This window comes from Acidimicrobiales bacterium, assembly GCA_035533595.1.
In the GTDB taxonomy this organism is placed as follows: domain Bacteria; phylum Actinomycetota; class Acidimicrobiia; order Acidimicrobiales; family Bog-793; genus DATLTN01.
Genome location: DATLTN010000042.1, coordinates 1 through 44,396 on the forward strand (window position 1 = coordinate 1; position 44,396 = coordinate 44,396).

50 protein-coding genes are annotated in these 44,396 nt (G+C 72.4%); 33 read left to right on the forward strand and 17 right to left on the reverse strand.

Annotation, left to right across the window (positions count from 1 at the left end; all coding sequences use genetic code 11):
• On the reverse strand, nucleotides 1–235 hold a 235-nt coding region (locus tag VNF07_07985; protein ID HVB06163.1), incomplete at its 3' end, for a hypothetical protein.
• 271 nt (nucleotides 236–506) lie between these two features.
• Between VNF07_07985 and VNF07_07990 the strand changes: the two genes are divergently transcribed.
• The 5 genes from VNF07_07990 (at nucleotide 507) to VNF07_08010 (ending at nucleotide 7,121) form a co-directional block, all read left to right on the forward strand.
• On the forward strand, nucleotides 507–1,433 hold the full coding sequence (locus VNF07_07990; protein ID HVB06164.1) for a hypothetical protein: 927 nt from the start codon (nucleotides 507–509) through the stop codon (nucleotides 1,431–1,433).
• 381 nt (nucleotides 1,434–1,814) lie between these two features.
• Nucleotides 1,815–2,084 (forward strand): diguanylate cyclase, encoded by a 270-nt coding sequence (locus VNF07_07995; protein ID HVB06165.1) that lies wholly within the window; start codon nucleotides 1,815–1,817, stop codon nucleotides 2,082–2,084.
• 174 nt (nucleotides 2,085–2,258) lie between these two features.
• The gene (locus VNF07_08000) at nucleotides 2,259–2,942 is read left to right on the forward strand and encodes a hypothetical protein (GenBank protein HVB06166.1); all 684 of its coding nucleotides are present in this window, start codon (nucleotides 2,259–2,261) and stop codon (nucleotides 2,940–2,942) included.
• Nucleotides 2,943–3,081: 139 nt separating this feature from the next.
• Nucleotides 3,082–5,253 (forward strand): spore surface glycoprotein BclB, encoded by a 2,172-nt coding sequence (locus tag VNF07_08005; GenBank protein HVB06167.1) that lies wholly within the window; start codon nucleotides 3,082–3,084, stop codon nucleotides 5,251–5,253.
• Nucleotides 5,254–5,666: 413 nt separating this feature from the next.
• A complete protein-coding gene (locus tag VNF07_08010; GenBank protein ID HVB06168.1) occupies nucleotides 5,667–7,121 on the forward strand; it encodes an MmgE/PrpD family protein in 1,455 nt (484 codons plus the stop codon).
• 13 nt (nucleotides 7,122–7,134) lie between these two features.
• Here VNF07_08010 and VNF07_08015 read toward each other — a convergent pair whose 3' ends face one another.
• On the reverse strand, nucleotides 7,135–7,716 hold the full coding sequence (locus VNF07_08015) for a class I SAM-dependent methyltransferase (GenBank protein HVB06169.1): 582 nt from the start codon (nucleotides 7,714–7,716) through the stop codon (nucleotides 7,135–7,137).
• Nucleotides 7,717–7,843: 127 nt separating this feature from the next.
• Here VNF07_08015 and VNF07_08020 point away from each other — a divergent pair, with 127 nt between their 5' ends.
• The gene (locus tag VNF07_08020) at nucleotides 7,844–9,034 is read left to right on the forward strand and encodes a glycosyltransferase family 2 protein (GenBank protein ID HVB06170.1); all 1,191 of its coding nucleotides are present in this window, start codon (nucleotides 7,844–7,846) and stop codon (nucleotides 9,032–9,034) included.
• Between the two features lie 22 nt (nucleotides 9,035–9,056).
• Entirely contained in the window at nucleotides 9,057–11,012 is a 1,956-nt protein-coding gene (locus tag VNF07_08025; GenBank protein HVB06171.1) for a hypothetical protein, read from the forward strand.
• Here the strand turns inward: VNF07_08025 and VNF07_08030 are convergent.
• Nucleotides 11,009–11,557, reverse strand: a complete 549-nt coding sequence (locus tag VNF07_08030) for a DinB family protein (GenBank protein ID HVB06172.1) — start codon at nucleotides 11,555–11,557, stop codon at nucleotides 11,009–11,011. The two genes, VNF07_08025 and VNF07_08030, sit on opposite strands and share 4 nt — an antisense overlap.
• Nucleotides 11,558–11,637: 80 nt before the next feature.
• Here VNF07_08030 and VNF07_08035 point away from each other — a divergent pair, with 80 nt between their 5' ends.
• Both VNF07_08035 and VNF07_08040 read left to right on the forward strand, forming a co-directional pair.
• Nucleotides 11,638–12,018: a VOC family protein gene (locus VNF07_08035; protein HVB06173.1), complete on the forward strand. Its 381-nt coding sequence runs from the start codon at nucleotides 11,638–11,640 to the stop codon at nucleotides 12,016–12,018.
• 102 nt (nucleotides 12,019–12,120) lie between these two features.
• A complete protein-coding gene (locus VNF07_08040; protein HVB06174.1) occupies nucleotides 12,121–13,299 on the forward strand; it encodes a DUF3500 domain-containing protein in 1,179 nt (392 codons plus the stop codon).
• Here the strand turns inward: VNF07_08040 and VNF07_08045 are convergent.
• Nucleotides 13,289–14,068 (reverse strand): class II aldolase/adducin family protein, encoded by a 780-nt coding sequence (locus tag VNF07_08045; protein ID HVB06175.1) that lies wholly within the window; start codon nucleotides 14,066–14,068, stop codon nucleotides 13,289–13,291. The two genes, VNF07_08040 and VNF07_08045, sit on opposite strands and share 11 nt — an antisense overlap.
• Before the next feature lie 121 nt (nucleotides 14,069–14,189).
• Between VNF07_08045 and VNF07_08050 the strand changes: the two genes are divergently transcribed.
• Entirely contained in the window at nucleotides 14,190–14,678 is a 489-nt protein-coding gene (locus VNF07_08050) for a nucleoside 2-deoxyribosyltransferase (GenBank protein ID HVB06176.1), read from the forward strand.
• Nucleotides 14,679–14,720: 42 nt separating this feature from the next.
• Here VNF07_08050 and VNF07_08055 read toward each other — a convergent pair whose 3' ends face one another.
• From VNF07_08055 to VNF07_08070, 4 genes are all read right to left on the reverse strand, one after another.
• Nucleotides 14,721–16,145, reverse strand: coding sequence for an MFS transporter (locus VNF07_08055; GenBank protein HVB06177.1), 1,425 nt, complete (start codon nucleotides 16,143–16,145; stop codon nucleotides 14,721–14,723).
• Between the two features lie 92 nt (nucleotides 16,146–16,237).
• A complete protein-coding gene (locus tag VNF07_08060; protein HVB06178.1) occupies nucleotides 16,238–17,179 on the reverse strand; it encodes an aldo/keto reductase in 942 nt (313 codons plus the stop codon).
• Nucleotides 17,179–18,588 (reverse strand): pyridoxal-dependent decarboxylase, encoded by a 1,410-nt coding sequence (locus VNF07_08065; GenBank protein HVB06179.1) that lies wholly within the window; start codon nucleotides 18,586–18,588, stop codon nucleotides 17,179–17,181. Before VNF07_08065 ends, VNF07_08060 begins: the two co-directional genes overlap by 1 nt.
• Nucleotides 18,589–18,590: 2 nt before the next feature.
• The gene (locus VNF07_08070; protein HVB06180.1) at nucleotides 18,591–19,355 is read right to left on the reverse strand and encodes a class I SAM-dependent methyltransferase; all 765 of its coding nucleotides are present in this window, start codon (nucleotides 19,353–19,355) and stop codon (nucleotides 18,591–18,593) included.
• 113 nt (nucleotides 19,356–19,468) lie between these two features.
• Between VNF07_08070 and VNF07_08075 the strand changes: the two genes are divergently transcribed.
• The 4 genes from VNF07_08075 to VNF07_08090 all read left to right on the forward strand — a co-directional run bounded on the left by VNF07_08075 (nucleotide 19,469) and on the right by VNF07_08090 (nucleotide 22,626).
• The gene (locus VNF07_08075) at nucleotides 19,469–20,638 is read left to right on the forward strand and encodes a helix-turn-helix domain-containing protein (GenBank protein ID HVB06181.1); all 1,170 of its coding nucleotides are present in this window, start codon (nucleotides 19,469–19,471) and stop codon (nucleotides 20,636–20,638) included.
• 106 nt (nucleotides 20,639–20,744) lie between these two features.
• Nucleotides 20,745–21,038 (forward strand): WXG100 family type VII secretion target, encoded by a 294-nt coding sequence (locus VNF07_08080; protein ID HVB06182.1) that lies wholly within the window; start codon nucleotides 20,745–20,747, stop codon nucleotides 21,036–21,038.
• 11 nt (nucleotides 21,039–21,049) lie between these two features.
• Nucleotides 21,050–22,312, forward strand: coding sequence for a 3-phosphoshikimate 1-carboxyvinyltransferase (gene aroA, locus VNF07_08085; GenBank protein HVB06183.1), 1,263 nt, complete (start codon nucleotides 21,050–21,052; stop codon nucleotides 22,310–22,312).
• Between the two features lie 20 nt (nucleotides 22,313–22,332).
• Nucleotides 22,333–22,626, forward strand: a complete 294-nt coding sequence (locus VNF07_08090; protein HVB06184.1) for a DUF4326 domain-containing protein — start codon at nucleotides 22,333–22,335, stop codon at nucleotides 22,624–22,626.
• 21 nt (nucleotides 22,627–22,647) lie between these two features.
• Here the strand turns inward: VNF07_08090 and VNF07_08095 are convergent, their stop codons facing one another.
• Both VNF07_08095 and VNF07_08100 read right to left on the reverse strand, forming a co-directional pair.
• Nucleotides 22,648–23,409, reverse strand: coding sequence for a class II aldolase/adducin family protein (locus tag VNF07_08095; protein HVB06185.1), 762 nt, complete (start codon nucleotides 23,407–23,409; stop codon nucleotides 22,648–22,650).
• A 90-nt stretch (nucleotides 23,410–23,499) separates the two neighbouring features.
• The gene (locus VNF07_08100) at nucleotides 23,500–23,856 is read right to left on the reverse strand and encodes a hypothetical protein (protein HVB06186.1); all 357 of its coding nucleotides are present in this window, start codon (nucleotides 23,854–23,856) and stop codon (nucleotides 23,500–23,502) included.
• 104 nt (nucleotides 23,857–23,960) lie between these two features.
• Here VNF07_08100 and VNF07_08105 point away from each other — a divergent pair, with 104 nt between their 5' ends.
• On the forward strand, nucleotides 23,961–25,028 hold the full coding sequence (locus VNF07_08105) for an aldo/keto reductase (GenBank protein HVB06187.1): 1,068 nt from the start codon (nucleotides 23,961–23,963) through the stop codon (nucleotides 25,026–25,028).
• 30 nt (nucleotides 25,029–25,058) lie between these two features.
• Here VNF07_08105 and VNF07_08110 read toward each other — a convergent pair whose 3' ends face one another.
• Nucleotides 25,059–25,361, reverse strand: coding sequence for a glutaredoxin domain-containing protein (locus VNF07_08110; protein HVB06188.1), 303 nt, complete (start codon nucleotides 25,359–25,361; stop codon nucleotides 25,059–25,061).
• A gap of 120 nt (nucleotides 25,362–25,481) precedes the next feature.
• Between VNF07_08110 and VNF07_08115 the strand changes: the two genes are divergently transcribed.
• Nucleotides 25,482–26,354: an LLM class flavin-dependent oxidoreductase gene (locus VNF07_08115; GenBank protein ID HVB06189.1), complete on the forward strand. Its 873-nt coding sequence runs from the start codon at nucleotides 25,482–25,484 to the stop codon at nucleotides 26,352–26,354.
• A gap of 21 nt (nucleotides 26,355–26,375) precedes the next feature.
• On the opposite strand, the gene VNF07_08120 is transcribed toward VNF07_08115, so the two are convergent.
• On the reverse strand, nucleotides 26,376–27,128 hold the full coding sequence (locus tag VNF07_08120) for a methyltransferase domain-containing protein (protein ID HVB06190.1): 753 nt from the start codon (nucleotides 27,126–27,128) through the stop codon (nucleotides 26,376–26,378).
• Between the two features lie 88 nt (nucleotides 27,129–27,216).
• Between VNF07_08120 and VNF07_08125 the strand changes: the two genes are divergently transcribed.
• On the forward strand, nucleotides 27,217–27,687 hold the full coding sequence (locus tag VNF07_08125) for an FxsA family protein (GenBank protein ID HVB06191.1): 471 nt from the start codon (nucleotides 27,217–27,219) through the stop codon (nucleotides 27,685–27,687).
• 310 nt (nucleotides 27,688–27,997) lie between these two features.
• Nucleotides 27,998–28,156, forward strand: a complete 159-nt coding sequence (locus VNF07_08130) for a hypothetical protein (protein ID HVB06192.1) — start codon at nucleotides 27,998–28,000, stop codon at nucleotides 28,154–28,156.
• 288 nt (nucleotides 28,157–28,444) lie between these two features.
• On the opposite strand, the gene VNF07_08135 is transcribed toward VNF07_08130, so the two are convergent.
• From VNF07_08135 to VNF07_08145, 3 genes are read right to left on the reverse strand one after another with little or no spacing between them, the layout of a single operon-like run.
• A complete protein-coding gene (locus VNF07_08135) occupies nucleotides 28,445–29,197 on the reverse strand; it encodes an enoyl-CoA hydratase-related protein (protein ID HVB06193.1) in 753 nt (250 codons plus the stop codon).
• A gap of 26 nt (nucleotides 29,198–29,223) precedes the next feature.
• Nucleotides 29,224–29,913 carry a class I SAM-dependent methyltransferase gene (locus VNF07_08140; protein ID HVB06194.1) on the reverse strand — a complete coding sequence of 230 codons (690 nt, stop codon included), beginning with the start codon at nucleotides 29,911–29,913 and terminating at the stop codon, nucleotides 29,224–29,226.
• Nucleotides 29,914–29,968: 55 nt separating this feature from the next.
• Nucleotides 29,969–30,937: a metalloregulator ArsR/SmtB family transcription factor gene (locus VNF07_08145; GenBank protein HVB06195.1), complete on the reverse strand. Its 969-nt coding sequence runs from the start codon at nucleotides 30,935–30,937 to the stop codon at nucleotides 29,969–29,971.
• 62 nt (nucleotides 30,938–30,999) lie between these two features.
• Here VNF07_08145 and VNF07_08150 point away from each other — a divergent pair, with 62 nt between their 5' ends.
• Together VNF07_08150 and VNF07_08155 are read left to right on the forward strand one after the other, a co-directional pair.
• Complete coding sequence (locus tag VNF07_08150; protein HVB06196.1) at nucleotides 31,000–31,245, forward strand: hypothetical protein; 246 nt, start codon at nucleotides 31,000–31,002, stop codon at nucleotides 31,243–31,245.
• A gap of 68 nt (nucleotides 31,246–31,313) precedes the next feature.
• Nucleotides 31,314–31,460, forward strand: coding sequence for a hypothetical protein (locus VNF07_08155; GenBank protein HVB06197.1), 147 nt, complete (start codon nucleotides 31,314–31,316; stop codon nucleotides 31,458–31,460).
• A gap of 9 nt (nucleotides 31,461–31,469) precedes the next feature.
• Here VNF07_08155 and VNF07_08160 read toward each other — a convergent pair whose 3' ends face one another.
• Nucleotides 31,470–32,249: a sulfite exporter TauE/SafE family protein gene (locus VNF07_08160; GenBank protein ID HVB06198.1), complete on the reverse strand. Its 780-nt coding sequence runs from the start codon at nucleotides 32,247–32,249 to the stop codon at nucleotides 31,470–31,472.
• Between the two features lie 106 nt (nucleotides 32,250–32,355).
• Complete coding sequence (locus tag VNF07_08165; protein ID HVB06199.1) at nucleotides 32,356–32,511, reverse strand: hypothetical protein; 156 nt, start codon at nucleotides 32,509–32,511, stop codon at nucleotides 32,356–32,358.
• Nucleotides 32,512–32,611: 100 nt separating this feature from the next.
• On the opposite strand from VNF07_08165, the gene VNF07_08170 reads away from it, so the two are divergent.
• The 13 genes from VNF07_08170 to gcvPB all read left to right on the forward strand — a co-directional run bounded on the left by VNF07_08170 (nucleotide 32,612) and on the right by gcvPB (nucleotide 44,253).
• Nucleotides 32,612–32,980 (forward strand): hypothetical protein, encoded by a 369-nt coding sequence (locus VNF07_08170; GenBank protein HVB06200.1) that lies wholly within the window; start codon nucleotides 32,612–32,614, stop codon nucleotides 32,978–32,980.
• Nucleotides 32,970–33,641 carry a CDP-alcohol phosphatidyltransferase family protein gene (locus VNF07_08175; protein ID HVB06201.1) on the forward strand — a complete coding sequence of 224 codons (672 nt, stop codon included), beginning with the start codon at nucleotides 32,970–32,972 and terminating at the stop codon, nucleotides 33,639–33,641. The genes VNF07_08170 and VNF07_08175 overlap by 11 nt, the downstream gene beginning before the upstream one ends.
• A gap of 40 nt (nucleotides 33,642–33,681) precedes the next feature.
• Nucleotides 33,682–36,159 carry a sugar phosphate nucleotidyltransferase gene (locus tag VNF07_08180; GenBank protein ID HVB06202.1) on the forward strand — a complete coding sequence of 826 codons (2,478 nt, stop codon included), beginning with the start codon at nucleotides 33,682–33,684 and terminating at the stop codon, nucleotides 36,157–36,159.
• Between the two features lie 51 nt (nucleotides 36,160–36,210).
• Entirely contained in the window at nucleotides 36,211–36,591 is a 381-nt protein-coding gene (gene gcvH / locus VNF07_08185) for a glycine cleavage system protein GcvH (protein HVB06203.1), read from the forward strand.
• Nucleotides 36,592–36,640: 49 nt separating this feature from the next.
• Nucleotides 36,641–37,120: an FHA domain-containing protein gene (locus VNF07_08190; GenBank protein ID HVB06204.1), complete on the forward strand. Its 480-nt coding sequence runs from the start codon at nucleotides 36,641–36,643 to the stop codon at nucleotides 37,118–37,120.
• Nucleotides 37,120–38,163, forward strand: coding sequence for a MerR family transcriptional regulator (locus tag VNF07_08195; GenBank protein ID HVB06205.1), 1,044 nt, complete (start codon nucleotides 37,120–37,122; stop codon nucleotides 38,161–38,163). Before VNF07_08190 ends, VNF07_08195 begins: the two co-directional genes overlap by 1 nt.
• Complete coding sequence (locus VNF07_08200) at nucleotides 38,160–38,753, forward strand: phosphoribosyltransferase family protein (GenBank protein ID HVB06206.1); 594 nt, start codon at nucleotides 38,160–38,162, stop codon at nucleotides 38,751–38,753. Before VNF07_08195 ends, VNF07_08200 begins: the two co-directional genes overlap by 4 nt.
• A 9-nt stretch (nucleotides 38,754–38,762) precedes the next feature.
• A complete protein-coding gene (locus tag VNF07_08205; GenBank protein HVB06207.1) occupies nucleotides 38,763–39,260 on the forward strand; it encodes a bifunctional nuclease family protein in 498 nt (165 codons plus the stop codon).
• A gap of 137 nt (nucleotides 39,261–39,397) precedes the next feature.
• The gene (locus VNF07_08210; GenBank protein HVB06208.1) at nucleotides 39,398–39,874 is read left to right on the forward strand and encodes a MerR family transcriptional regulator; all 477 of its coding nucleotides are present in this window, start codon (nucleotides 39,398–39,400) and stop codon (nucleotides 39,872–39,874) included.
• A 4-nt stretch (nucleotides 39,875–39,878) separates the two neighbouring features.
• Nucleotides 39,879–40,262: a hypothetical protein gene (locus VNF07_08215; protein ID HVB06209.1), complete on the forward strand. Its 384-nt coding sequence runs from the start codon at nucleotides 39,879–39,881 to the stop codon at nucleotides 40,260–40,262.
• A 19-nt stretch (nucleotides 40,263–40,281) separates the two neighbouring features.
• Complete coding sequence (gcvT, locus tag VNF07_08220) at nucleotides 40,282–41,379, forward strand: glycine cleavage system aminomethyltransferase GcvT (protein HVB06210.1); 1,098 nt, start codon at nucleotides 40,282–40,284, stop codon at nucleotides 41,377–41,379.
• Complete coding sequence (gene gcvPA, locus VNF07_08225) at nucleotides 41,372–42,712, forward strand: aminomethyl-transferring glycine dehydrogenase subunit GcvPA (protein HVB06211.1); 1,341 nt, start codon at nucleotides 41,372–41,374, stop codon at nucleotides 42,710–42,712. The genes gcvT and gcvPA overlap by 8 nt, the downstream gene beginning before the upstream one ends.
• Nucleotides 42,709–44,253 carry an aminomethyl-transferring glycine dehydrogenase subunit GcvPB gene (gene gcvPB / locus VNF07_08230; protein ID HVB06212.1) on the forward strand — a complete coding sequence of 515 codons (1,545 nt, stop codon included), beginning with the start codon at nucleotides 42,709–42,711 and terminating at the stop codon, nucleotides 44,251–44,253. The genes gcvPA and gcvPB overlap by 4 nt, the downstream gene beginning before the upstream one ends.
• Nucleotides 44,254–44,396 lie beyond the last annotated feature (143 nt).

Here is a 44,396-nt window from a genome sequence, read left to right on the forward strand (position 1 = left end):
CGTCGCCCGGGTCGATGATCTTCCAGTTCTCGCTCGTGCCCTCGCCGAGCGAGGGCGTGAAGACCCGCGGCACGGTGTCGAGGCGCTCACGGCGCTCCTCGGTGAGGGTGTAGCGCATGCTGCCGACCTGGCGGACGTAGATCCGCTCCTGGTCGTAGCGGTCCTTGTAGACGTGGACGTTCTGCGCCGTCTGCTCGCGCGTCGGGGTCTGCTCGCGTTCCTGCTGCTGGGTCATGGGTGCCTCCTCGGGTGGACGACCGCAACCGGGTCGGTCGTGGGCAAGTGCTTCGGCCCACGAAGCACCACGCTCCGATTGTGCCATAGCGGCCCGTGACCGGGCCCTTCGGGTACGCGACTCGCAACGGTGGGCCGCCGGCCGGTGGATCGACTGGCGCTGAGCTCTCCGAGTCCGGGAGGCGAGCTCGCAACGCCGCCGACTCGCCGGACAGGGCGCGCCTCGCGGCTCCGCATCTCAACACGCGCTCGGCTCGGCCGTTGATTCCCCTATGCACATCACGACAGAAGCCGAGTGGGGAGAGCAGCGGGAAGCACTGCTCGAAGGGGCGATCGAGTTCGCGCGAGTGATGGAGCGCCGCCCCTTCCAGAACGAGGCGGGGCTGCGGGGCGTGAGCGCCTTCGCCCTCTACTGGTTCGTGAAGCAGCTGCAGCCGGACGTCGTGTTCGAGGTGGGGGTGTGGCGGGGCTTCAGCACGTGGCTCATCGAGCAGGCCGCGCCCGCAGCTGAGGTCTGGTCCTTCGACCCGATCTTCTTCTTCGGCGGCGAGCCGCAGCCCGTCTACCGCTCGCCCCGTGCCCGCTACTTCCGCGAGGACTTCTCCTGTGCCGACATCGCGGGCGACGTCGCCGCGGCGACGACGCCGCTCGCCTTCTTCGACGACCACCACCGTCAGCTGGCCCGCCTTGAGCAGTGCCGCCGGGTCGGGATCGAGCACGTGATCTTCGACGACAACCCGCCGCACCCCTACGGCCACCGCACCCTCGAGGACGAGCGCGCGGATGCCGTCGGCCGCGAAGCGCTCGCCGAGATGGCCGAGCGTTACGAGGTCTTCCCCGCACTCTGGGCGGTCGACGACGTCACCGAGTACCGCATCCGCGAGGCGGGGCTCGGCTTTCCCGTCACACCCGATCTCGCCTACCTGCACGCCGAGCGCAAGTGGCATTCCTACGTCACCTACGTGAAGGCCAGCCCCTCGGCAGAGGCGGCGAGGCGACCGGCGGTGGCGGTGGCGAACGGGGGCCTCAACCCGGTGCCCATGGTGCCGACCGACCCGGTGGCGCCGGCGAGCGCCGACGGGGCGCTGGTCGAGCAGATCCGGCGCCTCGCCTCGGCGAGCTCCGCGGCGATCAGCGCCCTCGACTGCCGCATCGCCTCCCTCGAGGGCGGGATCGCGGCCCTCGCGAAGAGCGCCTGACCGCAGCTCCGGCCTCGGCCCGGCGGTCGACACCGGCGACCGCGCACGACGAGAACGTGGCGCTGAAGCGGGAGCTTGTCGCGGCGCGAGCGGCGTCGCCCGCCTCCAGCAGCAGCTCAGCCAGCAAAACACCGCGCTCGACCAGCTGAGCGAGACCGAGCAGCTCACCGGCCTCGCCAATCGCCGCTACGGCGAGGAGCGTCTGGACGCCGAGATCGAGCGGGCCCACCGCCACCACCGGCCGCTGTCGCTGTTGATGCTCGACCTCGACCACTTCAAGATGGTGAACGACACCCATGGCCACGCCGGCGGCGACAGCGTGCTGCGCGAGACGGCGCGGCGCATGCAACAGGTGCTGCGCGCCGGCGACGTCGCGGCGCGTTGGGGGGGGGAGAGGAGTTCCTCCTCATCCTCCCCGAAACCGAGCTCGAGGGCGCCGCTGTGCTCGGCGAGCGAGTGCTCGAAGAGGTGAGCGAGCGCCTGGTCGTCCTCGGCGACGGACGGAGTTGTGCGGTGACGTTGAGCGCCGGTGCGACGGATGGCGAAGCACGCGCCCGTGACCTGTTCGTTCGCCTCGCCGACGACGCCCTCTACCGGGCCAAGGCCGCCGGGCGCAACCGCCGCCTCAACCGCGAGGACGACGTGTCGTAGGGGCGAACGGGCAGCTCCGCAGCTTGGCGGAGATGACCGCGGAGCGTGAAGAGGGCTAAAGTCCCTACCACTCTCCGTCGCCCCACCGGTAGCCTGCACGGTATGCGGTCGTCGCGAAGTCACAGCTCGGAGAGGGAGAGCAGAGCAGGTGACGGCGCGCTCGTGATCACCGGTGTGCTGATTGCGGAAGGCGCGAGCGCCCGTGCCGATGCCCCGACGACCAAGCGCTACCGCGTCTCGGACGGCCAGACGATCATCGGCCACGCCTCGCTGATCATCGGTTCGGTCGCCCTCGGTGCCGTCCTCCTCGGCTATCTCCAGGGCAGCGAGATCGTGCCGATGTTCGCCGTCGGCAGCTGTGGCCTGGTGTTTGCCTCACTTTGGTGCACCATCACCAAGCAGTACCCGATTGCGACGGTCTACGGAGCCTTCGCCGGCTTCAATTTTAGCTACGCGCTCTTGCAGCTCGGCGTCTCGCACGACTGGTACGCGATCCCAATTGACTCCCTCACCACGGTGCTCTTGGTCTACGCGCTGTCCTGGCTCGGCATTTTCCTGCTGCTCTCCTTTATCGCCTACCAAGCGTCGTTGACCTCACTCGGCCTCTTCCTCTCGGTCTCGGCGGGCCTCGGCCTCGTCGCCGGAGCCACCGGTGCCGGCTCACTCACGCTGCTCCGCTGGGCGGCCGTGCCGGTGGGGCTGGTCGCTCTGCTCAGTGTGAGCGCGATCGGCCACGTGATGTGGGGCTGGCACGTCCGCAACCACATCGCTCGCCAGCGGGCCCGCGGGGCAGTAGTGGGCGGACCAGCGCACCTGGCCGCCGACCGCCGTCTTCGTTCACGCACGCCTGCCGAATAAGCGTCGCCAGCTGATGACGCGAACAGATGGTCCGGCAGGCGACAAGCCTGGCGGGGACTTCGAGGCGCGGCGCGGCCTGAGCGGCGCCTGGTGCGTGGTGCGCTCTGACCGTAGCCCCGTTGCCCGCGCGGCGCGAGGTGTGGAGATCGCCCTCCTTTTCGCTGGGACCTCCGTTCTCTGGGCGCCGGCCGCGTTTGCCAGCACCGGTGGCAGCGGCACCGTGGGCGCGGTGTTCGCGTCGAACCGAGGAGCGAACGGCAAGGTCGTCGATGGCGTGAAGCTCGTCCCCATCACCGCCGGTTCGGCACAGCACGCGCAGCCAGTGAAGAGGCTCAATCCGGTGGCCTTCCAGCTCCTCGGGTACGGGCCACCCCCGACGGGCAACGGCGCGAGCTCCACTTCCGGCACCTCCACCAACCCGGTCGTGCGGCGGCTCCTGCAGAGCCTCGGCAATGCCTCCCCTGCGGGGAGTTCGCCTTCGACACCCAACTCCAGCCCCACGGGTGCCAGCGGACTCGGGGGTGGGAGCAACGCGGCGGGCGCGCGTGGGCTGACAGGGGCGCAGGGCCCGAGCGGCAATTCCGGTCAGCCCGGCCTCCGGGGGAACCCCGGGAGTCTTGGAGCGACCGGGCCGGGAGGACTCGCTGGAACCGCGGGGAACACGGGGGCCGTGGGGTCGAGCGGTACCGCCGGCAGTAATGGAAATACCGGACCGACGGGCCTCACCGGCGCGACCGGTGCCCAGGGCGTCGAGGGCGTTCAGGGCGTGAGCGGCTCTCAGGGCGTCCAGGGCGTCAGTGGCTCCAACGGCGCGACCGGCGCCCAGGGAGCTTCGGGCTCCAACGGCGCGACGGGGAGCTCGGGCGTCAACGGAGCGAACGGCGCCACCGGCGCCACGGGCTCCAACGGCTCCAACGGCGCGACCGGCGCGCAGGGCACCACCGGCGTCACCGGCGCGCAGGGTCCGGCGGGGCCGACCGGTGTGCAGGGACCGACGGGCCTCACCGGCGCGACCGGTGCCCAGGGCGTCCAGGGCGTGAGCGGTTCTCAGGGCATCCAGGGCGTCAACGGCGCGTCCGGCGCGACCGGTGCCCAGGGAGCTTCGGGCTCCAACGGCTCCAACGGCGCGCAGGGTCCGACGGGACCGGCCGGTGTGCAGGGACCGACGGGCCTCACCGGCGCGACCGGCGCCCAGGGCATCCAGGGCGTCAGCGGCTCCAACGGCGCGTCCGGCGCCCAGGGAGCTTCGGGCTCCAACGGTTCCAACGGCGCGACCGGGAGCTCGGGCGTCAACGGAGCGAACGGCGCCACCGGCGCCACCGGCTCCAACGGCTCCAACGGCGCGACCGGCGCGCAGGGCGCCACCGGCGTCACCGGCGCGCAGGGTCTGGCGGGACCGACCGGTGTGCAGGGACCGACGGGTCTCACCGGCGCGACCGGTGCCCAGGGCGTCCAGGGCGTGAGCGGTTCTCAGGGCATCCAGGGCATCCAGGGCGTCAGCGGCTCCAACGGCTCCAACGGAGCGAACGGCGCGACCGGCGCGCAGGGCACCACCGGCGTCACCGGCGCGCAGGGTCCGGCGGGACCGACCGGTGTGCAGGGACCGACGGGGCTCACCGGCGCGACCGGTGCCCAGGGCATCCAAGGCGTGAGCGGATCGAACGGCGCCACCGGCGCGCAGGGTCCGGCTGGACCGACCGGAGTCCAGGGGCCGAGTGGGTTGCTCGGCGCCACCGGTGTAACAGGTACCCAAGGGGCACAGGGCACCCAGGGTTCCACAGGATTGGCTGGTGGCAACGGAGGAACTGGTGCGCAGGGCGCTCAGGGTGTCGCTGGCGCGACCGGACCCCAGGGTGCCTCTGGTGTGAATGGAGCGAACGGCGCGACCGGCCCGCAGGGCGCCACCGGCGCCCAGGGTACGGCTGGTCTTGGTGGCGCGACGGGTGCGACCGGTGCGGGCGCGACCGGTGCGACCGGTGTGGGCGCCACGGGTGCCACGGGCGTGCCTGGCGCCACCGGCTCCCAGGGCGCCACCGGGGTTTCAGGCGCGACCGGTGCCGCTGGAACTGCGGGCGCGTCAGCCTTCACCGCCACCTCCCCGAGAAATCAAGCCACGTTCTTTGTCGTCTGTCCCGGGAGTGAACTCGCTTTTGGTGGCGGCGGGAGCGAGCCAGGACCTGGACAGCTGCTCGTCTCCGCGCCTACAGATGGCAGCGGCGCCGTCCTCACCGCAGCGGGCGCTGCCCACGGTTGGTCAGTCACTTTCTCCGCGGCCAACAAACAACCCACCGTGTGGGTGATCTGCGCGTAAGTCACTCACGTCAGGACGGCGCGGGCCATGGCTCAGCGCCCCGCCCCCGGGCCACCGTTCGCCGCACCGAGAAACTCTGGTGGAAGGCGGCGCCCAACATGCAGGCAGCTGGGTACCGAACCGCCCGTCGGCAACGGGCGGTCTTGCGCAGCTCCCTGCGAGGCCAAGTCCTGGCCTACTCGTTCGCGGTCCGTCGCCCGACGTCGAACCGTTGCTGATGCCGATGTAGCCCGATTGCACAGGCTCCCTCACCCGAGGGTTGCGCTCTCTAGGATCGACGTCCTGGTGATCTCTGCCCGCTTGGTTCCCTACTCCGATTCGTGCTTCGAATACGGAGAGTGTTCGATGGGGTTCGTCGTGGGTACGCGCTGAACATCGCCCGGCCCGTGCAAGTTGACGGGGTGGCCTGATTCGTGCTCGAGCCCGAATCGGCGACGAACCAGCGGAACCGGATGACCCCCTCGATCAGCCGTACCTTTGCCCGATGGGCCGCCTCCGTCACCTATGACGACCTCCCCGCCGAGGTAGTGGAGAAGGTGAAGGCGCTGGTGCTGTTCCATCTCGTCGCCGACCTGTTCGGTGCGGAGGACGATCACGCTCGGGCGCTAGTCGAACTGGTGAAGAGCGAGGAGGCCAAGCCCGACGGGGCCACGATCCTCGTCGACGGGGGAAAGGTCACCCGCACCGGCGCCGTGCTCGCGAACTGTGAGCTCGCGCACATCGCGGGCCTCTGGGACTCGTTCCGGATGATCACCCATCCCGGGCCCGTGCTCATCGCGGTGGCGCTCGCCAACGCCGAGCTGAATCACAAGAGCGGCAAGGATCTGATCACCGCGCTCGCTGCCGGCTACGAGTTCGAGTGCCGGCTCGCCGACGACTTCGTGCCGAGCACCTCGGCTCAGGGCTTTCGGCCTGCGCCCGTGTTCTCGACGATGGGTGCGGCGATGGTCGCGGGAAAGCTGCTCGACCTCGACGAGGACCAGCTCGTCACGATGATCGCCATTGCCGCGAGCAGCGCCTCGGGACTCAATGAGCCGGGGCGGGTAGGCGGCGACGAACGGGTTTTCCACGAGCCGAATGCGGCGCGACAGGGCGTGTTCGCCGCGCTGATGGCGAGCTTCGGCGGCGCCCGCGGGTCGGAGAGCGCGATCGAGGGCGACGCGGGCTTCTACAACGCGTACGCCGGGAGCAGGGACGGCCACCTCTCGTACGTCTTTCGCGGGGAGCGCAAGATCGACCTCGCCTCGATCACCGAGGGACTGGGCGAGCGCTACACGATGCTCACGGTGATGTTCCGGATCTACAACACCTCCGGCTACAACCAGCCGGTCATCGAGCTGATGACCGAGCTGCACCGCGAGCACCACCTCGACCCCGCGGAGATCGAGGAGGTGGTGATCTCGATGAACTACCTCGAGACCCTTTATCCGAGCCCCGAGTTCCCCCGCTTCGCCGACCCGACGGTGCCGCGCGTCGGCTCGATCCAGTTCTTCTGCGCGCACGCCGCGGTGAACGGCGGCTTCCCCGTCGTCGGCGGCGACACCTTCGGGCCGACGGGCGACGACGTCTTCCACGACCAGGCGGTCATCGACTTCATGACCGAGCGGGTGCGCCTCGTCGGCGTACACGACCAGCCGATGTTCTCACCCTCGATCAGCGTGCGCCTGCGCTCGGGGGCGACCATTTCGGGGGTCTACCCATACGACCGCATGGCGTGGCTCTTCGACGAACTCGTCGACAACCTCGGTCGCTGCACGCCGCGCATGCCCGGCGGCCGCGGCCGTCTGGGCGCGCTCGCCGAGTTGGCCCGGCGACTGGAATCCCTTGACGGCGTGGCGCCGATCATCGAGGCGATGGCGGCCGGTTAGTCGGCCGCGCTGGTCACGGGGCGCGAAAGACGAAGAGGTGGTTGAGGCCGAGCTCGAAGCGGCGGTGGGTCTCGAGGCGGAAGCCTTCGCGGCTGAACAGCGCGACCGTCGTCGCCGGGGAGAAGCCCCAGTGTTCTTCGGCCTCCATGCCGCGCAGCACCCGCAGGGCGATGAGTACGTCGAGCAGGCGATCGACGAGGGGTGCCGGCACCGTCAGCACGAGTCGGCCTCCCGGGCGGAGGGCCTGCCGGCAGCCCTTCGCGAAGGCCCGCTGGCCCTCGGCGGGAACGTGTTCGAGGACCGCGAGGGCGGTGAGGACGTCGAAGCGCTCGTCGGGAGCGAGCGCATCGGGGAACTGACCCCTCCGGAGGGTGATGCCCACACGCGCGCTCACGCCGGGGTCGGGGTCGATCCCCACCCCCTCACGGATCCACGGCAGGCGGGTGAACAGGCTTCCGTCGGCGCAACCGATGTCGAGGACCGCGTCCTCACGGCCGATGAACGGGGCGGCTCTGCGGATCCGCATGCGCTGCAGGGCCCGGTCCAGCCACTTGAGGTCGCCGGCCGGGCCAGCGGGGTGGGGTGCTGCTGGCAATGCTCTGCTCCTCGACGACGAGACGGACCCCGACAGCCTGCCGGAGATCGCGCCCATCAGTAGGATCGGGGGGAGTTCCCGCGCCGCTCCTCGCTCCCGCGTGCCCGGTGCGGGCACCTCCTCACCGATGACCGTCTCCCTCGTGCAACCCGATCCCGAGCTCGAGCTCTCGATCGTGATCCCCTGCTTGAACGAGCGGGCGACGATCGGCAGCTGCATCGACAAGGCGTTCGCCTACCTGCACGGCGCTGCGGTCGAGGGGGAGGTCGTGGTCGCCGACAACGGCAGCACCGACGGCTCGGTCGCGATCGTCGAGGCCTCCGGGGCGCGGCTCGTGCGCGTCAGCCACCGCGGCTACGGCAGCGCCCTGCGCGCCGGCGTCGACGCTGCGCGGGGGCGCTACGTGATCATGGGCGACGCCGACGACAGCTACGACTTCAGCGCCCTCCAGCCCTTCCTCGACGAGCTCCGCAACGGCAGTGAGCTCGTCGTCGGCAACCGCTTCCAAGGGGGCATCGAGCCGGGCGCGATGCCCTTCCTCAACCGCTACGTCGGCAACCCGGTGCTCTCCTTTGTCGGCCGACGCCTCTTCAAGATCACCATCGGCGACTTCCACTGCGGACTGCGCGGCTGTGACCGCGCGGCGATCTCCGCCCTCGACCTCACCACCTCGGGGATGGAGTACGCGAGCGAGATGATCGTGCGCTCCCAGCTCGCCGGGCTGCGCATCGCCGAGGTCCCGACGACGCTGTCGCGCGACGGCCGCCCCGGCGGCTCGCACCTGCGCGCCCTCTCCGACGGCCTCCGCCACCTGCTCTTCCTCTTCCTCTACTGCCCGCGCTGGCTCTTCTTCGTCCCCGGGGCGCTGTTGATGACGATCGGGCTCACCGCGGGGATCCCGACGGCGCTCGGCCCGGTCGCGCTCTTCGGGGTGCGCTTCGACGTCGACACCCTCGCCGTCGCCGCGGCGGCGCTGATCATCGGCGTGCAGGCGGTGCAGTTCGGCCTGCTCGCCAACCTCTACGGGGCACGCATGCACCTCTTCTCGCTGCCCTCGACCCCGCGACGCCTCTTCGGCGCCTTCAGTTTCGTCCGGGTGGCGGCCGCGACGGCGCTCTTGATCGGCGCCGGCGTCGCCGGCGTCGTGATCGCGACCCTCGAATGGCAGCACGCCGGCTTCGGGGCGCTGAACACCCGCCACGAGGTGCGGCTGATCATCCCCGCGATCACCGCGCTCGTCGTCGGCTTCCAGCTACTTCTCGGGCGGCTCTTCATGGGCCTGCTCGGCAGTGAGTTCGCCGAAGGCCAAGTCTCCTGAGCGGCCGTCGGGTGCCGCCGCGGTGAGCGCGCCGCTGCGCTTCCTGGCGGTGATGGCGCTCGTCGTCGGCGCGAGCTACGGCTGGGGGAGCACCCTCCTCACCCTCGCGCGCCGCCGCACCGCGGCCGGCAGCGAGGAGTTCGGCGTGGCAATGCGGGTCGCCCTCGGCCTCGCGGCCTTCCTCGCGGTCGGCGGTTACGCGGTCGCGGCAGGGGTGGGGGGTCTGGCCTTCCTCCTCGGGTGGCAGATCGCCGGCTGCGCGCTGTTGCTCTGGAGGTTGCTGCGCATCCACGGGCCGATGTACTCCCCGCTCGCCACCCTCGGCGGCGTGGCGGCGTTCGGGGCCACCGCGTTCTGCGCCTTCGGCGTCGCGCTGAGCGGCCCCTTCAACGCCAACGACGACGGACCGGCCTATCTCTACCTTGCGCAGCGCCTGCTCTCGACGGGAGGTCTCATCGACCCCTTCAACACCCGGCGGGTCAACTCCTACGGGGGTGCCGAGCTCTTCCAGGCGCTCGTGCTCCGCATCTCGGGGAACTCGGCCGGCCTCGGCGTCGAGTGGTTCCTCTTCGCCCTCCTCCTCGTGGCGCTCGTCGTCGAGGGGGTACGCCGTCGCTGGCTCGCGCTCGCCGTGCTCGTCGTCGCGGCCGGCATCGTCCTCGTCCGCCCCGTCGGGATCTGGGTGAACGTCGCCCCCACCTTCTCCGGCGCCGCGCTCACCCTGGCGCTGATGCGGATGGTGCGCGGTGCGCGGCACGGGGTTGGGGAGCGGTGGCGCTTCGCGCTCGCCGGCCTGCTCCTCGCGGCGCTCCTCTCGCTGCGCTTCGAGTTCCTGCTCGCTCCGGCGCTCGTGGTCGTCGTGGTCCCCCTCGCAGTGGTGCGCGGGCGGGCCGGCCGAGCGGCGCTGCTCGCCGCCGCGGTCGCCTCCGTCGCGGGGATCGGCGGCTGGGCGATCGCGCTCGCCCGCTCGTCGGGGACGGCGCTGTTCCCGTTGCTCGCCGGCAACTGGACCTCGGCCGACCAGTGGCGGGACCCCGCGGTGCACTCCCTCTCGGGCTACCTGCACCGATTCGCGCTCGGCGCGCGCCAGGACCACTGGGACGTCGCGCTGCTCGGAGCTCTCCTTCTCGTGGCGCTGCTCGGCGAGGTCGTGCGCCGCCTCGCCCTCGGCGGCGAGGAGCGGGCGCGCCTCGCGGTCGGCGCCGTCGTGGTCCTGGCCGCGGTGCTCGGCTGCGCCCTCGCACTGGCCTCGGAGTCGGTCGAGCTCTCCGGGGCGCTCCCCACCGACCTCGGCCGTTACAGCGCGCCGAGCACGCTCGCCGTGCTCTGCTTCGCCTTGCTCCTCGCTCTCGAGGTGGCCGGCGCACAGCGGCCCGCGACCGCCTCCCGCGCCGCCTCCCGTCTCGGTGTCGGCGCCGCGCTGCTCGGCGCGCTCGGCCTGTTCGTCGCCTTCCTCGGCGTGCCGCTCTCCTTCTACGGCCCCGCCGCGCTCGCCGCGGTCGAGCGGGGGAGCGACCTGCTCTCGGGGCGCGAGGTGCTCCTCGACCACTACGCGAACGAGCGCCGGGAGTACGCGGCGCTCGACCGCGCGATCCCCGCCCACGCTTACGTGCTGGCCGCCGTCGATGAGCCCGCGCTCCTCGACTTCTCCCGCTCCTCGTTCACCACCCTCGACGTCGTCGGGGGGAGCTCGCCGGCGCCGCACCTCCCGCTCGCAGAAGGCGCCAAGGCGGTCGTCTCCTACCTGCGCGCCCTCGGGATCGACGGCATCGCCGCCTCCTCGCCGAGCCGCGCCGGCTTCTACAACCTGCCGGCCGCGATCGAGAACGTCGACAGCGGGATCTACAACTACCGGGTCTCGGCACGCGCCGTGGTGGCGTGGGCCAAGGTGCTGGCGACGATCCGGGCTGAGGACCGGGGGCACCGGGTGCGAGCGGGGACCCTCTACTACCTGCCGCTCGCGCCGCTTCCCGGCTAGCGGCCGACGAGGCCGTCGATCAGCTCCCTCGTGATGTCCATGTGGCCGGCGTGGCGGGCCGTCTCCTCGATCTCATGGGCGAGGACCCAGCGCAGCGTCGTCGGGCGGAGCTCACCGACCGAGCGTTGATCGAGGGAGGTGGCGACGTCGATGGCGGCGTCGGCGGCGCGGCTCTCGGCTCGGTAGAAGGCGATCACCTCCGCGGCCGAGGCGCCATCGGGGACGTCGAAGGTCATCGCGAAGCGGTCATCGGTGAAGGAGAGGTCGAGTGGCTCGCCGGCGAAGACCGCCCGGAACCAGAAGCGCTCCCCGTAGGCGAGGTGGGTGGCGATGCCGCCGAGGCTGTTGGCAGAGGAGGCTGGCCGCCAGCGCAGCTGCTCGTCGTCGAGGCCCTCGAGCTTGTAGATCACGCTCTCCCGCTGGAAGGTGAGCCACGCCCGGAGGAGCGTCGGCTCGTCGGCACCGGCGCCCTCGGCCGGACGGGGGGCGTGCAGGGTCGGCGGGACCGAGGAGCGAGCATCGGAGCCTTCGGCGTTGGGGGCCACCGGGACAAGTGTGCCTTCCCGCGGTGCGCCCCGCGCCCGCGGGCGCGGGCTCGCACGGTGCCGCGCACTACCTTCGGGCGGTGCACCGGATCCTGCTGCGCACGGTGGTGTTGGACTTCGCTCCCGAGAGCCACGACGCCGCGCTCGCCTTCTGGGAGCGCGCCCTTCTCGCCACCGGCCGTCCCGGCACGATCCATCCCGAGTACCACGTCCTCGAGCACCCGAGCGCGCTCGGTCCGGTGCTCGCGCAGCGCCTCGGCGAGGGGCCGAGCCGGGTCCATCTCGACATCGAGAGCGACGATCCCGCCGCGGAGGTCGCTCGCCTGGTGGACGCCGGTGCCGTGCTCGTCGCGCGCCACGACGACTGCACGGTGCTCGCCGACCCGGCCGGGCTGGCCTTTTGTGTGGTGCCGGCCGAGGACGACGACTTTGCGGCGCTGTCCTTTCCCGTCGGCGAGTGAGACGGGCCGCCGACCGGCCCGGTGGCGCGCCCTTCGTATATTGAGCGGTGCCCCGAGGGGGCGGGCGGCAGTCGCCCGGCCGCGTGGGCACGGGAGGTAGTCGTGCCGGAGCTCCGTCAGCGACCGCCGATGTCGGCGCGCACGCTCTCCGACCAGCTGCCCGAGCGGCTCATCGAGGCCAAGGCCGAGGGCGAGCGCCAGCTCCGCGAGCCCTTCTCGGGCATCGTCGCGGCGGTCGGCCGCCGGGAGGGCCTCTTCCCGCTCAGGCGCACCGGGGTGGGGACCGAGCGCCTCGTCAGCGCAGCACGGCACCTCCTCGAGTCGCTCAGCCTCCCGGAGCGGGAGGAGGCGTGCTTCCCGATCGACAGCGACGCCTGGCGGCGGTGGAGCAACATCCACCCCTTCTTTATGCGCCACGGGCTGTCCCTCGAGGGCCTCGTCGCGCAAAAGCGCGAACGGGCCCTCGCGCTCGTCGCCGCGGCGCTCTCCGAGGAGGGCTACGAGGCCGCTCGCGACGTCATGCGCCTCAACGAGAACCTGCGCGAGATCTCGGGCTCGGACGAGGAGTACGGGGAGTGGCTCTACTGGCTGTCGCTGTTCGGCGAGCCCTCGGCTACAGAGCCCTGGGGCTTCCAGCTCGACGGCCACCACCTGATCGTCAACTGCTTCGTGCTCGGCGACCAGCTGGTGGTGACGCCGATGTTCCTCGGCTCCGAGCCCGTGCTCGCCGCGTCGGGGAAGTACAAGGGGACGCGCGTCTTCGCCGCCGAGGAGCACAAGGCGCTCCGCCTCGGTCAGTCGCTCTCGGCCGAGCAGTTCGCGGTCGCGCAGCTCGCGACCGCCACCCCCGGCGAGATCTTCACCGCCGCCTACCGGGACAACCTCGTCCTCGACCCGCAGGGGATCGCCTACGGCGAGCTCGACGACGAGCAGCGCGAGCGCCTCGTCGAGCTGGTCGCCGTGCACGTCGGTCGCATCCGCGCCGGCCACTCCGAACTGCGCATGGCCGAGGTGGGCGAGCACCTCGACGAGACGCGCTTCGCCTGGATGGGCGGGCGCGGCGACGACGACCCCTTCTACTACCGGGTGCACAGCCCGGTGCTGCTCATCGAGTTCGACCATCTCGCCGGGATCGCCTTCGACAACGACGAGCCGACCCGCAATCACGTGCACTCGGTCGTCCGCACCCCGAACGGCAACGACTACGGGGCCGACCTCCTCGCCCAGCACCACGCGCTCGCGCACGCCAACGGCGCGCGCCGGGGACGTCTCAGTCCCTGAAGCCGGGGTTGTCTCGCTCGAGGAGGCGGAGCATCGCCTCCCACTCCATGTCGCCGAAGCGGCGGCGGACCTTCGGGTCGTAGAGGTTGGCCGTCTTCTCGCGGACCGCCTCGGAGGGCTCGACGAGCGTCGCCCCCGAGGCCATCGCGTCGAGCTGCGCCTTGCAGGCGAGCTCGACCCAGTAGGTCATGTTGAAGGCCTCGGGGATCGTCTCCGCACAGACGAGCAGGCCGTGGTTGCGGAGGAACATCACGTGCTTGTCGCCGAGGTCACCGACGAGGCGCTGCCGCTCGTCGGTGTCGAGGGCGACCCCCTCGTAGTCGTGGTAGGCGACGTCGCCGTAGAAGCGCATCGCGTGCTGGCTGAGCGGGCGCAGCCCGCACTCCATCATCGAGACGGCCATGGAGGCGCGCGAGTGGGTGTGGATCACGCAGCCGACGTCCTCGCGGGCGCCGTGCACCGCGCTGTGGATCACGTAGCCGGCCTGGTTGATGCCGTACGGGTTGTCCGGGCGGGAGAGGACCGTGCCCTCGAGGTCGATCTTGTAGAGGCTCGAGGCGGTCATCTCCTCGTAGAGGTAGCCGTAGGAGTTGATGAGGAAGTGGCCCTCCTCCCCGGGGACCCGCGCCGTGATGTGGTTGTAGATGAGGTCGCTCATCCCGTACTTCGCGACCAGGCGGTAACAGGCGGCCAGGTCGACGCGCGTCGCCCACTCCTCCTCGGAACAGCCGGTCGTCGCAGCGGGCGCGACGAGCTCGCTCGTGGTCATGGCACCTCCCGGGTACTCGGAGGGCGGCCCTCCTGCGAGCGAGACTAGAGGGCGGCGCAAGGCGGGCGTGGCGGCGGTCGAACGACAGGCGCTCTGGCCGCCGGACCGGTACGGTCGGCTGGTGAGCGTGAGCGAAGCGGGCGCCGTCTACGTCGCGAGCCCCCTCGGCTTCAGCGAGCCGGGGCGCCACTACCTCACCGACGTGCTCCATCCCCGTCTCGAGGCCGAGGGCTACGAGGTGCTCGACCCCTGGTTCGACCCCTACGGACGCTTCGCCGTGCTGGTGGAGACCCCCCGGTCAGAGGAGCGGGACACGGCGCTGCGCCGGCTGAACGACGAGACCGGCGCGAAGAACGCCCTCCTCATCCGCCAGTGCTCGGTCGTCCTCGCCCTCCTCGATGGCGCGGAGCCCGACCCCGGGACCGCCGCGGAGGTCGGCTATGCCTCAGCGCTCGGGCGACGGGTCGTGGGGCTGCGCAGCGACTTCCGCCTCGCGGGGGACAACGACCAGTCGCGGATCAACCTGCAGGTCGAGTACTTCATCCGCGCCTCGGGTGGCTCGCTCGAGACGACCCTGGACGCCGCGCTCGCCGCGCTCGCCGGGGAGTGACCCTGCGGCCCGCCGCGCGCACGACGACGCGCGCGGCACCCGCTACCAGCTGCCGCGGTGGTCCGAGATGCTGAAGGCGAGGGGGAGCACGATCGCGGTGACGACGATCGCGCAGACGATGAAGATGTGCGAGAGCGCCATCCCCTCGTCCGCGCTGCGCGCCGCGATCGAGGTCGCGATGGAGACCACCGAGATCGCCCCGAACTGACGGAACATGCCGCGCAGCCCCGAGATCGACCCGGCGGACTGCGGCGCGAGGTGGAGCATCGCGTTGTTCGTCGAGGGGGCCGCCATCCCGTTGCCGATCCCCATCAACGCGGCGCCCATGGCCAGCCATGCGTAGACGGTGAGGGCGTGCGGGGCGATGCCGAGGACGATCATCCCGGCCGCCGCGAAGCTGAAGCCGGCGATCATCGGTCGCCGGTAGCCGATGCGGCGGATGAGGAAGGCGGTCGTCGAGGCGATCGTGAGCACGCCGACCGCCCTCGTCGAGAGGAAGCTGCCGGCCTCGAGTGAGCCGAAGTGGTAGCGCTGCTCGGCATAGAGCGGGAGCATCGCCCCGATGCCGAGGGCGCACCCTCCGTAGAGGTAGTTGATGAGGTTGAGCGTGCCGAAGGAGCGCTCCCGGAGCAGGTGGATCGGGATGATCGGGTCGGTCCGCACCTTCATGTGGTGGACGAAGAATGCGCCGCAGACGATCGCGCCGCCCATCGGGGCGATCACCGGCGCCGACCAGAGCGAGGTCGCACGGTTGCCGAGCGCCGAGATCCCGTACATGAGGGGGAGGAGGATCCCCGCGAGCAGCGCCACCCCGCTCACGTCGGGCTTGGGGACGACGAGCGGGCGCGAGCGGGGGACGAAGCGCACCGTCATCCCGATCGCCACGATGCCGATCGGGATGTTGATGAGGAAGACCCCCCGCCACGACCAGTAGGTGACGAGGACGCCGCCGAGCACCGGCCCCGCGAGGGAGCCGATCGGCACGGTGCTCGAGATCATCCCGACGGCGCGGTCGCGGTTGCGGCCGAAGTGGTCGGTGATGATCCCGATCGCGGAGGGCGTGAAGGCGCCGCCGCCGAGGGCCTGCACCGCCCGGCAGGAGATGAGCACGTAGATGTTGCTCGCCGTGGCACAGGCGAGCGAGGAGGCGGTGAACAGCACGAGGGCGAAGAAGAAGACCTTCTTCCGCCCGAACTGGTCGCTGATCCGACCCGCGACCGGAAAGGCCATCACGAGGCCGAACTGGTAGGCGGTGATCGTCCATCCCGCCCAGTTGAGGGGTGCGTGCAGGTCGTGGCGCAGCGTCGGGAGGGCGGTGGCGACGATCGACTGGTCGAGCGAGGCCATCGTCATCGCCGTGACGGCGACGGTGAAGATGAGGTACGGGTGGATCTTGTGGCCCCGCGGATCGAGTGTCTCGGGCGTCTCCTCCCCGACGGGGTCGGGGAGCTTGGCGGCGGTGCTCACTGGCTCACCCCCGCTCGCAGCGCCCTGCGCCGAGGGTATCAGCGGAAGGCACTTCGCAAGGCTAACCACTTTGCGCCGCACCGAAAGGGCGCTCAGTCCCCCGAGGTCGTCGCGAGATGGCCGAAGAGAGCCTCCAGACGGCGCACGGCCGCGGGGTCGAGCGGCGGCGAGTCGATCGAGGCGACGTTCTCGGTGAGGTGCTCGGGGCTGCCCGTCCCGGTGAGGATCACCGCCCCGGGCGCCTGGTGGCGAGCAAAGCGGTAGGCGGCGTCGACGAGCGAGCGGGCCCCGCCCTCGCGGACGAGGAACTCGAGCGGCTCACCGGTTCCGAGGAGCTCGGCGTCGACCAGGCCGTCGGTGACGAGCCCGGCGAGGATCTCGTGGAGGCGCTCGGGGCGGCTGAGTGCCCTGCGCACCGCGTACATCACCTCGACGCCCGTGCCGCGCTTCGCCGCGGCGGGGAGGACCGAGCGCTGCGCGCTCGGGTTCAGGAAGTTGAAGCCGACCATCACGACATCGAAGCGGTCGTCCACGAGGGCGAGGCGCAGCAGCTCGTGCTCGAGGTCGGTGCCGAAGTCCTCCGAGATCGCGAGGAAGCGCGCCGAGCCCTTGGCGCGGAACTCCTCGAGCACCGGTAGCAGCTCCTCCATCGCGAACTCGTAGTCGGCGACCTCGACCGCGTGCAGGTGGAGGAGGTCGACGACGTCGGTCCCGAGGTTGCGGAGCGACTCCTCGAGGGCCTGGCGCACCTCCTCCGCGGAGTTGCGCTCGCCGAGGCGCTTGCGGGGGCGGACCTTGGTCGAGAGCACGATCTCGTCGCGCCGCCCGGCGATCGCCTTGCCGACGATCTCCTCGGTCCCGTAGGTGGGGGCGGTGTCGACGAAGGTGATCCCGAGGTCGAGCGCGTGACGGACGAGGTCGATCGGGGACTGCGCGTCGGCGCCGGTGCGCAGGCCGAGGCGGCTCGGTCCCCCCGCGCCGAGGCCGGCGACGCTCGCGGTGAGACCGGTGCGACCAAGGGTGATCTGCTGCATCAGCTCAACCTACGCGCCCGCCGGATCCCCGCCTTTGCGGCCGCACCGAGCGGCGCGGCGATGCTCGCCTCGACGTCCTCGGTGCTCGTCGCCCAGCAGCTCACGCTGATCCGCATCGCAGAGCGGTCCCGCCACTGCGTCGGCCCGCACCAACAGGTGCCCTCCTGTTGCAGTGCGGCGATCACCGCCGCGTTGCGCTCGGCGCCGCCGAAGTCGACGACCACCTGGTTGAGGTGGACGCGGTTGAGTACTTCGTGGCCGGCGTCCACGAGCGCCGCGGCGAAGCGGCGGGCGTGCGCGCAGCTCGCGGCGACGAGCGCCGCGAGGCCCTCGCGCCCGAGCGAGGCGAGCACCGCCCAGACCTCCGCCCCGCGGGCGCGCTGGGAGGTCTGGGGGGTGTAGCGCATCGGGTCGCGGCCGGCCCCCCGCGGCAGGTAGGCGGCGGCGGCCTGCATCGCCTGCGCGAGGTCCTCGGGGTCGCGCACGAGGGCGATGCCGCAGTCGTAGGTGGTGTTCAGCCACTTGTGGGCGTCGGTCGCCCAGGAGTCGGCGAGCTCGACGCCCCCCACCTCGTGGGCGAGGGAGGGGCACGCCGCAGCCCACAGGCCGAAGGCGCCGTCCACGTGCACCCAGGCGCCGGCGGCGTGCGCCCACTCGACGAGCGGAGCGAAGGGGTCGCTCGCCCCGCTGTTCACGTTGCCGGCCTGCAGGCAGAGGATCGCCGGGGAGGTGATTGCGGGGAGCGCCTCGGCGAGGATCCGCCCCTCGTCGTCGACGGGCAGCCGGCGGGCGCGGTCGCGGCCGAGGCCGATCAGGCCGAGCGCCTTGCGCACTGTGGTGTGCGCCTCGTCACCGACGAAGACCTCGACCGGCGGCGCCCCGACGAGGCCGTCGGCGGCGGCGTCCCAGCCCTGCCGGCGGAGGACCGCGTCGCGTGCCGCGGCGAGGCAGCTCGCGTTGGCCATCGAGGCGCCGGTGACGAAGCCGCCACCGGTCGTGGCGGGGAGGCCGAGGAGCTCGACGACCCATCCGAGCGCGATCGCCTCGAGGTGCGGGGCCGCCGGCGACATCACCCCGAGCGCGACGTTCTGGTCCCAGGCGGCGAGGAGCCACGAGGAGGCGACCGCGACCGGCAGCGCCCCGCCGTTCACGAAGCCGAAGAAGCGGGGCCCGGCGGTGGCGACGGTCGCGGGCGAGCCGAGCCCGTCGAGGAGGGCGAGGACCTCGGTCTCCTCGAGGCCCCGCTCGGGGAGCGCCGCGGGGAAACCGGAGAGCGCCGCGATCCCGCCGGGGTCCGGGCGCACCGGCCGGCCGGCGAGCTCGGCGAGGTAGCGCTTGGCGCGCGCCGCCGCGTCGTCGAGGAGCACCGCACGGCCGGCGAGGCGACGGGTGACCGCCTCGTCGTCCATGGTCAGCCCGGTGCTGGCGCGGCGGCGACCTTGCGCAGCGCCACCACCTCGGTGATCGGGGTGAGGTCGACGCTGTCGCCCTCGACGAGCTCGTCGAGGCCGGCGAGCAGCTCGGCGCGCCGCGCCTCGGGGAGGCGGGCGACCGGGCTCGAGGAGCGGACGCGGCCGAGGAGGCCGGCGCGGTCGATGACGTGGTGGTTGGCGAGCGTGACCTGCCCGATCAGCTCGAAGTGCGGATCGGCGAGGACGACCGAGCGCCAGTCGCCCCCCGGGGTGACCTCGCCCCCCTCGGCCTCGGCGATGCGGCGGATCTCGGAGATGCGCCGCTGCACGGGGTTGGTCTTGTCGTGGCCGTTCATCGCGATCACGAACTCGCCACCGTCGCGCAGCACTCTCGCGATCTCCGCGAGCGCGACCGTGTTCGCGAACCAGTGGATCGCCATGCCGCAGGTGAGAACGTCGGCGCAGCCGTCGGGCAGCGGGATCGACTCCGCGGCGGCGTCGAGGATCTCGACGTCGGGGAGGATGCGGCGGAACTCCTCGCGCATCGCGGCGAGCGGCTCGACGCCGATGACGCGCGCCCCGCTCTCGACGAGGAGTCGCGTGAGCTTGCCGGTTCCGGCCGCGAGGTCGACCACCGTCGAGCCGGGGGCGAGCGCGCCGCGCTCCATCACCCAGTCGAGGAGGCTGCGGGGATAGCCGGGACGTCCCTGCTCGTACTCGGTGGCGACGTTGTCGAAGGCGCTCGCCTGGGGGTGTACGACCACGCCGCCAATCATGCCAGGGGCGGCGCCGCCCGGCCCGTGAGGTCGATGACGCACCATGGCGCGGCGATCGGGCATGCTTTCCCGATGGATCGGCACCCCCTCTCGTCGCGGACGTGGCCGGTCGGGGTCACGCCGACGTGGTGAGGCTCTTCCGGCGGAGCGCACCGGAGGTGGAGACCTCCTCGGTCGCGGTGCAGGTGCGGCCCGCGCCCCCCGCCGACCCGATCGAGCTCGGCCTGCTGCTGCGGACCGCCCGTGAGCGTTCCGAGCTGCGCCTCGAGGACGTGCGTGACGCGATCAGCGTCCCGGTCGTCGACCTCGACGCCCTCGAACGCGGCCGCCTGGAGACGCTCCACACCCAGCAGGCTGCGGTCGTGGTCCTCTTTCGCTATGCCCAGCACCTCGGCCTCGAGCCCGACGAGCTCGTCCCGGTGCTGCGCGCCCACTGGCCGCACCGGGGCCTCTCGGTCGACGCCTTCGCCTCCCCCCATGGCATTACCCCCCTCGCCGAGCTGCAGGTCGCGAGGGGTCTGCTGCTGCCGATCGCGACCCCTGGCCCGCTCGCGGCGAAGGCACTCGGCCTCTCCGAGGCCACCCGGTCGCTCCTCGAGTCCGGTTCGGCGAAGCGGCTGTTCGCGCTGAAGGTGCTCGCACCGACGAGCGTCGTGCGCCGCGCGCGCCTCGCGGACGCGGCGGCGGCCGCGGTCGGGGCGATCGGGGAGGCGGAGCGCCCCGACGCGCTCGGCAGCGGCGAGGTCGAGGGCGCCGAGGCGCGCACCGAGGACCCCGCGACGGCGGCCACCGCGGGGGGAGCGCCCAGAAGCGAGGAGGCGGCCGCGCCCGACGAGCCGCGCGAGGCCCCCTCGGCCGCGGCCGCGGAGCTGGAGGAGGACGCGTTCGGGCTGCCGATGACGCCGGTCGTCGCCGCTCAGGCGACCGAGGTCGCGGACGACGACCCACCCGCTCCGATCGCCGAGGAGCCGTCGATCCTCGTCTCGCTCGACCAGTGGATCGAGCCCGAGCCCGCTGCCGTCCCCGTGGCGGCCCCCGAGGAGCCGCTGGCGGAGGCCGCGGGGGGAGCCGAGACGAGCGGCGGCGAGGCCGTCGCCTCCGCGGCACCGGTGCCCGAGGAGCAGGTGGCCCCGGCCCCCGTCGAGGGCCCTCTGCCGCTCCGGATCACGGCGGAGTCGCAGCGCCGCTGGGGGCAGCACCTCGCCCGCTTCCTCTCCGAGCGCCTCGACCTCGCCCACGGGGAGCAGGCACCGCCGGGCGCCGCAGGCTGAGCGCTTCGATCAGGGTCGATGCTCCGTCGGGCGCTAACCTTGCAGCACTCGAACGATTCGGCCCGCCGGGCCGGGGCGGCCCCGACAGGCGAAGGAGGAGAGGCAGATGCCCAGCGCAATTGGGGCAACGCCGGAGACACTCCAGGAGCTCTCCCAGGAGATCCAGCAGGGCGCGACCGCGATCGAGACGCTCCTCGACCAGCTCGCCGCGAAGGTGCGGCCGCTCACCACGGACTGGCAGGGGAGCGCGAGCGAGTCCTTCGACGACCTCTGGGCCCAGTGGCAGGCCGGTGCCGAGCACGTCCACCAGGCGCTCGTCGCGATCTCCGAGCTGCTCGCGAAGGCCGGCGTCGCCTACGCCGAGGCCGACCGCTCGATCGCCGCCGCCTTCCAGCTGTAGCGCTGGCGCCGATGGCGCTGACCGTCGCCTCCCTCGAACGGCGCATCGACGCGGACGTCGAGCTCCCCGGCTCGAAGAGCATCACCAACCGGGCGCTCCTCGCCGCCGCGCTGGCCCGTGGCCACAGCTCGCTCAGCCGGGTGCTGCTCGCCGACGACACCGAGGCGATGCTCGACTGCGCCCGCGCCCTCGGGGCCGTCGTCGACCACGACCCTGCGGCGGCGACGGCCGAGATCGAGGGGATCGACGGGGCACTGCCGCCCACGGGGACGGCCTTCGCCCGGCAGTCCGGGACGACGGCGCGCTTCGTCGCCCCCGTCGTCGCCCTCGCGCGGGGGCCCTGGCGCCTCGACGGCGACCCGCAGCTCGCGGCGCGACCGATGGGGGATCTCTTCAGTGCGCTGCGCGCGCTCGGCGCGGTGGTGGGGGAGGCCCCGGCGGGGCGTTCGCTGCCCGTCGAGATCTCCGGGCCCATCGTCGGGCGGCGGGCGAGCGTCTCGGGCGAGGTGTCGAGCCAGTTCCTCTCGGGGCTCCTGCTCGCCGCGCCGCTCGCCCCCGAGGGTCTCGAGATCACCGTCGAGGGCGCCCTCGTCTCGGCGCCCTACGTGGCGATGACCGCCGCGGTGATGCGGGACTTCGGCGCACAGGTCGACGCGGAGGGGCGCCGCTACCGGGTCGCGCCCGGTGGCTACCGCGGCGCCAGTCTCGCGATCGAGCCCGACGCCTCGGCGGCCTCCTACTTCTTTGCCGCGGCGGCGATCGGTGGCGGGCGGGTCGCCGTCGACGGCCTCGGGAGCGACTCGGTGCAGGGTGACCTCGCCTTTGTCGAGGTGCTGGCCGCGATGGGTGCCGCCGTCTCCTCCTCGCCGAGGGCGACCGAGGTGCGCGGCCCCCGTCGCCTCGGCGGGGTCTCGGTCGACTGCGGCTCCTTCTCGGACACCGTCCCGACGCTCGCCGTGGTGGCGGCCTTTGCCGAGGGGCCGACCGAGATCCGCGGCGTCGGCTTCATCCGTGCCAAGGAGTCCGACCGCATCGGTGCCGTCGTGAGCGAGCTCGGCCGCTGTGGCGTCGAGGTGCGCGAGGATCCGGACGGCCTCACGGTCTTTCCCTCCGCAGCGCACGGCGCCCTCGTGCGCACCCACGGCGACCACCGCATCGCGATGGCCTTCTCGGTGCTCGGCCTGTTCGTGCCCGGCATCGAGATCGACGACCCGGGCTGTGTGGCGAAGACCTTCCCCGAGTTCTTCGCCGCCCTCGACCAGCTGCGGAGCTGAGCTGGCTGCGCCGCCTGCAGCTGCACCGCACGAAGGGCTGGCGCAAGCCCACCGGCGCGGTGGTGGTCTCGCGCCCCTCGCGCTGGGGCAACCCCTTCCGCTTCGGTGTCGACAGCGACGCCGCCACCTGCGCCACCCGCTACGAGGAGGCGCTGTGGTCCGGGGCGCTCGCCTTCGGCCCCGACGAGGTGCGCGCCGCCCTCGCGGGCCGCGACCTCCTCTGCTGGTGTGGTCCGGGCGATCCCTGCCGTGCCGAGGTGCTGCTGCGGGTCGCGAACGACCCCGCCCCCGTGCGGGGAGGTGCTCGTCGTTAGGCGGCGCCGCGCGCCCCGCGGTCAGTCGAAGAGGTTCGGCTCCTCCTCGATGATCAGGTCGTAGAGGGGCTGGAAGCTGAACCACCCGGCGCGGGCGTGGCCGCTCTGCTGGCGGGTGAGGGTCGCGTACTCGGGGTCGATGAGGATCGGCTTGCCGGCGGCCTCGGCGAGGAGCTGCGCCTGGCAGGTGCGCTCCATCTTCAAGAACCACCACGCCGCCTCGTCGACGGTCTCTCCGACGGTGAGCAGGCCGTGGTTCTGCAGGATCATCGCCTTGTGCGGGCCGAGGGTCTTCGCCAGGCGCTCGCCCTCGGCCGGGTCGAGGACCACCCCGGTGAAGTCGTCGAAGAGCGCGTGGTCCTCGAAGAACGAGCAGGCGTCCTGGTTGATCGGGTCGAGCAGGCGCCCGAGCGAGGACCAGGCGCGGCCGTGGATGGAGTGGGTGTGCGCCGCGGCGACGACGTCGGGGCGCGCCGCGTGCACCTGCGAGTGGATCGCGAAGGCGGCGCGGTTCACGGGGCGGCTGCCCTCCACCACCTCGCCCGACTCGTTCACGAGGATGAGGTCGCTCACCTTGATGCGCGAGAAGTGCATCCCGTAGGGGTTGACCCAGAAGTGGTCGAGGAGCTCGGGGTCGCGGGCGGTGATGTGGCCGGCGGTGCCCTCGCTGAAGCCGAAGCGGCCGAAGAGCCGGAAGGCGGCGGCGAGGTGCTGCTTGCGGTAGGTGCGCTCCTCGTCGAGTGTCGTGAACGTCGGCGGGTTCGGACGCGGCTGCTCGATCATCGATGACTCCCCTGCGAGCGGAAATGGCTGCTCAGCCACGATCGCGCCCGCTCGCGGGTGCGTCAAGGCAACCTCGGCGCGGTGCCTCGCCTACCGCGGTTCGCGGCGCTCTTCCGCGCCGAGGGCGGCTCCCTCGGGCGGCTCCTCGAGGAGCGTGCTCCAGTCGCCGATCCAGTAGTCCTCGCGCTCGCGGGCGCGCCGGCGACGGCGCGCCACGAGGGCCGGGTTCTCGACCCTCCAGGCGAAGGCGAGGGCGAGCCCCATCACCAGGCCGTAGAGGGCGAACCAGGCGGTGAAGGCGATCCAGCGGCCGGCGCTCTCGCTCGTGCCCCCGAGGAGGGGGATGCGCCCCGCGAGCAGTCCGAGGGGGCCGAAGGCGACCGACATCCCGACAGAGAGCGCGACGATCCGCCGCTCGGTGCGATGGGGGGACGGGGTGCGGTCCATGGCGCTCATCGCCAGTTGTAGCGCGTGGATGACCGCAGCGGTGCTCAGCTGCGAAGATGCGGCCGACGGAGGGCGCCGGGCGGCGCCTCCGGGGAGGAGCTTCGATGCGCTATCGCAACCTCGGCGCCACGGGGATGCAGGTCTCGGCGATCTGCCTCGGGGCGATGGCCTTCGGGGCCGGCAACGAGGATCCCGACGACTGCGCCCGCGTCGTCCACCTCGCCCTCGACTCCGGCGTGAACTTCATCGACACCGCCGACCGCTACTCGAACAGCCGCTCCGAGGAGATCCTCGGGAAGGCGCTCGTCGGGCGGCGCGACGAGGTCGTCCTCGCCTCCAAGTTCGGCCTCCCCGCGGGGCCCGGCCTCAACGAGCGGGGCGGCTCTCGGCGTTGGATCGAGCGCGCCGTCGATGCGAGCCTGCGCCGCCTGCAGACCGACTGGCTCGACCTCTACCAGCTGCACAGCCCCGACTTCGGCACCGACCTCGACGAGACCCTCGGGGCGTTGAGCGACCTCGTGCACAAGGGCAAGGTGCGGGCGATCGGCGCATCGAACACGCCCCCCGAGCGCATCGTCGAGGGGCAGTGGGTCGCCGAGCGACGCGGGCACGTGAAGTTCCGCGTCGAGCAGCCGCAGTACTCGCTGTTCGTGCGCGGCGCCGAGCGCAGCGTCTTCCCGACCCTCGAGCGCTACGGCATGGGGGCGATCGTCTGGAGCCCGCTCAACGGCAGCTGGCTGACCGGCCGCTACAGGAGCGACGACGACGTGCGCAACCACTCGGCGCGCGCGAAGCGTTCCCCCTATCGCTTCGACCTCGCGCAGCCGGGCAACCAGGCGAAGTACGCCCTCCTCGCCGAGCTCGAGAAGATCGCCGCCGATGCCGGGATCTCGGTCACCCACCTCGCCCTCGCCTTCGTGATGACCCACCCCGCGGTCACCGCGGCGATCGTCGGCCCCCGCACCTACGAGCAGATGGCGGACCTCATCGCCGGCGCCCCCGTCGAGCTCGACGATGCCACCCTCGACCGCCTCGACGAGCTCGTCCCGCCGGGCGGAGTCGTCAACCGCGAGGACGCACGCAACCCGAGCGTCGGCCTCGCCGAGGGGGCGGTCCGCCGTCGCGCCGTCGGGCGTCGCGCGGCCGCTGAGCAGGCGACGGCCGAGCCGTAGGAGGCGCCGGCCCGCAGTTGCAGGCCGGGGTCAGCCGACCTCGGCAGGCGAGAAGAGGCCGGGGTGCTCGGCGCGCAGCGTGTCGAGGAGCCCGCCGGGCTCCGGGTTGGTCGCGCTGAGGTCGCCGATCACGATCGTGGGCACGGTCTCGTTGCCTGAGTTGATGGCGGCGACGATCGCCCGCGCCGTCTCGTCCTCCCAGATGTTGTGGGCCCGGAAGCGCACCCGCGCCGCTTCCAGCGCGTCGAGCAGCCGGTAGCAGTAGGGACAGCCCGGTCGCCAGAAGACCTCGAGCACTTCATCGTGCTCCTCGCGTCTCGCGCCGTCGCTCATCGAGACCTCCTCGTCCGCCGCAGAGCAGATACCCGCAGAGCACGTTATTGAGCCGCGCCGCCGTGGGTGACGTCCGGCCGCCGGCGCGACCTTGACTACGGTCGGGCGCCGGAGGTGGAGATGGACATCGCGATCGGTCTGCCCGGGCTCATACCGGGGACGGAGGCAAGCACCGTCCTCGAGTGGGCGCGGCGCGCCGAGGCGCGGGGCTTCCACAGCCTCGTCGTCGACGAACGTCTCGTCTGGGACGGCTACGAGATTCTCATCACCGCGGCGGCCGCGGCGGCGGTGACCGAACGGGTGCGGATCACCGCCTCGGTGGTGGTTGCGCCGCTCCGCAAGAACGTCGCCGAGTTCGCGAAGCAGGCGGCGAGCATCGATCGTCTCTCGGCGGGGCGCTTCGTGCTCGGCCTCGGCGTCGGCTCGCGCGTCGACGACTTCGCGCTCTCCGGCGTCGACCTGCACGAGCGCGGCCGGCGGACCGACGCGCTCCTCGCCGAGTGCCGGTCGCTGTGGACGGGGGAGCCGGCCGCCTTCGGCCCGAAGCCCGCGACCGCAGGCGGGCCGTCGCTGCTGTTCGGTGGGCGCTCGCCGGCAACCTTCCGGCGGGTCGCCGAGTACGGGACCGGCTGGATCTGTGCGACCTCGGGCGGCGTCGACGGCCTGCGCAGTGGTGCCGACCTCCTTGAGGCATCTTGGCGCGAAGCCGGGCGCGAGGGCCGTCCCCGTCTCCTTGCGCTCACGCCCCGCTTCGCCCTCGGCCCGAACGGCCGTGACGCCGTGGACGACTACGTCCGCGCCTACAACGCCTACCGCGGTGAGGGTGCAGAGCAGCGGGCGACGAGCGCGCTGCTCACGGCGGGGGACGTCCGCGCCCAGTTCGACCGCTTTGCCGAGGCGGGCTGTGACGAGTTGATCCTCAATCCGGCGGACCCCGACCCCGAACAGGTGGACCTGCTGGCCGACGCGCTCGCCGACGTGCTCGGCGGCTGACCCCGTCGCGGAGGCGGGCGCTCAGGCCGGCGGGCGCCGCACCTCGATCAGGAAGCGCGCTGCATGCGAGACGAAGGGCCCCTCGCTCTCGATCTGCTCGTGGAGGGCGAGGAGGCGGCCCCGGTACCACTCGACCGAGAAGCCGGGGACGGTCCAGAGGACCTTGCGGAGGAAGTAGACGACGGCACCGACGTCGTGGAAGGTGACCGGCAGGCTCTCCTCGCGGAGATCGACGAGCTCGAGCCCGGCGGCCTCGGCACGGGCGACGTGCGTGCTCACGCTGCGCGCCTCGCTGACCGGCTGCGGCCCCATCAGGAAGTCGGTGAGCTCCCGGTTCGACCCCCGGCCGACCTGCTGGGACAGGTAGCTCGCCCCCGGCCGCAGCACCCGCCCGATCTCCTCCCAGGCCGTGGTGACCGGATGCCGGCTGACGATGAGGTCGAAGGAGGAGCCCGCGAAGGGGAGCACCTCGTTCCCGACGGCGACGACCGAGGCGCCGAGCGGGGCGAGTCGACATCGGGCGAGCTCGACGTTCGGTAACCAGGCCTCGGTGGCGACGAGCTTCGGCGGCGGCTCGGCGACCGTCGCCAGCACCTCACCGCCTCCGGTCTGGACGTCGAGGACGGCCGCGGCAGCCGCGGCACGCGAGGAGAGCAGCGCCGCGTAGCGCCAGGAGGGGCGCGCCTCGGTGGCGCGCCCCTCGAACCAGGAGAAGTCCCAGCCTTCGGTGGGCTCCGCCGCTCCTTCGGCGACGAGTGCCTCGAAGCGCACCATCAGCGCAGCATCGCGCTCGCGCGGGTGACGCTCCTCCGGAGCGCGCCGACGCGGGGCTCGTCGCGGCCGATTCCCGATAGCTTGCGATGTGTTCTTCATTGGTGTCCTGCTGGCGGTGGGTGTCGAGATCGCGACCTTCGCGCTCGTCGCCGGCCACGTCGGCTTCCTCTCGGCACTCGGCCTCGTGCTCGTGGTGAGCGCGCTCGGTCCCCTCGTCGTCCGTCGCGTCGGGCTGGGCGTGCTGGCGCACGCCCAGGAGCGCCTCGCCCGCGGCGAGCTGGCGAACCGGGAGCTGCTCGACGGAGTCGTCGTGCTGCTCGCTGGGGTGCTGATCTGCGTGCCCGGCTTCGTCGGCGACGCGCTCGGCCTGCTCCTCATGATTGGGCCCGTGCGCCACCTCGTCATCAGGGCCGCCGGCCACCGGCTGTCTCGCCGGGTGCAGACGATGGGCGCGGGCCGTCGGCGGGTGATCGAGGCTCGAGCCACGCCCTCGCAGCCCGCTGCTCCACCCACTTCCCGAGTCCCCGGCCCACCGCTCGGCCCCGGCGCCTCCCACTGAGAGGCCTCCGGTTCGGGCGCCTCGCTGGCGCAAGATGGCAGGTCAGGAAATGTGTCTATGGGAATTTGGTGTATCGCAGCAGAGCTGGTCCGCTTGTGTGCATATGCAACCCCGGCTGATGAGGCGATGCGTGATATCCTTCGGAAGCCGGGGATAGGTCGTCCTACCTCATGTAGCCGCTCGAAACCGTGGCGGCTCTGCTAAATGTGGCAGAGGCGAAGTCAGCAGATGATGAGAAATGTTCGGTCGTAGCCGTTCCAGTTATTCCGCAACCCTCCCGACGAGCTCCCGCCCCACCCGTCCGTACGAAGTGCGGCTCGACCCCTTCGTCGACACCGTGCAGCACCAGGCGGTCGACGCCCGCCGTGTTCCGACGCCCGACTTCTTCGAGCCCGCGGCGGGGATCGCTTCGCTCGTCGTCGCCCACCGGAGCGCCCGCGGCGGCTCCGGCTTGGCTTCCTCGACCTGACTGCGGGTCGCGGCGCTCGACGCCGCATGCTCTGCTCGCGCCACTGGGGTGGAGCTCATGCTCGTTGCTGATTGGTTCACTGCGCCGTCGCGCTGTCGCGGGATCGGTGCCGCCACCCCGGAGCAGTGCATCTCGAACGACGCCGCGTTGCGGGGGCGGTGCAGGCCGAGGCCGTGCCGCCAGATGGCGCGCTCTCGCCGCTCGACCTGCGCGGCGCAACTCGAGGGCAGCTGATCCGTTGAGCTCGCGGGCCCCACGACGACCTTCCGAAGCGTTCGGCTCGCTGCGCTAACGGCGGAAGCGCTCCACCGCGTCCCGATAGGCGCTGCCCGCCGCGCCTTCACCGGCCAGCTTCTCGAGGAGCGCGTCGTCGGCCGAGACACCGGTGATCGTCGACTCGATCACGAGCTTCGCGGCGGCGATGGTCTGCGGTGAGCCCTTCGCCATCGCGGCGGCGACCCGAGCGGTCACCTCGCCGAGGGCGCTGTCGGGGCAGAGCTCGTCGAACAGCCCCTTGGCGAGGCCGACCTCGGCCGGGAAGGTCTCGCCGGTGTACATCACGAACTTCGCGAAGCCGGCGCCGACCGCAGCGACGAGGCGACGGGTGGACTGGGCGCTGTAGACGATGCCGACCTTGGCCGCCGGGATCGCCGCCCGGGTGCTCTCGCCGGCGATCCGGTAGTCACACGCGAGCGCGAGCTCGAGGCCGCCGCCGAGGCAGTAGCCGCTCACGCGCGCGATGACCGGCATCGGGCAGCCGCTGAGGGCGCGCTCCGCGGCGTCGACCGCCGCGGAGTAGGCGGTGCGTTGCTCGGGGGTCGAGCGCACCTCGGCGAACTCGCCGATGTCCGCTCCGGCGGAGAAGTCGCCGCCCGCACCGCAGAGCACGATCACCGCCAGCTCGTCGTCGTCGACGGCGTGCTGGACGAGGCCGGGGAGGGCCCGCCACATGGCGAGGTTGATCGCGTTGTGCTTCGCCGGGCGGTCGAACTCGATCTCGAGCACCGGCGGCGTGCGCCGGAGGGCGAGGCCCTCCGGCACGGCGGGGAGGTTCGGCAGGGCGCGCCTCAGTCCGGCTTGCGGGCGATCAGCAGCCCGGAGGAGAGGTTGCGCCACACGACGAGCGCCGGCTCGAAGCCCGCGGCGCGGATGCAGGCGAGGTGGTCCTCCATGCTCGGCGCCGGGACGAGGTGCGGGTGGTTGGAGGGGCTCGACGGGCGTGGGCCGCGCAGCGCGGCGCGCGCCGCGCGCAGGCGCCCCGACCAGGGCTCACCGGGGTTCAGGTTGTCGAGGTTGGCGATGAACCCGCCCGGACGCAGGCGCTCGGCGGCCTGGGAGTAGAACCGGCCGAGGTCGAAGACCGTGAGGTGGTGCGTCGCCCGCGAGGTGGTGACGAGGTCGAAGGCCTCCTTCGGCCCTGCGGCGTCGAGGTCCACGATGTCGCCGATGCGGTACTCGACGCGCCCCTCGAGGTGGGCGAGGTTGCGCATCGCCTCGGTGCGCATCGTCTCGGAGAAGTCGTACCAGACGCCGCTCGCGTCGGACAGGCGCTCGAGGAGGGTCTGCAGGAAGCCCCCCGGCCCCGAGGCGACGTCGAGGATGCGGCTCACCGGGTGCCCCTCGGAGGCGGTGATCACGGCGGTGAGGTTCCACGGTGTCGTGAGCTCGGTCTTGGACTCGTCGCGCGCGGCCCAGTCGGCCGCGGCCGTCTCGTCCCAGCCCGTCGACGCCTGTACCCCGGTGTTCAGCTCCGTCATCGTGATCCCCCTCGCCCGGCGCCGTCCGCGCCCGCCCGGCGAATACTACGATGCCCTAACGACTTGGCGCACCTCCGGAGGCGGTGAGCGCGCTGAACTCGGCGGCGAGGCCGGAGAGCGCCTCGGGGTCGACCGAGAGGGTGAGGCGGCTGCCGTTGCGTTCGCCCTGCAAGAGCCCCGCCTCGCGGAGCAGCTTCACGTGGTTCGTCACCGTCGGCTGCGCGACCCCAAACTCCTCGGCGAGCTCGCCGACCGACGCCGGGCGCTCGCCGAGGCTGGCGAGGATCCCGAGGCGGGTGGGGTGGCCGAGCGCCCGTAGCCGCTTGGCGAGCGCATCGTGCGCGCCGGTGGGACGCGGCCCGGCCGCCGCCCCGGCGCCGACGAGGAGCAGGTCGGGGAGCTCGACGACGAGGAGCTTGCCGAAGAAGTAGGTCGGGGTGACGACGACGGGGAGGCTCGGCCCGAGGCGCTCGAGCAGCGGCGCGAGCACCGACTCGGCGAAGGGCTGGGGGACGAAGTCCCGCCAGGGGGTGCCGGCGGCGAGGCGCGAGCGGTAGTGGGCGAGGGCCCCCCCGACCGCCGGTGCGCCGATCGCCGCGTACTCCGGCTGCATCTGGGCCCAGAGGCGGCGGAGGAGCTCGACGTACCGACGGCGCAGCGCCGAGGAGCGGCGGAGGGCAGCGAGCCGCTCAAGGGTGAGGCGGCGGTCCCCCTCGGTCTCCGACGCGAGCCGTAGCTCGCCGGGGTCGGCCTGGCGGTCGGCGAGCGCGGCGAAGAGGCGCTCCGGCTCCTCCTCGAACAGGACGCCCGCCTGAGCGGCGAGCACGAGGAGCTCGGGGGTGTGGCCGACGCCGCTGCCCCAGAAACCCCGTGCCTCGGCGCACAGCGCCGCGTCCTCGAGGACGCCGTTGGCCGTGCAGGCCGTCTTGGCGGAGTCCTGGGAGGCGGTGCAGAACACCCACTCGAGCTCGACGGCGAGGGAGTGCTCGACGGCGGGCAGTTGCAGGTCCTCGGTGAGTTGCATAGCAAGATCACTATATCACGAATTAGTTGATCTCGGATGGAAAATCCGCTAGTCTGTCCCTCGTGAACCCGTTGATCCTCGAACAGCTCGCCAGGCAGGCGAGCCGCGCCCGCGCCGAGGCGCCCGTGGTGTCGTTGCGGGCGGAGCGGCTGCCCGCCCGCCGCGATGGCCGCCCCGCCCGTGAGGTCGGCCGTCACCTCGGCTGGCGTCTCGGCGAGCTGTTCATCGTCGCCGGGAACCGCCTCACCCGCGACGAGCCCTGCGGGGGCGAGCGCGCCCTGCGGGGGCCCTCCCCGGCACATTCCTGAGGCGCCGCCGTCCTTTTGGCGGGCGTGCGGCAGTTTGCCGGGACCACCGGTCGATCTGGTACAACGACGTGGCCATGAACCACTCCGAGCAGTCACCGACGATCTGGCGCTGCTCCTCCTGCGGAGGGCTGATCCACCCCTCGGACGAGCGCACACCGGTCGCCTGGTGCTCGCGCTGCCAACGGGTGACCGAGGGGCGTCGCGACGGGGGTTGAGCCCCCTTCTCAGCCGACGAGCAGCTTGATCGCGACCGTCAGGCCGCCGACCACGATGATCCCGCGCAGCACCGGCGCGGGGAGCCTGCGCCCGACCGACGCGCCCACCTGGCCTCCGAGGACCGAGGTGATGGCGATGATCAGCGCGACCTCGTAGTCGACCGGGGCGAAGATGATGAAGAGCACCCCGGCGAGGGCGTTCACCACCGCGGCGAGGACGTTCTTCAGGCCGTTCAGCCGCTGCAGGTGGTCGTCGAGGTTGATCGCCAGCAGGGCGATGAGGATCACCCCCTGCGCGGCACCGAAGTAGCCGCCGTAGACGCCGGCGAGGAAGACCCCGAGGCGCAGCGCGAGGCCGCCGGACTCGGCGCGCGGCCCGCGCGCTGCGAGCGCCTTCGCGACCCGCGGCTGGATGAGCACCATGCACACGGCGAGGATCACGAGCCACGGCACGACGTCGTGGAAGGTGCCGGGGATGACGAGCAGGAGGGTCGCGCCGGTGATCCCGCCCGCCGCGGACCAGGGGATCAGCTTGCGCATCCGCGGCGCCTGGCCGACGAGCTCGCGGCGGTAGCCGTGCACCGCGGAGACGTTGCCGAGGACGAGGCCGATGTTGTTGGAGACGTTCGCGACGAGCGGTGACAAGCCGAGGGCGACGAGCGTCGGGAAGGTGACGAGCGAGCCGGAGCCGACGATCGCATTGATCGTCCCCGCCGCGAAGCCGGCGGCCGCGATCGCGAGCACGCCGAGCGGGGTGATGTGCAGCGTCGCGAGCAGCGGGGCGATCACCGGCGCGTCCTCTCACGCGGCGCGCGCCGGGAAGGGGGCGGGGGAGTCATGACCGAGAGAGGGTAGCCAGTCGCCGCCGGCACCCCCGGGCGACGGCTGCCGGGGCTCAGTCGCTCGCGCGCGCCCCGTGCGCGGCGGCGGGGGAGTGCACCCACGCCCACGCCTCCGCGAGCTTGAGCACGGTGTCGCTCGTCGCGCCGAGGCCGATCTGCTCGAGCAAGCGCGCTCCGATCGCCTCGAGGAGTTGCTCCTGGTCCGCCATCTCCCTCCCGTCCCTCTCGCTCGTCTGACCGGCGGCGCCGCCGCCCGTCACCTGCGAGTCTTCCAGAGGGCCGCGGCGGCTCGGACCTAGACTCGCCCCCATGGCGGCCCGCGGTGCGCGATTCAGTCGGTACCTGCAGTCGTGGTGGGATCGGCAGCTGCAAGGCGCCACCTACCCGGGGGAGTGGCGCCACGGTCGCGACGCCGACGCGCTCGCAGGTGAATTCCGCCGCGCCGCGCAGTTTGAGCTCGCGCAGGCCCGCTTCTTGCACCATCGCCCCGACGAGGCCGCGGCGCGTGCCGTGGTCGACCAGCTCATCCCCGAGCTCACCGAGGCCGACGCCGAGATCGTCGTCGCCGCGATCGTGCGGGCCGGCACCACCGCGCAGCGGGTACGCACCACCACCGCGGCAGGCGCGGTGCTCACGGTCTTCGCGCTCGTCCTGCGCAATATTCTCCGTGGCCGTTAGGCCCGCTCCGGCCGGCCCCGACGTGGCCACCCCCGACGGCACCGCCGTGACCCCCGCTGCGGAGCCCCTCGACACCGCCGCCCTCGGGCGGGTCCTTACCCTCCCGAACCTGCTCTCGGTGGCCCGCCTCGGCCTCCTCGCCGCCTTCTTCGTCACGCTCTTCGCCGACGGCGGGCGGGTCGTCGCGGCCGCGCTCCTCGGCGTCGCCGGGGCGACGGACTTCCTCGACGGCTACATCGCCCGCCGCTTCAACCAGGTGAGCACGATCGGAAAGATGCTCGATCCGACGGTCGACCGCCTCGTCGTCGCCGGCGCGGTGGTGGCGAGCGTCGTCTACGGGGCGGTGCCGCTCTGGCTGGCGGCGGCGGTGCTCGTCCGCGAGCTCCTCACCTCGACCATGATGCTCGTGGTCGCGACGCTCGCCGGCCGGCGGATCGACGTCGTCTTCGTCGGCAAGGCGGCGACCTTCGGCCTCATGTGCGCGATCCCGCTCCTCGTCGCCTCCTACGGACCTGGGAGCGGTTGGCACGTCGTGCGGGTAGTGGGGTGGGTGATGGCGATCGCGGCCTTCGCGCTCAGCTGCGTCGCGACGGCGAGCTACCTCCCGACTGCCCGGCGCGCGCTCGCCGGCCGCAGCGGCTCGGCCGGCGGGGCGGCATGAGCGCGAGCGCGGGGGAGGTCCGGCGGTGAAGGCGGTGATCATGGCGGGAGGTGAGGGGACGCGGCTGCGCCCGCTCACGACGAGCCAGCCGAAGCCGATGCTCCCGCTCGCCAACCGGCCGATGGCCGAGCACGTGATCGGCCTGCTGAAGCGCCACGGCTTCACCGACATCGTGGTCACCGTCGCCTTCCTCGCGAACACGATCCGCACCTACTTCGGCGACGGCTCGGACTTCGGGGTGCGCATCGCGTACGCCACCGAAGAGACCCCGCTCGGCACGGCCGGCTCGGTGCGAAACGCCCGCGACGAGCTCGACGAGCGCTTCCTCGTGATCTCCGGTGACGTCCTCACCGACGTCGACCTCACCGAGCTCGTCGCCTTCCACGAGGAGAAGAAGGCGACGGCGACGCTCTGCCTGAAGCCGATCGAGAACCCCCTCGAGTTCGGGATCGTGATCACCGACCACGAGGGGCGGATCGAGCGCTTCCTCGAGAAGCCGACCTGGGGGCAGGTCTTCTCCGACACCATCAACACCGGTATCTACGTCCTCGAGCCCGAGGTCCTCGACCACGTCGCGCCGGACACGCCGGTCGACTTCTCCTCGGAGGTCTTCCCCGAGCTGCTCGCCGCGGACGCCCGCCTCTACGGCTTTGTCACCGACCGCTACTGGGAGGACGTCGGCACGCTCGAGGCCTACCTCGCGGCGCACAAGGACGTCCTCGACCGCAAGGTGAACGTCGAGATCGACGCCTTCCCGCTCCGCCCGGGGGTCTTCGTCGGCGCCGGGGCCGAGATCGACCCGAGCGCGGTGATCGAGGGGCCGGTGCTGATCGGCGACAACTGCCGAATCGGGCCGGGCGCCCGCCTCGGCCCCTACACCGTGCTCGGCGCCAACGTGCGCGTCAGCGACAGCGCCGAGCTCGAGCAGTCCGTCGTCCACGACAACTGCTTCCTCGGCACGGGGGTGAACGTGCGCGGCAGCGTGATCGGCCGCTCGGGCGAGCTGCGCCAGGGGGCGCACCTCGAGGAGGGCGTCGTGCTCGGCGACAACTGCCGCATCGGCCAGCAGGCGGTGATCACCTCCGGGGTGAAGATCTACCCGAACAAGGTCGTCGAGGACGAGGCGACGGTCACCCAGTCGATCATCTGGGAGTCCCGCGGCTCGCGCTCGCTCTTCGGCCGCCTCGGCGTCTCCGGGCTGGCAAACGTCGACCTCTCTCCCGAGCTCGCGGTGCGCGTCGCGCTCTCCTACGCGACGACGCTCCCGAAGGGCTCGGTCGTCACGACCTCGCGCGACTCCTCCCGCTCGGCGCGCATGTTGAAGCGGGCGATCATGGTCGGCCTCACCGCCGCGGGGCTGAACGTCGAGGACCTCGAGGTGGCGACGATCCCGGTGACGCGCTTCCAGGTGCGCTCGGGGCCCGCCTCGGGTGGCGTCACGGTGCGCCTCGCGAACGACGACCCGCAGTCGGTCGTGATCCGCTTCCTCGACGCCGAGGGCGTCGACATCGACGAGGGGATGCAGCGGCGGATCGAGCGTCTCTATGACCGAGAGGGGCCGCGCCGCGTGCTCGCCGCGGAGATCGGCGACATCGACTTCCCCGCCCGCACGGTCGAGATGTACACCGCCGGGCTGATGGCCGGCATCGATCTCGAGGCGCTCAGGAAGATCCGGTTCAAGCTCGTCCTCGACTACGCCTACGGGGCGGCGAGCCTCGTGATGCCGAACGTCCTCGCCAAGCTCTCCGCCGACGTCCTCGTCGTCAACCCCCTCGTCTCGACGGTCGGGGTCCTCGAGTTCGACCGCTCCGTCCACGCACACCGCCTCGCCGATCTCGTCCGCTCCTCCGGCGCCCACCTCGGCGCGGTGATCAGCCCCGACGGGGAGCAGCTCACCCTCGTCGACGACACCGGGCGCGTCCTCAGCGACGGCGAGACGCTGCTCGCCTTCACCCGCCTGGTCGCCGAGTCGGTGCCCGCGGCGCGCATCGCGATGCCCGTCAGCGCGAGCTGGCGGGTGAACGAGCTCGCCGCCGAGCTCGGCGCCGAGGTGGCGTGGTCCAAGCTCGGCACCTCGCACCTCATGGAGCTCGCCGGCGAGAGCGGTGCGCACTTCGCGGCGGACGGGGAGGGGGGGATCGCCTTCCCGCAGTTCCTCCCCGCCTTCGACGGCGTCTCCGCCCTCGTGCACCTGCTCGCACTGCTCGCCCACCGCGGCGCCCACCTCTCCGACGCCCTCGTCGGCCTGCCCTCGGTGAACGTCGTGCACCTCGCGGTGCACACCCCCTTCGAGCAGAAGGGCACGGTGATGCGGGGCCTCCTCGAGCACGCGCGCGGCGACCAGGTCGTGCTGATCGACGGGGTGAAGAGCGTCGATCCCGACGGTTGGACCCTCGTCGTCCCCGACGCCGAGGACCCCGTGACGCACGTCTACGCGGAGGCCGACGACCCCGCCGCCTCGAGCGGGCGGGCGCGTGCCGCCGCCGAGGACATCGGGCGCATCCTCACCGAAGGCTGACGCGCGGCGCGGCCACGGTCAGGGCCGGCCTCCCTTCGATACATTTCGCACATGGAGATCCCCGACGACCTGCGCTACAGCACCGACCACGAATGGACCCGCGAGGAGGGTGGACGCGTGCGGGTCGGCATCACCGACTTCGCCCAGGAGGCCCTCGGCGACGTGGTCTTCGTCGAGCTGCCAACCGTCGGCGCCGAGGTCGCCGCCGGTGCGGCGCTCGCCGAGGTGGAGTCCACCAAGTCGGTCTCGGAGGTTTACGCGCCGGTCGCCGGCAGGGTCGTCGAGGTGAACTCGGCGCTCGCCGAGCACCCCGAGACGATGAACGCCGACCCCTACGGCGAGGGCTGGGTCTGCGTCCTCGAGGGCGCCGACGCCGCCGCGCTGGCAGCGCTGCTCGACGCGCATGCCTACCGCGAGTTAACGATTTCCTGACGCGCGAGGGCGTCTTCGCCAGGGGCACGGGCCCCAGGGAGGGACTACCGTGGACGGAGTGTTCTGCCACAACTGCGGCCACCGGAACCCCCCCGACGCGAACTTCTGTTCGTCGTGCGGTGCGGCACTCACCCCGAGCACGGTGAACACCGTCGCGTTCATGCCGGACGATGTCTCGGGGGACCTCGGCGACGAGGAGCTCGCCCTCGCGCTGCCCGAGCTCGCCGAGGGGATCGGTGTGCTCGTCGTGAAGCGCGGCCCCGACAGCGGGGCGAAGTACCTGCTCGACAACGAGACGACCCGCGTCGGCCGCCACCCCGAGAGCGACATCTTCCTCGATGACATCACCGTCTCCCGTCGGCACGCGGAGTTCCTGCGGGAGGAGGCCGGCTACCAGCTCTGCGACGTCGGCTCGCTGAACGGCACCTACGTGAACCGCGAGCGGATCGAGAAGGTTGCCTTGAGCTCTGGCGACGAGGTGCAGATCGGGAAGTTCAAGCTCGTCTTCCTGGTCTCCCGGTCGCATTGATGGGTGCAGCGGGGCGGAGCCCCACCGACCGTAGCTACCTGTCCATCCGCGAGGTCCTCGACCTGCTCGTCGAGGAGTTCCCCGACGTCACGATCTCGAAGATCCGCTTCCTCGAGAGCCGCGGCCTGATCTCGCCCGAGCGCACGCCGTCCGGCTACCGCAAGTTCTACGAGCCCGACGTCGAGCGGCTGCGCTGGATCCTGCGCCAGCAGCGCGAGCACTTCCTCCCCCTGAAGGTGATCAAGGGGCGCCTCGAGAGCGGGAACGGCCGCGCATCGACCGAGCCCGTCGAGGCCTCGCTCTTCGACGAGTTCGTCCCCGACGGCCCGCCGCCCGCAGACGACGTCCGCATCCCGGCGCACGCGCTGCGCGCCCCGGCGAGCAACGCCGCGCCCGCGGCGCGCGTCCCGGCGCTCAGCGCGCGTGTGATCGCCCCCGCCCGCGCGACGCTCGAGGAGCGCCCCGCGCCGCCGCGCCCCCCCGAGGCGTCGGCCGCGCCCCGGCCCGCCCCCGAGCCGCCCTCGGCCCCACCGGAGGCTGTCGCCGCGGCGCCGGAGGCCCCTGCTGCCCGGAGCGAAGAGGAGCCCGCTTCGCCTCCCGCCGCCCCGCCCGCCGAGCCGCGCTCCGCCCGCCCCTCCGCGGCCGCCCGCGGGGCGCTCGCCGCCGGCGCCTTCACCTGCGCCGAGCTCGCCGCCGCGGCGGGCGTCGAGCCGTCGCTCGTCTCCGCGCTCGAGGAGTACGGCCTCATCGAGGCGACGGCGATCGCCGGCGTCGCCTGCTTCACCGACGACGTGCTGCCACTCGTGCGCGCCGCTGCGGGCTTCGCCCGCTTCGGCATCGAGGCCCGCCACCTCCGCACCTTCAAGCACGCCGCGGAGCGCGAGGCCGGCCTGTTCTCCCAGGTCGTGACGCCGCTGCTGCTGCAGCGCAACCCCGCCTCGCGGGTGCTCGCCGGCGAGCAGCTGGAGGAGCTCGCCACCCTCGGCGCCGCGCTGCAGGCTTCGCTCGTGCAGCGGGCGACGCGCGACCTGCTCGGCGGGTGACCGTCGGCCTCCGACCCTTCCTCGAGCCCGACGCCATCGCGGCGCACGTCGCCCGGCTCGGTGCCGAGATCACCGTCACTCACCCCCGCGAGGTCGTCCTCGTCGGGCTGCTGAAGGACAGCGCGATCTTCCTGGCGGACCTGCTGCGCCAGATCGAGAGCCCCTGCGTCGTCGATTTCCTCTCGATGAGCGCCTACCGCCCCGGCGAACGCCGGGTGCGTCTCATGAAGGACCTCGACGTCGACGTCGAGGGGCGCGAGGTCGTGCTCGTGCGCGACATCGTCGACACCGGCCTCTCGGTCCGCTACGTCCTCGAGCTACTCGCGGCGCGTGGCGCGAAGAGCGTCCAGCTGTGCGCGCTGCTCGACCGCCGCGAGCGCCACATCCTGCCCCTCGAGGTCGACTACTGCGGCCAGGCGACCGACGAGCGCTTCCTCGTCGGCTACGGCCTCGACCTCTCCGAGCAGTACCGCAACCTGCCCGCGATCTACGCCGTCGACCCCCTCGTCCTCGACGCTGACCCGGCAGCCGCCCGCCTCGCGCTCTACGGCCCGCGGGCCGGGGGCGCAACTTTGCACGGGCGGGGGTAAGTTGCAGAAATGCTGGAGGTGCGGCTAGCCGCGCTGCGGGTCGACCTGCCGACGAACACGCCGGTGGTGCTGCTCCAAGAGGTCGCGGGCGAACGCTCGCTGCCGATCTACATCGGCGCCCCCGAGGCGACCGCGATCGCCTACGCCCTCGAGCGCGTCGCCGTGCCGCGGCCGATGACGCACGACCTGATGAAGGAGCTCGTCGACGCGTTCGGCGCAACCGTCGAGCGCATCGTCGTCACCGAGATCCGCGAGGGCACCTTCTTCGCCGTCGTCCACCTGCAGGCGGGCGAGCGCAAGGTCGAGATCTCGGCGCGCCCCTCCGACGCGATCGCGCTGGCGGCGCGCACCGACTCGCCGATCTACGTCGAGGACGACCTGATGGAGATCGCCGGCGTGGTGATCGAAGAGGAGCCGGAGGTCGCGGTCGAGGAGAACCCCGAGGAGCTCGTCGGCCAGTTCCGCGACTTCCTCAACCAGATCCGCCCCGAGGACTTCTCCGGCTGACGGACCCGCGGCGTCGCAAATGACGCTGACCTGCGGAGTCGACGCGCTAATCTCCTCACACCGGCGTAACTACGCGGGTGTAGGACGGCTGACCGAGAACGGCCGCCGCCCGGTCACGGGTGGACAGGGAGGACGCAGTGCCAAGCAACGACATCGGGTTCCACGCGCCACAGGTCTGCAAGATCGTCGGGATCTCCTACCGCCAGCTCGACTACTGGGCACGGACCGGCCTCCTCCGACCCTCGCTCGTCGACGCCAAGGGGAGCGGCAGCCAGCGGATCTACGACTACCGCGACGTCCTCGAGCTGAAGGTCGTGAAACAGCTCCTCGACGGCGGCGTCAACCTGCAAAAGGCGCGCAAGGCGATCGCCTGCCTGCGCGACTCGGGGGAGGACCTCACGACCGCCAACCTCGTCCTCGCCGCCGAGGACAGCGTGCTGTTGCGCAACGGCGAGGAGATCATCGACCTCCTGCGCGGCGGGCAGGGCGTTTTCAACATCGTCCCCCTCGCCGGCGTCTTCGACGAGGTGAACGCCGCGATCCTCGAGATCGACCGGGCGCGGGGCGCCGCGGCCGAGGCCGCGCCGGCGCCACGGGCCGCGGGCGAGAACTAGCCGAGTGCGCGCCCCCACGAGGCTCGTCGCCGCACCGCGGTTCGCGCACGAGTCCGAGGGGCGCCTCGCCGAGCTGCTCGACTTCTACGGCATCGTCTGGGAGTACGAGCCGGTCGAGTTCGTGCTCTCCTGGGACGCCGAGGGGCGGCCGACCTCGGCCTTCCGCCCCGACTTCTACCTCCCCGAGCACGACCTCTTCCTGGAGCTGACGACGCTCCGCCAGGAGCTCGTGACCCGGAAGAACCGCAAGCTGCGCCGCCTCCAGGAGCTCTACCCCGAGGTTTCGGTGCGGATCCTCTATCGCCGCGACTACGCCAACCTGCTCGTGAAGGCCGGTCTGCTCGCCCCCGCGGGGCTGCTCCTGGAGCCGCGCCGGGCCGTAGGATGAGCCCATCGCAAACGCCGGCGTGAGCCTCCGACACAGCCCACTGCACCACGAACACGAGCAGCTCGGGGCGCGCTTTGTCGACTTCGGCGGCTTCGAAATGCCGCTCGCCTATCCGACGGGCACCCTCGCCGAGCACCTCGCCTGCCGTCGCGACGCGGTCGTCTTCGACGTCAGCCACCTCGGCACGGTCCGCCTGGTTGGCCCCGACGCCAAGGGCGCGCTGCAGCGGGGGCTCTCGAACGACCTCGACCGCATCGCCCCCGGTCATGCGCAGTACACCCACCTCCTCGACGAGGAGGGAGCGGTCCTCGACGACTGCATCGTCTGGTGGGTCGACGAGGAGCGCTTCGACCTGATGCCGAACGCCTCCAACACCGAGCGGGTGCGCGCCGCGGTCGGAGGCGACGACGTCACCGCCGAGCGGGCGGTCCTCGCCGTGCAGGGGCCGCGGGCCCGCGAACAGTTGGCGACGGTCGCCCCCGAGGCTGCCGCGGTGGGCCACTTCGGCGTCGCCCCCTTCTCTTTCGGGGGCGCCGAGGGCGTGGTCGCCGGCACCGGTTACACGGGGGAGGACGGCGTCGAGTGCGCGCTCCCTCCCGAGGCTGCCGCGGCGCTCCTGCGCGCGCTCGTCGCCCAGGGTGTCGTGCCCGCCGGCCTCGGCGCCCGCGACACCCTCCGCCTGGAGGCCTGCCTGCCGCTGCACGGCCACGAGCTCGGCGCGGGGATCACCCCGCTACAGGCGGGCCTCTCCTGGGTGGTGGCCTTCGACAAGGGGCCCTTCACTGGGCGCGAGGCGCTCGTCAGCGAGCGAGCCGCCGGCCCAGCGCGGCGGCTGCGGGCACTGCTCGGCGGCGGGCGGCGCCCCTTCCACGCCGGAGAGGGCTGCACCACGGCCATCGGCCCGGGGGTGCTCACGAGCGGCAACTTCTCACCGGTGCTCGGCCGCGGCATCGCCCTCGCGTTCCTGCCGCCGAGCGTCGCCCCCGGCGAGGCCGTCACGGTCGAGGCCCGCGGCGGGCCGCGGACGGCAGCCGTCGTGAAGGGGCCCTTCCACCGCCTCGACGTAAAGGCCGTCGTCGCGGCCGACGAGCTGACAGGAGCTGGCGTGGATGGCTGACTTCGTCCCGCACACCGACGCCGACATCGCGGCGATGCTCGGGGCCCTCGGCCTCGAAAGCACCGAACAGCTCTTCGCCACCATCCCGGCGGCGATCCGCCTCGCCGGCGGCCTCGGCCTCGCGCCGGGGATGGGGGAGTTCGACCTCGTGGCGCGCGTCGAACAGCTCGGTGCGAGCAACGCCGCGGTGCGCGGCGGCGAGCTCGTCTGCTTCGCGGGTGGCGGCGCCTACGACCACGAGGTGCCGGCGGTGACGCGCGCCCTCGCCTCCCGCCCGGAGTTCGTCACCTCCTACACCCCCTACCAGCCGGAGGTCGCGCAGGGGGTGCTGCAGGCGCTGTTCGAGTACCAGACGATGGTCTCGCGCCTGTCGGGGCTGCCGATCGCCAACGCCTCCCTCTACGACGGCGCCGCGGCGCTCGTCGAGGCGGTGAACCTCGCGGTGGCGACGACGGGCAGCGAGCGCGTCCTCTGCTCGCAGGGGGTCCACCCCCACTACCGCGAGGTGCTCGCCACCTTCGGTCGCGGCACCCGCCACGAGATCGAGACCGTCCCCCTCGCCGCGGGCAGGAGCGCCTGGCCGACCGACGGCGGCGCGGCGGGGGCGGTCGTCGTCGCCTACCCGAACTATCTCGGCGTGATCGAGGAGCTCCGCGAGGCGCGCGCCCTCGCCGATGCGAGCGGCGCCCTCCTCGTCGTCTGCCAGGACCCGATCGCGGCGGGGCTGCTCCGCTCGCCCGGCGAGCTCGGCGCCGACGTCGTCGTCGGCGAGGGGCAGGTCTTCGGGACGCCGCTCGGCTTCGGCGGCCCCTACCTCGGCCTCTTCTCCTGCCGGGAGGACCTCGTGCGCCGCCTGCCCGGTCGGCTCGTCGGCGAGACGGTCGACCTCGACGACCGCCTCAGCTACGTGACCACGCTGCGCGCCCGCGAGCAGGACATCCGCCGCGAGAAGGCTTCCTCCAACGTCTGCACGAACCAGACCCTGATGGCGGTGACGAGTGCGGTGCAGCTCGGCTGGCTCGGCGCCTCGGGCCTTCGCGAGGTGGCGCTCGCCTGCGCGCGCGGCACCCGCTACCTCCTCGACAACCTGCCGCCACCGGTGCGGCGCGCGCACGACCAGCCGGTGCTGCGCGAGGTGGGGCTGCGCTGCGAGGTGGGCGCCGCGGTCGTCGTCAACCGCATGCTCGAGGAGGGCTTCCTCGCCGGCATCGCCCTCGAGGAGGGCTTCGAGGGGAGCGACCTCGAGGACACGCTCCTCGTCGCGGTGACCGAGCGCCGGAGCCGCGACGAGATCGACGCCTACCTCACCGCCCTCGGAAAGGCCGCCCGATGACCCTCACCGACCAGGCCGCCACCCCCCGCCCCGGCGGTGGCGTGGCGGCGAGCGCGCCGCTCCTCGGTGACGCCGCCGAGCCGACGCTCTTCGAGCTCTCCTCGCCGGGGCGGCGCGCCTTCAGCCTCCGCCAGAGCGCCCTCCCGCAGTGGTCGGCCGAGGAGCTCGTCCCCGCCTCCCACCTGCGCCCCGAGCCGGTCGCGCTCCCCGAGGTCTCCGAGCGCGACCTCGTCGGCCACTTCAGCCGTCTCGCCAGCCGTCAGTACTCGGTCGATCTCGGCGCCTACCCGCTCGGCTCCTGCACGATGAAGTACAACCCCAAGCTCTGCGACCAGGTGGCCGGCCTGCCCGCCTTCGCGGCGGTGCACCCCGCGACGCCGGCGCACGCGGTGCAGGGCTGGCTCGAGGTCCTCGTCGAACTCGAGGAGGACCTCTGCGCGATCACCGGGATGGCCGCCGCCACCCTGCAGCCGGCGGCCGGCGCCGCCGGGGAGCTCACCGGGCTGCTCCTCATGCGCGCCTACCATGAGTCTCGCGGCGAGACGCGTACGCGGGTGGTGATCCCCGACTCCGCGCACGGCACCAACCCCGCCTCGGTGACGCTCGGCGGCTACGAAGTGACGACCGTCGGCTCCGACGCGCGCGGGCTCGTCGACCTCGCGGCGCTGCGCGCCGCCCTCGACACCGACGTCGCGGGGATCATGCTCACCAACCCCAACACCCTCGGCCTGTTCGAGGAGGACATTGTCGAGATCGCGGCCGCGGTGCACGCCGTCGGCGGCCTCCTCTACTACGACGGGGCGAACCTCAACCCGATCCTCGGCGTCGTGCGCCCCGGTGACATGGGCTTCGACATCGTCCACCTCAACCTGCACAAGACCTTCGCCACGCCGCACGGCGGCGGCGGCCCTGGCGCGGGACCCGTCGCCGTCAGCCCGCGGCTCGTCGAGTTCCTCCCCGGCCCGCGGCCGGTGCGCCGCGACGGGCACTTCGCCCTCGAGCGGCCGGCGCGCTCGATCGGCCGCATCCACTCCTTCCACGGCAACGCCCTCGTCCTTCTGCGCGCCTGGAGCTACATCAAGCTGAACGGCGCGGAGGGGCTGCGGCGCGTCGCCGACGCCGCGGTGCTCAACGCGAACTGGCTCCGTGAGCAGCTGCGCGGCGCCTACGACCTCCCCTACGACCGACCGGTGATGCACGAGTGCGTGGTCTCCGCGGCCTCGCTGAAGCGCGAGACGGGGGTACGGGCGCTCGACGTCGGCAAGGCCCTCATGGAGCACGGCTTCCACGCGCCGACCGTCTACTTCCCGCTCATCGTCGAGGAGGCGCTGATGATCGAGCCGACCGAGACCGAGAGTCCCGAGACGGTCGCCGCGCTGGCGCGGGCACTCGTCTCGATCGCCGCCGCGGCGCGCGCCGAGGGCGGGGGAGAGGCCTTCACTGGCGCGCCGCACACCACCCCGGTGCGACGCGTCGACGAGGCGCGCGCGGCGCGCCACCTCGTCGCCACCTTCGACGCCAAGGCGGCGAGCGCGGGCTGACGCCGGCCTCAGCTCAGCGGCCGAGCCCCATCTGCGGCTTGTCGAAGGTGAAGCCCTTCGAGCTCTTCAGCCACGGCCGCACCCACTGCCAGTCGGCGTCGGTCGGCACCTCGCCCTCGGCGAGGCGCCGCGGCTCGCGCAGC

Excerpts from the sequence above, each read along its gene's own strand:
- VNF07_07990 (HVB06164.1), top strand. The coding sequence starts at position 507 with ATGCACATCACGACAGAAGCCGAGTGGGGAGAGCAGCGGGAAGCACTG.
- VNF07_08020 (HVB06170.1), top strand. The coding sequence starts at position 7,844 with ATGACCGTCTCCCTCGTGCAACCCGATCCCGAGCTCGAGCTCTCGATC.
- VNF07_08045 (HVB06175.1), bottom strand. The coding sequence starts at position 14,068 with ATGACCACGAGCGAGCTCGTCGCGCCCGCTGCGACGACCGGCTGTTCC.
- VNF07_08060 (HVB06178.1), bottom strand. The coding sequence starts at position 17,179 with ATGCAGCAGATCACCCTTGGTCGCACCGGTCTCACCGCGAGCGTCGCC.
- VNF07_08065 (HVB06179.1), bottom strand. The coding sequence starts at position 18,588 with ATGGACGACGAGGCGGTCACCCGTCGCCTCGCCGGCCGTGCGGTGCTC.
- VNF07_08080 (HVB06182.1), top strand. The coding sequence starts at position 20,745 with ATGCCCAGCGCAATTGGGGCAACGCCGGAGACACTCCAGGAGCTCTCC.
- aroA (HVB06183.1), top strand. The coding sequence starts at position 21,050 with ATGGCGCTGACCGTCGCCTCCCTCGAACGGCGCATCGACGCGGACGTC.
- VNF07_08095 (HVB06185.1), bottom strand. The coding sequence starts at position 23,409 with ATGATCGAGCAGCCGCGTCCGAACCCGCCGACGTTCACGACACTCGAC.
- VNF07_08100 (HVB06186.1), bottom strand. The coding sequence starts at position 23,856 with ATGGACCGCACCCCGTCCCCCCATCGCACCGAGCGGCGGATCGTCGCG.
- VNF07_08105 (HVB06187.1), top strand. The coding sequence starts at position 23,961 with ATGCGCTATCGCAACCTCGGCGCCACGGGGATGCAGGTCTCGGCGATC.
- VNF07_08110 (HVB06188.1), bottom strand. The coding sequence starts at position 25,361 with ATGAGCGACGGCGCGAGACGCGAGGAGCACGATGAAGTGCTCGAGGTC.
- VNF07_08115 (HVB06189.1), top strand. The coding sequence starts at position 25,482 with ATGGACATCGCGATCGGTCTGCCCGGGCTCATACCGGGGACGGAGGCA.
- VNF07_08120 (HVB06190.1), bottom strand. The coding sequence starts at position 27,128 with ATGGTGCGCTTCGAGGCACTCGTCGCCGAAGGAGCGGCGGAGCCCACC.
- VNF07_08140 (HVB06194.1), bottom strand. The coding sequence starts at position 29,913 with ATGACGGAGCTGAACACCGGGGTACAGGCGTCGACGGGCTGGGACGAG.
- VNF07_08145 (HVB06195.1), bottom strand. The coding sequence starts at position 30,937 with ATGCAACTCACCGAGGACCTGCAACTGCCCGCCGTCGAGCACTCCCTC.
- VNF07_08165 (HVB06199.1), bottom strand. The coding sequence starts at position 32,511 with ATGGCGGACCAGGAGCAACTCCTCGAGGCGATCGGAGCGCGCTTGCTC.
- VNF07_08170 (HVB06200.1), top strand. The coding sequence starts at position 32,612 with ATGGCGGCCCGCGGTGCGCGATTCAGTCGGTACCTGCAGTCGTGGTGG.
- VNF07_08180 (HVB06202.1), top strand. The coding sequence starts at position 33,682 with ATGGCGGGAGGTGAGGGGACGCGGCTGCGCCCGCTCACGACGAGCCAG.
- gcvH (HVB06203.1), top strand. The coding sequence starts at position 36,211 with ATGGAGATCCCCGACGACCTGCGCTACAGCACCGACCACGAATGGACC.
- VNF07_08195 (HVB06205.1), top strand. The coding sequence starts at position 37,120 with ATGGGTGCAGCGGGGCGGAGCCCCACCGACCGTAGCTACCTGTCCATC.
- VNF07_08205 (HVB06207.1), top strand. The coding sequence starts at position 38,763 with ATGCTGGAGGTGCGGCTAGCCGCGCTGCGGGTCGACCTGCCGACGAAC.
- gcvPA (HVB06211.1), top strand. The coding sequence starts at position 41,372 with ATGGCTGACTTCGTCCCGCACACCGACGCCGACATCGCGGCGATGCTC.
- gcvPB (HVB06212.1), top strand. The coding sequence starts at position 42,709 with ATGACCCTCACCGACCAGGCCGCCACCCCCCGCCCCGGCGGTGGCGTG.